54 protein-coding genes, 4 tRNA genes and 5 pseudogenes (1 of these 63 only partly in view) are annotated in these 57,671 nt (G+C 42.8%); 32 read left to right on the top strand and 31 right to left on the bottom strand.

What is annotated here, in order from left to right; genetic code table 11:
* A protein-coding gene (locus tag F6K64_RS06940) for a choice-of-anchor E domain-containing protein (RefSeq protein ID WP_287265127.1) crosses the window boundary here: on the bottom strand, positions 1–2,379 show its 5' portion. 1,176 nt of this gene lie to the left of the window's left edge; the window shows 2,379 of its 3,555 coding nt (coding positions 1–2,379); its start codon is at positions 2,377–2,379; the stop codon falls past the left edge of the window.
* Between the two features lie 1,223 nt (positions 2,380–3,602).
* Here F6K64_RS06940 and F6K64_RS06935 point away from each other — a divergent pair.
* The 4 genes from F6K64_RS06935 (at position 3,603) to F6K64_RS06920 (ending at position 7,440) form a co-directional block, all read left to right on the top strand.
* Positions 3,603–4,457 carry an Rpn family recombination-promoting nuclease/putative transposase gene (locus tag F6K64_RS06935; protein WP_008187782.1) on the top strand — a complete coding sequence of 285 codons (855 nt, stop codon included), beginning with the start codon at positions 3,603–3,605 and terminating at the stop codon, positions 4,455–4,457.
* Positions 4,458–4,572: 115 nt separating this feature from the next.
* On the top strand, positions 4,573–5,181 hold the full coding sequence (locus F6K64_RS06930) for a hypothetical protein (protein ID WP_008187783.1): 609 nt from the start codon (positions 4,573–4,575) through the stop codon (positions 5,179–5,181).
* Positions 5,182–5,438: 257 nt separating this feature from the next.
* Positions 5,439–6,221 (top strand): ABC transporter ATP-binding protein, encoded by a 783-nt coding sequence (locus F6K64_RS06925; protein WP_008187784.1) that lies wholly within the window; start codon positions 5,439–5,441, stop codon positions 6,219–6,221.
* Positions 6,222–6,339: 118 nt separating this feature from the next.
* Positions 6,340–7,440, top strand: a complete 1,101-nt coding sequence (locus tag F6K64_RS06920; protein ID WP_008187785.1) for an acyltransferase family protein — start codon at positions 6,340–6,342, stop codon at positions 7,438–7,440.
* Between the two features lie 42 nt (positions 7,441–7,482).
* On the opposite strand, the gene F6K64_RS06915 is transcribed toward F6K64_RS06920, so the two are convergent.
* Positions 7,483–8,217: a response regulator transcription factor gene (locus tag F6K64_RS06915; RefSeq protein WP_008187786.1), complete on the bottom strand. Its 735-nt coding sequence runs from the start codon at positions 8,215–8,217 to the stop codon at positions 7,483–7,485.
* A 376-nt stretch (positions 8,218–8,593) separates the two neighbouring features.
* Here F6K64_RS06915 and F6K64_RS06910 point away from each other — a divergent pair, with 376 nt between their 5' ends.
* A complete protein-coding gene (locus F6K64_RS06910; protein WP_008187787.1) occupies positions 8,594–8,845 on the top strand; it encodes a DUF6761 family protein in 252 nt (83 codons plus the stop codon).
* 165 nt (positions 8,846–9,010) lie between these two features.
* Here the strand turns inward: F6K64_RS06910 and F6K64_RS06905 are convergent, their stop codons facing one another.
* The 4 genes from F6K64_RS06905 to F6K64_RS06890 form a co-directional block, all read right to left on the bottom strand.
* Complete coding sequence (locus tag F6K64_RS06905; RefSeq protein ID WP_008187789.1) at positions 9,011–10,243, bottom strand: glycosyltransferase; 1,233 nt, start codon at positions 10,241–10,243, stop codon at positions 9,011–9,013.
* 367 nt (positions 10,244–10,610) lie between these two features.
* Entirely contained in the window at positions 10,611–11,936 is a 1,326-nt protein-coding gene (locus F6K64_RS06900) for an MFS transporter (RefSeq protein WP_287265126.1), read from the bottom strand.
* 367 nt (positions 11,937–12,303) lie between these two features.
* Positions 12,304–12,489 carry a hypothetical protein gene (locus tag F6K64_RS06895; protein WP_287247799.1) on the bottom strand — a complete coding sequence of 62 codons (186 nt, stop codon included), beginning with the start codon at positions 12,487–12,489 and terminating at the stop codon, positions 12,304–12,306.
* A 677-nt stretch (positions 12,490–13,166) separates the two neighbouring features.
* Positions 13,167–13,322 carry a hypothetical protein gene (locus tag F6K64_RS06890; RefSeq protein WP_008187796.1) on the bottom strand — a complete coding sequence of 52 codons (156 nt, stop codon included), beginning with the start codon at positions 13,320–13,322 and terminating at the stop codon, positions 13,167–13,169.
* Positions 13,323–13,640: 318 nt separating this feature from the next.
* Here F6K64_RS06890 and F6K64_RS06885 point away from each other — a divergent pair, with 318 nt between their 5' ends.
* A complete protein-coding gene (locus F6K64_RS06885; protein ID WP_008187797.1) occupies positions 13,641–14,585 on the top strand; it encodes an FkbM family methyltransferase in 945 nt (314 codons plus the stop codon).
* An 82-nt stretch (positions 14,586–14,667) separates the two neighbouring features.
* Here the strand turns inward: F6K64_RS06885 and queC are convergent, their stop codons facing one another.
* Positions 14,668–15,381, bottom strand: coding sequence for a 7-cyano-7-deazaguanine synthase QueC (queC, locus tag F6K64_RS06880; RefSeq protein WP_287262982.1), 714 nt, complete (start codon positions 15,379–15,381; stop codon positions 14,668–14,670).
* 291 nt (positions 15,382–15,672) lie between these two features.
* On the opposite strand from queC, the gene F6K64_RS06875 reads away from it, so the two are divergent.
* Positions 15,673–16,758 (top strand): Gfo/Idh/MocA family protein, encoded by a 1,086-nt coding sequence (locus F6K64_RS06875; protein WP_287265125.1) that lies wholly within the window; start codon positions 15,673–15,675, stop codon positions 16,756–16,758.
* Positions 16,759–17,132: 374 nt separating this feature from the next.
* The gene (locus F6K64_RS06870; RefSeq protein ID WP_044494236.1) at positions 17,133–18,569 is read left to right on the top strand and encodes an RNA-guided endonuclease InsQ/TnpB family protein; all 1,437 of its coding nucleotides are present in this window, start codon (positions 17,133–17,135) and stop codon (positions 18,567–18,569) included.
* On the opposite strand, the gene F6K64_RS06865 is transcribed toward F6K64_RS06870, so the two are convergent.
* Positions 18,527–19,519: an SGNH/GDSL hydrolase family protein gene (locus F6K64_RS06865; protein ID WP_008187804.1), complete on the bottom strand. Its 993-nt coding sequence runs from the start codon at positions 19,517–19,519 to the stop codon at positions 18,527–18,529. The two genes, F6K64_RS06870 and F6K64_RS06865, sit on opposite strands and share 43 nt — an antisense overlap.
* Before the next feature lie 198 nt (positions 19,520–19,717).
* Here F6K64_RS06865 and F6K64_RS06860 point away from each other — a divergent pair, with 198 nt between their 5' ends.
* From F6K64_RS06860 to F6K64_RS06850, 3 genes are all read left to right on the top strand, one after another.
* Positions 19,718–19,858: a hypothetical protein gene (locus F6K64_RS06860; RefSeq protein WP_008187806.1), complete on the top strand. Its 141-nt coding sequence runs from the start codon at positions 19,718–19,720 to the stop codon at positions 19,856–19,858.
* A 71-nt stretch (positions 19,859–19,929) separates the two neighbouring features.
* Positions 19,930–20,014: transfer RNA gene (locus F6K64_RS06855), tRNA-Tyr, on the top strand.
* A 200-nt stretch (positions 20,015–20,214) separates the two neighbouring features.
* Positions 20,215–20,286, top strand: a tRNA-Thr gene (locus F6K64_RS06850).
* Positions 20,287–20,380: 94 nt separating this feature from the next.
* On the opposite strand, the gene F6K64_RS06845 is transcribed toward F6K64_RS06850, so the two are convergent.
* A complete protein-coding gene (locus F6K64_RS06845) occupies positions 20,381–20,710 on the bottom strand; it encodes a DUF433 domain-containing protein (protein ID WP_008187807.1) in 330 nt (109 codons plus the stop codon).
* Between the two features lie 115 nt (positions 20,711–20,825).
* Positions 20,826–21,053, bottom strand: a pseudogene (locus F6K64_RS06840) (IS1 family transposase); the annotation flags it as partial.
* 90 nt (positions 21,054–21,143) lie between these two features.
* Here F6K64_RS06840 and F6K64_RS06835 point away from each other — a divergent pair.
* Together F6K64_RS06835 and F6K64_RS06830 are read left to right on the top strand one after the other, a co-directional pair.
* On the top strand, positions 21,144–21,791 hold the full coding sequence (locus tag F6K64_RS06835; RefSeq protein WP_287265124.1) for a bifunctional 4-hydroxy-2-oxoglutarate aldolase/2-dehydro-3-deoxy-phosphogluconate aldolase: 648 nt from the start codon (positions 21,144–21,146) through the stop codon (positions 21,789–21,791).
* 97 nt (positions 21,792–21,888) lie between these two features.
* The gene (locus F6K64_RS06830) at positions 21,889–22,362 is read left to right on the top strand and encodes a L,D-transpeptidase (RefSeq protein ID WP_287265122.1); all 474 of its coding nucleotides are present in this window, start codon (positions 21,889–21,891) and stop codon (positions 22,360–22,362) included.
* A gap of 48 nt (positions 22,363–22,410) precedes the next feature.
* Here F6K64_RS06830 and F6K64_RS06825 read toward each other — a convergent pair whose 3' ends face one another.
* The 6 genes from F6K64_RS06825 to F6K64_RS06800 all read right to left on the bottom strand — a co-directional run bounded on the left by F6K64_RS06825 (position 22,411) and on the right by F6K64_RS06800 (position 30,100).
* A complete protein-coding gene (locus F6K64_RS06825; RefSeq protein WP_287265121.1) occupies positions 22,411–23,595 on the bottom strand; it encodes an McrC family protein in 1,185 nt (394 codons plus the stop codon).
* A gap of 111 nt (positions 23,596–23,706) precedes the next feature.
* Positions 23,707–25,323, bottom strand: a complete 1,617-nt coding sequence (locus tag F6K64_RS06820; protein ID WP_071105967.1) for an McrB family protein — start codon at positions 25,321–25,323, stop codon at positions 23,707–23,709.
* A 153-nt stretch (positions 25,324–25,476) separates the two neighbouring features.
* Entirely contained in the window at positions 25,477–25,938 is a 462-nt protein-coding gene (locus tag F6K64_RS06815) for an ASCH domain-containing protein (RefSeq protein WP_008187820.1), read from the bottom strand.
* An 8-nt stretch (positions 25,939–25,946) separates the two neighbouring features.
* Positions 25,947–28,073 (bottom strand): GNAT family N-acetyltransferase, encoded by a 2,127-nt coding sequence (locus F6K64_RS06810; protein ID WP_287265119.1) that lies wholly within the window; start codon positions 28,071–28,073, stop codon positions 25,947–25,949.
* 86 nt (positions 28,074–28,159) lie between these two features.
* Complete coding sequence (locus tag F6K64_RS06805) at positions 28,160–28,453, bottom strand: type 2 periplasmic-binding domain-containing protein (RefSeq protein WP_071105965.1); 294 nt, start codon at positions 28,451–28,453, stop codon at positions 28,160–28,162.
* A gap of 474 nt (positions 28,454–28,927) precedes the next feature.
* Positions 28,928–30,100, bottom strand: coding sequence for a peptidoglycan recognition protein family protein (locus tag F6K64_RS06800; protein ID WP_071105964.1), 1,173 nt, complete (start codon positions 30,098–30,100; stop codon positions 28,928–28,930).
* Between the two features lie 156 nt (positions 30,101–30,256).
* On the opposite strand from F6K64_RS06800, the gene F6K64_RS06795 reads away from it, so the two are divergent.
* Positions 30,257–30,406, top strand: coding sequence for a hypothetical protein (locus F6K64_RS06795; protein WP_287265118.1), 150 nt, complete (start codon positions 30,257–30,259; stop codon positions 30,404–30,406).
* Between the two features lie 225 nt (positions 30,407–30,631).
* Positions 30,632–30,742: pseudogene (locus tag F6K64_RS06790) on the top strand (DUF427 domain-containing protein); the annotation flags it as partial.
* A gap of 36 nt (positions 30,743–30,778) precedes the next feature.
* Here the strand turns inward: F6K64_RS06790 and F6K64_RS06785 are convergent.
* Positions 30,779–32,125 (bottom strand): IS200/IS605 family accessory protein TnpB-related protein, encoded by a 1,347-nt coding sequence (locus tag F6K64_RS06785; RefSeq protein WP_502708033.1) that lies wholly within the window; start codon positions 32,123–32,125, stop codon positions 30,779–30,781.
* A 285-nt stretch (positions 32,126–32,410) separates the two neighbouring features.
* Here F6K64_RS06785 and F6K64_RS06780 point away from each other — a divergent pair.
* The 5 genes and pseudogenes from F6K64_RS06780 to F6K64_RS06760 all read left to right on the top strand — a co-directional run.
* Positions 32,411–32,590: pseudogene (locus F6K64_RS06780) on the top strand (DUF427 domain-containing protein); the annotation flags it as partial.
* Positions 32,591–32,686: 96 nt separating this feature from the next.
* Positions 32,687–32,768 (top strand) — tRNA-Leu (locus tag F6K64_RS06775).
* 493 nt (positions 32,769–33,261) lie between these two features.
* A complete protein-coding gene (locus F6K64_RS06770) occupies positions 33,262–33,801 on the top strand; it encodes a DUF456 domain-containing protein (RefSeq protein WP_008190633.1) in 540 nt (179 codons plus the stop codon).
* Between the two features lie 270 nt (positions 33,802–34,071).
* Positions 34,072–34,371 (top strand): Dabb family protein, encoded by a 300-nt coding sequence (locus F6K64_RS06765; protein WP_071102789.1) that lies wholly within the window; start codon positions 34,072–34,074, stop codon positions 34,369–34,371.
* A 43-nt stretch (positions 34,372–34,414) separates the two neighbouring features.
* Positions 34,415–34,564, top strand: coding sequence for a hypothetical protein (locus F6K64_RS06760; RefSeq protein ID WP_193431381.1), 150 nt, complete (start codon positions 34,415–34,417; stop codon positions 34,562–34,564).
* Positions 34,565–34,637: 73 nt separating this feature from the next.
* Here the strand turns inward: F6K64_RS06760 and F6K64_RS06755 are convergent, their stop codons facing one another.
* On the bottom strand, positions 34,638–34,802 hold the full coding sequence (locus tag F6K64_RS06755; RefSeq protein ID WP_083373549.1) for a ribbon-helix-helix domain-containing protein: 165 nt from the start codon (positions 34,800–34,802) through the stop codon (positions 34,638–34,640).
* Positions 34,803–35,243: 441 nt separating this feature from the next.
* Here F6K64_RS06755 and F6K64_RS06750 point away from each other — a divergent pair.
* Positions 35,244–35,316, top strand: a tRNA-Thr gene (locus F6K64_RS06750).
* 183 nt (positions 35,317–35,499) lie between these two features.
* Here F6K64_RS06750 and F6K64_RS06745 read toward each other — a convergent pair.
* Positions 35,500–36,186, bottom strand: a complete 687-nt coding sequence (locus F6K64_RS06745) for a molybdenum cofactor guanylyltransferase (protein ID WP_287265231.1) — start codon at positions 36,184–36,186, stop codon at positions 35,500–35,502.
* Positions 36,187–36,193: 7 nt separating this feature from the next.
* Entirely contained in the window at positions 36,194–36,658 is a 465-nt protein-coding gene (locus F6K64_RS06740) for a pentapeptide repeat-containing protein (protein WP_008191720.1), read from the bottom strand.
* An 829-nt stretch (positions 36,659–37,487) separates the two neighbouring features.
* Here F6K64_RS06740 and F6K64_RS06735 point away from each other — a divergent pair.
* Positions 37,488–37,613, top strand: coding sequence for a hypothetical protein (locus tag F6K64_RS06735; protein WP_267873693.1), 126 nt, complete (start codon positions 37,488–37,490; stop codon positions 37,611–37,613).
* 31 nt (positions 37,614–37,644) lie between these two features.
* The gene (locus tag F6K64_RS06730) at positions 37,645–37,833 is read left to right on the top strand and encodes a hypothetical protein (RefSeq protein WP_287255905.1); all 189 of its coding nucleotides are present in this window, start codon (positions 37,645–37,647) and stop codon (positions 37,831–37,833) included.
* Here F6K64_RS06730 and F6K64_RS06725 read toward each other — a convergent pair.
* The 4 genes and pseudogenes from F6K64_RS06725 to F6K64_RS06710 form a co-directional block, all read right to left on the bottom strand.
* Positions 37,795–38,001: pseudogene (locus tag F6K64_RS06725) on the bottom strand (tetratricopeptide repeat protein); the annotation flags it as partial. The gene F6K64_RS06730 and the pseudogene F6K64_RS06725 overlap by 39 nt on opposite strands.
* A gap of 12 nt (positions 38,002–38,013) precedes the next feature.
* Positions 38,014–40,485, bottom strand: coding sequence for a tetratricopeptide repeat protein (locus tag F6K64_RS06720; RefSeq protein WP_287265115.1), 2,472 nt, complete (start codon positions 40,483–40,485; stop codon positions 38,014–38,016).
* Between the two features lie 14 nt (positions 40,486–40,499).
* Complete coding sequence (locus F6K64_RS06715) at positions 40,500–41,828, bottom strand: P-loop NTPase family protein (protein WP_287265114.1); 1,329 nt, start codon at positions 41,826–41,828, stop codon at positions 40,500–40,502.
* A gap of 149 nt (positions 41,829–41,977) precedes the next feature.
* Positions 41,978–42,208 (bottom strand): hypothetical protein, encoded by a 231-nt coding sequence (locus F6K64_RS06710; RefSeq protein WP_287265113.1) that lies wholly within the window; start codon positions 42,206–42,208, stop codon positions 41,978–41,980.
* Positions 42,209–42,290: 82 nt separating this feature from the next.
* Between F6K64_RS06710 and F6K64_RS06705 the strand changes: the two genes are divergently transcribed.
* Complete coding sequence (locus F6K64_RS06705; protein ID WP_131827025.1) at positions 42,291–42,596, top strand: hypothetical protein; 306 nt, start codon at positions 42,291–42,293, stop codon at positions 42,594–42,596.
* On the opposite strand, the gene mraW is transcribed toward F6K64_RS06705, so the two are convergent.
* Positions 42,570–42,770 carry a 16S rRNA (cytosine(1402)-N(4))-methyltransferase gene (mraW, locus tag F6K64_RS06700; protein WP_071986993.1) on the bottom strand — a complete coding sequence of 67 codons (201 nt, stop codon included), beginning with the start codon at positions 42,768–42,770 and terminating at the stop codon, positions 42,570–42,572. The two genes, F6K64_RS06705 and mraW, sit on opposite strands and share 27 nt — an antisense overlap.
* Before the next feature lie 3 nt (positions 42,771–42,773).
* Here mraW and F6K64_RS06695 point away from each other — a divergent pair, with 3 nt between their 5' ends.
* Together F6K64_RS06695 and F6K64_RS06690 are read left to right on the top strand one after the other, a co-directional pair.
* Positions 42,774–42,950 (top strand): hypothetical protein, encoded by a 177-nt coding sequence (locus F6K64_RS06695; RefSeq protein ID WP_287252570.1) that lies wholly within the window; start codon positions 42,774–42,776, stop codon positions 42,948–42,950.
* A 28-nt stretch (positions 42,951–42,978) separates the two neighbouring features.
* Positions 42,979–44,514, top strand: coding sequence for a cytochrome P450 (locus F6K64_RS06690; RefSeq protein WP_008191731.1), 1,536 nt, complete (start codon positions 42,979–42,981; stop codon positions 44,512–44,514).
* Positions 44,515–44,519: 5 nt separating this feature from the next.
* Here the strand turns inward: F6K64_RS06690 and rsmH are convergent, their stop codons facing one another.
* On the bottom strand, positions 44,520–45,434 hold the full coding sequence (gene rsmH / locus F6K64_RS06685; RefSeq protein WP_287265111.1) for a 16S rRNA (cytosine(1402)-N(4))-methyltransferase RsmH: 915 nt from the start codon (positions 45,432–45,434) through the stop codon (positions 44,520–44,522).
* A 449-nt stretch (positions 45,435–45,883) separates the two neighbouring features.
* On the opposite strand from rsmH, the gene F6K64_RS06680 reads away from it, so the two are divergent.
* From F6K64_RS06680 to F6K64_RS06665, 4 genes and pseudogenes are all read left to right on the top strand, one after another.
* Positions 45,884–46,204, top strand: coding sequence for a hypothetical protein (locus F6K64_RS06680; protein WP_044495860.1), 321 nt, complete (start codon positions 45,884–45,886; stop codon positions 46,202–46,204).
* Between the two features lie 520 nt (positions 46,205–46,724).
* Positions 46,725–47,789 (top strand): annotated as a pseudogene (locus F6K64_RS06675) (dynamin family protein); the annotation flags it as partial.
* Between the two features lie 586 nt (positions 47,790–48,375).
* Positions 48,376–48,729, top strand: coding sequence for a hypothetical protein (locus F6K64_RS06670; RefSeq protein WP_287252575.1), 354 nt, complete (start codon positions 48,376–48,378; stop codon positions 48,727–48,729).
* A gap of 174 nt (positions 48,730–48,903) precedes the next feature.
* Positions 48,904–49,203: a hypothetical protein gene (locus F6K64_RS06665; protein ID WP_287252577.1), complete on the top strand. Its 300-nt coding sequence runs from the start codon at positions 48,904–48,906 to the stop codon at positions 49,201–49,203.
* Positions 49,204–49,535: 332 nt separating this feature from the next.
* On the opposite strand, the gene F6K64_RS06660 is transcribed toward F6K64_RS06665, so the two are convergent.
* The 4 genes from F6K64_RS06660 to F6K64_RS06645 form a co-directional block, all read right to left on the bottom strand.
* On the bottom strand, positions 49,536–50,306 hold the full coding sequence (locus F6K64_RS06660; protein WP_287265109.1) for an ABC transporter ATP-binding protein: 771 nt from the start codon (positions 50,304–50,306) through the stop codon (positions 49,536–49,538).
* A 1-nt stretch (position 50,307) separates the two neighbouring features.
* Positions 50,308–50,532: a hypothetical protein gene (locus tag F6K64_RS06655; RefSeq protein WP_154659997.1), complete on the bottom strand. Its 225-nt coding sequence runs from the start codon at positions 50,530–50,532 to the stop codon at positions 50,308–50,310.
* Positions 50,533–50,608: 76 nt separating this feature from the next.
* Positions 50,609–51,448: an ABC transporter permease gene (locus F6K64_RS06650; RefSeq protein WP_008191747.1), complete on the bottom strand. Its 840-nt coding sequence runs from the start codon at positions 51,446–51,448 to the stop codon at positions 50,609–50,611.
* Positions 51,449–51,486: 38 nt separating this feature from the next.
* Entirely contained in the window at positions 51,487–52,548 is a 1,062-nt protein-coding gene (locus tag F6K64_RS06645) for an ABC transporter substrate-binding protein (RefSeq protein ID WP_008191749.1), read from the bottom strand.
* Positions 52,549–53,442: 894 nt separating this feature from the next.
* Between F6K64_RS06645 and F6K64_RS06640 the strand changes: the two genes are divergently transcribed.
* Together F6K64_RS06640 and F6K64_RS06635 are read left to right on the top strand one after the other, a co-directional pair.
* On the top strand, positions 53,443–54,999 hold the full coding sequence (locus tag F6K64_RS06640; protein WP_008191754.1) for a hybrid sensor histidine kinase/response regulator: 1,557 nt from the start codon (positions 53,443–53,445) through the stop codon (positions 54,997–54,999).
* A 447-nt stretch (positions 55,000–55,446) separates the two neighbouring features.
* Entirely contained in the window at positions 55,447–55,590 is a 144-nt protein-coding gene (locus F6K64_RS06635; RefSeq protein WP_287265108.1) for a hypothetical protein, read from the top strand.
* A gap of 5 nt (positions 55,591–55,595) precedes the next feature.
* Here F6K64_RS06635 and ftsH2 read toward each other — a convergent pair whose 3' ends face one another.
* Positions 55,596–57,482, bottom strand: coding sequence for an ATP-dependent zinc metalloprotease FtsH2 (ftsH2, locus tag F6K64_RS06630; protein WP_287265107.1), 1,887 nt, complete (start codon positions 57,480–57,482; stop codon positions 55,596–55,598).
* Positions 57,483–57,671 lie beyond the last annotated feature (189 nt).

Raw genomic sequence — 57,671 nt, 5'->3', positions numbered from 1 at the left:
TACAGCATTATCGGAAGAGTTATAGAGTTCGATGAATTCATCATTAGCTTCAGCACTGCTGCCAGTTTGGGCGTAGAGGACTTCGTTGATAACGATATTTCCGGCTTCCGGTGAAGCTTCTTCCGGGACTATGCTGGCTGAAGGTTCTTTCGGGACTAAACTGTAGGTATAGGTGACACACAATCCGGCGGTTGCCTCGCTACTAGAGCCAGTGGAAGCGTTCTGAGAGTTAATGAAAGTAGCTGCAGAGGTAGTATTCACCGGGATACTGACGGTTTCCACTGGTGATGAGGAGCTAATGAAATCAGCTAGGTTAGTGTACTCCTCGGTATGGGTTTCATAGGCAAGAATCGTGGGAGTCCTGCCACCGGAAGTGCCGCTAAAGTCAGGAGGATCACTACCATCGAAGGCTGGTAGATTGAAGTCGGTGGATTGGTTGTAATTTCTGGTAATATTGGCGTTAGTATCAGGCAAGGAAACACTGACTTCTCCCTCCTGGTTCACGGTTATTGTTTTTGGCTGGTCTGCCGTATTCTCGTAGATTAACTCTTGTGCAATCAGGGTACTCAGGGTTAGGTCTACCCTGGCCAGGCTCCCTAGAGCAGAATCAAATTTCTCTACGTTCAGGGTTTCAGTCCAATTGGTAGCCTGGAGTGGTATGATATCGCAAGCGACAATAGTGTTGGCTTTAAGGGTAAGTCCAGCATCAATACTGGTATTGTTGTCTCCCGCAGCCAAGGTGAAGGTATCGGTGCGACCTGTGACTGGATCGGCATCACTGTCTAGGGTGTCATCCCCAGCATCTTGGCGAGTGAAGCTATAGCCCACAGCAGGGGAGGTGAATTCAATGATGTAATCCCCTGGGTCAAGGTCGCTGAAACTGTAGTTACCACTACTGTCGGTAAAAGTGGCATCAACTAAGGTGTTGTCAGATTTGTAGATATTGACTAGGGCGTTGGGAATTCCAGGCTCTCCAGGATCTTGGATGCCATCACCATCTAGGTCTTCCCAGACTTGATCCCCTACAGAGGCAGTCGTTGGTGTAGAGTTAGCGATCGCAATTTGATAATCCTCTACCTCACCATCACTAGCGGCACCAGTAGGAGTAAGGCCAGTATCAGAACTATACCGGAAACGTGCATAAGTATTACCAACGGTAGCTCCAGCTGGTACAGTTAGGTTTAATGCGATCGCATTTCCACTAGGACTAGCATTGGTAGCAATTTGCTCACCACTATCATCAAAGTCTCCATCTGCGTTCCAGTCAATCCAAGCATTCAGCACTCCAGACCCGGCTGTAGTGATATCTAATCTAACATTATCCGATATCGGTAGAGTTTGTCCTTGTAGGCTAGCGCTATTAATTTGAACCCCATCATCGGTATCATCGGTAGCGTTATTGTTATTATCGGTGCCATCTCCAAAGCCATCGGTATCAGCTGTTACTCCACTGCCGAGATAGGTGCTACCATCTATGTCGTGACTAGGACCATTATCGCTGAGTAAGGTATTATAGTTACCACTGCTGGTGCCGTTGCCAGTGTCGGGCGCATCACCAAAGTCTTTGTCACTAGCCACAACATCCGCACAGAAACTCCAATTGTTGAGGGTGACATGCTGAGCGCTGCTTTGGTTAACATCTGAGCCTGGTCGATAGCGCACCACAAACTTATCAATAGCTTGGTCCCCAAATCCAAATTCCACATCAGCCCCATGGCCACCCCCTGTGGAGAAATTGCTCCCAGACTGTCCAGTAGCCACGTTACCTACCACGCTAACTTTGCTCGGGTCGAAGGCAACTAAGGTCGGAGTAACAGTAGTTGAGCCATTGAAGCCCGTGATTACCACTTCGTCTTGCCAACGACTTCCTCCGGTCTCCTGCTCGTCTACAGCATCCACAATGCCTTGTACACCAGTCACTGGCCGACTCATGGTCACTTCAAACTCGATGTAACCCCCACCTACCATGTTGGGGCGGGCATACAAAGCAGGTTGATTGAAGTTATTATTGCCTAGCTTCGGAGAATTGTCGGTGAAGCTATGATTATTGGGGTTTTTAACTTCAACGGTATAGGTGACACCGTTAGCAGTAAAAGTCCTCGGGCCAAGATCCCCATTAGTCCAAGACAACTGACTCCAATCAAAATCAGCAAAAGCCTGGGAACAGGTTCGAGATGGTAGCTGCGCTGCTACTGGAGTAGGAGTAGCCACCAGCAAAGCAGAACCTGTCACTAGGATCGGGAAAGTAGCCTTAGCTAGGTTAGTTATGCCCATCAGGTTAAAGCCTAAAGGCTGCCAATCAGAATTTACCTCAGATGCTCCAGAAGAGTCTGAGGAATGGTATCTGATTCCTTGGAGATAATTGAATAAAGACTTCATAACTGGCCAGAATGAATTAAAGAGAAAAGCTAATTGGTAACTGACCCAACTAGTCTTGATATCAATAAATTAGTTAGTAAATTAGTTAGTTCAGCAACACCGAATAAATAACTAATCGTGGCTCTAGGAAAGTTGCTATGTAAAACGTTTATAAAATAATTATGATAATCAGAATATGGCAGGAGTTTTAGTTTTTGAAAGAATAATTTTTAATAAATTACCCGCCCGATCAGACTTAGTGGGCAATAAGCGCGGTTTTATGCATACAATCAGTTCGGTAGAGCCCTAATCATTAATAACAAATAACTCAGCTTTCAGTACTGAGCACTCAGATAAGCGATTGACCCTAGGTCACGCTACTTGAGGTGCATCCGATTTTCCTCCTAGTTAAACTACTCTTGTGATCTAGGATTGCTTGATTGATGTGGTTATTGCCTAGAGAGAATTACGGAATTTTGATCAGGTTACGGAGGAAATGATATCCGTGAATTCCACATCTCCCTGAGTTAGGTGTTAGGTTAATCCTTCTAGTGCCTAATAGCTATTTTAGTAATTGTTAATTGTTAATTGTTAATTGGTAAGCATTCAGATAATGCGCTACTTGAGGTGCTACTTGAGGTGCTATCAGCTATCATCTGATTCCCTATGGGCACTCTACTTGAGGTTAATTCAGCCATTGGCCTTTGGAAAACGGCTGAATGCTTATGTTAATTGGTAATTTTAAATTATAATTAATGTGCATGATTAAAGCAATCGACAAATAGCGTTACTAGTAGAGTTACTAGGGAAATCAATAACAGACCTGACGTTACCGGTAGAGTAAATTTACCCATGAGCAGTAGAGTGTATTATTAAACTAACCGACAGCTATACTTATTCCTAGAGTTACTGAGTAAATCAGCAATATACCTAAGGTTACCGGTAGAGTAAATTTACCCATGATCAGTAGATAAGATTATTAAACCAACCAGCAACTAGCGTTACCGGTAGAGTTACTGGGGAAATCAATAACAGAGCTGATCTGATCGGTAGAGTAAATTTACCCATGATCAGTAGATAAGATTATTAAACCAAGCAGCAACTAGCGTTACCGGTAGAGTTACTAGGAAAATCAATAAAGTAAATTCCACCTATAATAAAATCAATTAATTTTTGAGTTAACACTGCTTGTTAACTATACTAATCCCTACTCCCTACTCCCTACTCCCTACTCCCTACTAATCATGGCCAAGACACACATCCGCTTTGACTGGGCGATCAAAAAACTGCTGAGGGATAAAGCTAATTATGTTGTCCTAGAAGGCTTGATCACCGAATTACTAGGAGAAGAGATTACTATTGAATCTATTTTAGAAGGCGAAAGTAATCGGCTCACCGAAGACAATAAACTGAATCGGGTTGATATTCTAGCGCTCAATAGTGCTGGAGAGTTACTGCTAGTGGAAGTCCAAAATAGTTCCGAAAATGATTACTTTCACCGGATGCTATTTGGCGTCTCCACACTGCTCACGCAATATCTAGATAAAGGAGAGCCCTATAGTAAACTCAAAAAAGTCTACTCCATTAATATTGTTTACTTTACCCTGGGGCAAGGACAAGATTACATCTATGAAGGGAAACTAGATTTACGAGGTCGTCATCATCAAGACTCCTTAGGGTTATCCAGTCTCCAGAAAGAGTTGTTCAAACTAGAGAAAGTATACCAGATATTTCCCGAATATTATATCTTGAGAGTCAACCAGTTTGATAATGTAACTAGAAACAATTTAGATGAATGGATCTATTTCCTAAAGAATAGTGAAATCAAGGAAGAGTTCCAAGCCAGAGGATTAGCCGAGGCCAAGGATAAGCTCAGGATTGATAATTTACCATTACCAGAAAGGGTTGCTTATCAGAAATATCTGGAAAATAAACGGTATGAAATTAGCCTGTTGGCAGGAGCAGAAGCAGCTGGAAAATTACAGGGGAGAGCAGAGAAAGCTATAGAAATAGCCCAAGCTATGAAAGCAAGAGGGATTGATTTGGATTTAATCGTGGCAACAACTGGTTTAACTAAAGAAGACGTTGAAAATTTTTGAATGGTCGCTAAGGGATTAAACCTTGAGGTATAATAAATTAATTCTTAAAATTTTTCTGCCCTTTTTACTACTCCCTACTCCCTATTACCTATTCCCTGATTAAACCATTTTAATTATGTCACCAAATCAAAAAAAAGCATCTGAAACTAAACCTGAAAATAACCCTGAAAATAAACAGTATAGCCCTTCTGTATTTCGCATCTCTCCTATAATTCGGATTACCCTAATCACATTTTATTGGGCGCTGTTGATACCATTACCGTTTTTAGCTAAAGTATCATCGACTCCGGTATCGCCAATAATCCTGTGGATAGGAATTAGCTTAGGATTTATCGCCCTCTATGGTGCCTTAAGCGAACAGGTGATTGTAGATGACGAAAAAATTCAGGTAGCTTATCCCAATTGGGTGCCCCGATTCTTCCGCAAAGGTTGGCAATTACACTGGAAAGAGGTGAAAGACTTAAAAATGCGCACCACAGGTCAAGGAGGGCTTGTTTACTATTTCGTTAGCCAGTCTTATGACCAAGCTTACTTGCTGCCAATGCGAGTAGTGGGATTTAATCGCTTAGTTAAGTTAGTACAAAACTATACCGGGATAGATACTACCGATATTCGTCCCCTAGCCCAGCCTTGGATGTATCTAATTTTGTTCGGATTCACCCTCTTGCTATTACTTGTAGATGCCTGGACCATAACCACAGCTATCAATCAGGGTTTGATGTAAGCATTCAGCTATCAGCTCTCAGCTCTCAGCTAATGGGCTACGCGCACGGTACTTGAGGTACTATAGCACTACCCATTAAGATGTTTGACATTCCTAAACTCCGAAACGTAAGTAATCCCTTACTTTTGACTTCTGACGCAATAACCTTGCTGACTTGGGCGTAGCGCTATAAAAGCACTATCTGTAGCACCATCTGTAGCCCATTAGCTGAGAGCTCTCAGCTAAAACATTGATAATTTTTAATTGGAGCAAAGCGATTGACTAATCCCCTGTTGCAGCTAAAGCAGGTAAGCCTGACCCTCTCAACCAGGGCTAAAGCAGCTGGAATACCTATATTAACTGATATTTCTTTCGAGGTCAGCCCATGCGATCGCATCAGCGTGATTGGACCATCTGGTGCTGGTAAAACCTCTCTGTTGCGGCTGTTGAACCGATTAAGTGAGTCCACCCAGGGAACAATTTACCTAGATAATCAGAACATCCGGAATATCCCTGTCCTAGAATTGCGGCGACAGATCATGCTGGTTCCTCAAGAACCAAAATTGTTAGGAATGACCGTTCAGGAGGCTCTAGCTTATCCGTTGGTATTGCAACAGCTGCCAAAAAAAGCGATTGGCCGTAGGCCACGCTACGCGAACGCACAACGGACACAAGAGATTCGAGAGAGACTGCGCATCCCAGCGGAGTGGTTAGAGCGTACAGAGTTACAACTGTCTTTGGGACAACGGCAATTGGTTGCGATCGCACGAGCACTAGTTGTCCAACCAAGGATAGTGTTACTTGATGAGCCCACCTCAGCCTTAGATGCTGGTATAGCCTCTCAGGTGATCAGGGTATTTACCGATTTAGCCCGAAAGGAGCAGATCACAATTTTGATGGTCAATCACCAGCTAGATATGGCTGAGTTATTTTGTAATCGACTATTGTATTTGCAAGATACTCAGTTACTCCAAGACAGTCCAGCTGAGCAGATTAATTGGCAACAATTACGAGAGAGATTAGTACAAGCAGAAGCTAAAGCATCTCAAGAGTGGGCTTAATCATTTGTTGACAGTTGACGGTTATTTTAATTTTGCCTATTGCCTCTTGTCTATTGCCTATTGCCTCTTGTCTATTGCCTATTGCCTCTTGTCTATTGCCTATTGCCTCTTGCCTATCATGCGTCTAACCTCTCTTGATGTCTTTCGAGGTATTGCCATGGCTAGCATGATTCTAGTCAACAATCCCGGAAGTTGGTCTTATGTCTATCCCCCCTTACTTCACGCTAAGTGGCATGGTTTTACACCCACAGACTTAGTATTTCCTGCCTTTTTATTTATTGCTGGTGTAGCAATGGCTTTTTCCTTAGTCAAGTACACCAATAACAACCAATCCGTATCCCAGGGGTATTGGCGTATTGGCAGGCGATGTGCCATTCTATTTGCCCTAGGCTTACTGCTCAATGGTTTTCCGACTTACAACTGGGATACTATTCGGATTATGGGTGTCTTGCAGCGCATTAGTCTTGCCTATTTCCTTAGTGCTGTAGCAGTGCTAAATCTAAGACGACGGGGTTTGTGGGTACTGACCGGAATAGTTTTGCTAGGGTACTGGGCAGCGATGTCTTTAGTACCAGTTCCTGATTATGGTGCTGGTAATCTGACACCGGAAGGGAATTTTGCTGCCTATATCGACCGTATGGTATTGGGAACAAACCATTTGTATAAACAAGCTCAATTTGATCCAGAAGGACTGTTTAGCACCTTCCCAGCGGTAGTAACTGTCTTGGCTGGCTATTTCGTTGGGGACTGGCTACGCCATCAACCGATACCGTCCCGCACTAGTTTGGGATTAGTACTATTTGGTGTAGGTTGTCTTGGTTTAGGCTGGGTTTGGGATTTCTGGTTCCCAATTAACAAGCAGTTATGGACAAGTTCCTATGTAGTCTTTTCTGCTGGTTGGTCGATGCTGTTACTAGCTGCTTGTTATGAGTTAATTGAAGTGCGGGGATTTCGCAGATGGGGATGGCCGTTAGAAGTAATGGGGTTAAATGCGATTTTTCTGTTTGTCGCATCTGGTTTAGTAGTTCGCATCCTATATCGAACTAAGGTAGGGACAGGTGATAATGCTGTGAGTACCTATACTTGGATTTATGAAAATCTGTTTCGGTCGTGGGCTGGAGCCATGAATGGTTCTTTGATCTTTGCCATAGTCAATGTACTGTTGTGGTGGTTGATTCTCTATGGGATGTATCGGCGACGCTGGTTGATCAGGATTTAATGGTTAAGGGTTAAGGGTTAATGGTTAATGGTTAATTAACCATTAATAAATCTTTTGGGCTGCCAGTTCTGTCCCAAGTTTTGGATTATTCTCGTTTATGCCTTGATTAAACCGATAGCCAACATTGCGAACCGTTTGAATAATGTTGGGTTGTCGAGGATCAGTTTCTATTTTTTTGCGTAGGGCAAGGACGTGGGTATCGATGGTGCGCGGATTGTCAATAGCATTGGGCCAAGCGCGGCGCAATAATTCAGAGCGACTCAAAGGCATTCCCTCTGCTTGGGCGAGTACATAGAGCAAACTAAATTCTTGTGGAGTCAGGTCAATAAACTCTTCTTTGAAGCGGACACGACGCTGGACTAAATCAATTTTGAGATCACCGTAGTCCAGAGACAGGGGAGCTACCGTAATGCGGAGGCGACGAATTAGGGCTTCCACCCGTGCCATAAATTCCTGTATACCAAAGGGCTTGGTGAGGTAATCGTCTGCCCCAGCTTTAAGACCAGTGACGATATCTCTTTCACTATTACGAGCAGACAACATTAAAATTAGAGATTTTCGCTGCTGCTGAAGCCAGCAGCAAAATTCAACCCCATCGCTGTCTGGTAAATCAGAGTCTAGGATAACCAGAGTGGGTTGGCGATGGTGAAAGTCTTCCTTGGCTTGCTCAAGATTTTGTGATTGGTACACCCCATAACCGGATTTCTTCAGGTGCGACCCTAGAAGCGATCGCAAATGAGGGTTTCCTTCAATAATCTGAATTCTAACTGAGCCCACGGCACATTAAAGTCCTCTTAGCCTTAGCCGTTGGTATTTAATCATAGCAAAGGTCAGGTCAACATTCTGTAACAACTGCTACTTATGATCCCGATATTGGCTTGCGTTCTTCCAATACGACTTCCTAGTGGCAGCAAATGGACCAGGTCAGAGGGACAATAAGGACAATAGTAAAATTTCAATTTACCATTAATTTTAACTGACCATTTTAGATTATAGCATATAAGATGCAATTTAGTCTAGGTAACATAACAAATAATTGAGAAAAGTATTGAGGACTTGCTACTTTTGCTAAACTGAAGTTAAGTTGGCGTATCCGAGTTTCTACTGAGTGAGCCAATACCGCTACTGTTGATACTCAAAATTTCTTAAGACTATGCTGCAAGATCCTCAAGCTATACGCTGCTATCAAAAACTTACTGACTCCCTAGTCGATTTGTGGAATCGAGGTTATAGCTTCGATGAATTGCGGCTATATATCGATGGCTATCTTTCTGCCCTCAAACACACAAATACCCTTGAATCCTATATAACCTACCGCTTAGAAGAAGATGCCATTCGTTATCTTCGTGATCCATCCAACTTTGAGATGGTACCAATGCCGCAGCCAGAAACCGACTACTATTAAACCTTAAACACACAGAACCCCACTGAATCCGATCAAGTCCATGGGAGTACTCATCCTATCCGTTAGCTGGTAATAGGCAATTACCAATTATCCATTACCCATTACCCATTACCCATTACCAAAAAGCGATAGGCTATTCTCTTGAGTAATTAACTGGACTTGATATCAGTGGGTTTTCTTGGCAATCTGCTTTTCCCAAATACCAACTAAATTCTGAACCCTTTCATCCCAACCATACTGGGAAACACACTCCCTACCGTTGCGACCCATTTCCTGTCGCAACGCTGGGTTCTCAATTAATACTTTGAGCTTGTCGCAGAAATCTTCCTGATTCTGGGGAGTGAACAAAAAACCATTCCATCCGTCTTGGATATTCTCCACTACCCCACCTGCTTCAGGAGCGAGCACAGGAATTCCAGCTGCGAAGGCTTCTAATATAGTTAGCCCTCTAGTCTCCTTTTCTGATGCTGTGATATGAATATCACTGTTGACCAAAAGAGCTGGAACATTTTCCGGTGGCACTCTACCCAGTAAGTAACTATTAGGTGTTAACTTGCTTAAGCGGGTAGCAATCTCATCCCGCATCGAACCATCACCAGCAATGATCAGTGCGATTTTGTCACTGTTGACCTCTTGTACAACTCGTGAAAAGGCATTTAGGGTAAATTCCCACCCCTTATCTGGAGTTAACCGACCTAGAAAAATTAACTTAACTTTCCCCTCAACCTCTGGAATATCATAGTTCTTTTCGAAAAACTGTTCTTCCCGTAAACCAGGATAGAATTTACTAGCATCAAAGCCAACTAAATTGGCATGTAGGGTGTTTTTAATGCCCAGATTGATAATTTTTTTATGGGTAATCCGACTAGAAACTAGGGTGACATCATAAGAATTATACACTGAAATCAATATGGTTTTAAAAATAAATTTAATTCCAGCGACGACCAGAGACGGTAGAGAAAAGTAATCTTCGGCATAGTCAATAAAATTAGTCCTAAAAAAACTCACACAGGGAATACCAGCTTTTTTGGCAAAAGCCACCCCAGGCACTCGAAAAAATCCAAAAAACAGTCTTTCTGGTTCATCAACATGAATAATATCGGGCTGGAATTTTTTTAATTCCTGGAGGAGGATTGAATAGGAACTCCTGCGCACCTGACGCTCAAAGTCCAAGTCCATGAATGAGGTACTCGGTAAATTGATGATTCTCACTCCAGGCAGGATTTGACCAGTATAATCTCGCCAATTGGGATAGACATGTTCTAAAGCACTGTACTCAGGACAAAATAACAACACCTGGTGTCCCCACTGACTCAGTCGTTGTAGCCTAGATAATCCACTAACTGTTACGCCATCAATGACAGGCAAGAATCCAGAGGTGATAATAGCAATTTTCATAGGTGAATAGAATTATCCCACTCAGAGCGTGTTTAATTTTTAGGGGCAAAGCATTGACGATGCGTCCCAATTGTTGCATAAATCATGTCAGAACAGGTAAGGCAAATGTGATCAGGAGAGGGAATTGAGGAAGAGCACAACAATTCTATCTTCTCTATCTTCCCCATCTTCCCCTGAACCATGATCAGTATCTGTATGTAAATACTTCGCCCATCCCAGGAGTTAGGAAACGTTTCATACCAAATCCGGGTTAATTACCCCCTTTTTCAGCAAAAAGCATGAGGAGCTTCAGGAGCTTCAGGAGCTTCAGGAGAACAGGAGAAAGAATGCTGGAATCATAACGGGGGTTTTTGGAGCGAATTTGGTATCAAACACTAGTCGAAGTAGTTAAACCTAGGTTAGGGTGAATCGCATCCGGCAGTTCCTTTTCCACTCGCCGTATGGGTGGATATCGATAAGCGATAAAGCTTGCCAGGATGTTCAGAATTCCCATCAACAGCAACAGCAAGCCCATCCCACGCCCTGGACCAACTCCAATGATATGCCCAATACTACCTGCTAACAGTCCATCGGTAGCCATCATCGGTTCTAAAACATGATCGACTAACGGTCCGGTTAGCATGTGGGCAAGGATCAATAAGGAGTTTTCGATGGCCAGTTGTAAGGCGAAGACCCGTCCTTGCAGATTAGCTGGGACTTTGTTCTGCCAGATAGTTTGATTACAGCTAACGATAATGGGTTGAGCAAATAAAACACCAAACGCTCCAAGAGCAGCTAAGTTCACAGAAGCGCGGCACCCACCTAAAAGTAAGAACAAGCCTTGCAGGATTACAAAGCTAAAAATACCGTATATCCTGGGCTTGGGTCCTCCCCAGGTAGTCATGACCAAGCTACCAATAAGCATCCCACAACCGCCAATAGATAAAATGACCCCAAGTTCAGCACTGGAGGCAAAGCTTAACACCAGTGGCCAGAACAACACCTGAAGAATACCCATAGTGAAGTAGACCACGGCAAAGAACATCAGCAACCCTTGCAGTCCTTGCCGTTTGGCAATGTAACGCCAGCCTGATACTAGATCTTGGCGCAGTTGGGAGAAGTGGGCTTGCTTTTGATGAGTGTGATGGCTAGACTGGAGATGGGGAATCTGAACGCTTAGCAATGTCGCTAGGGCAAAGATGAATGTGATGAAGTCTATTAATAGAATTCCCTGCAAGTGAATGGTCTCCAGCAGCACACCCGCCAAGGTCGGTCCAAGAATCTTGGCAGTTGCCCTAGAGGCTTGCATCATGCCATTAGCACGGCTAAGATGTTCTTGAGGCATCAGCTGAGTCGTAGCTGCTGTATAGGCTGGCAACTGGAAAGCCTTAAACGTTGAACTGATTGCTACGACTAGGTAAATGTGCCAGATGTCTAACCTGCCCGAGAACACCAGAGCCATAACCACCAGTGTGCTAGCCCCTGCCACGGAGTCGCTGAGAATCATCGCCCAGCGTCTATTCCACCGGTCTACGAATGTACCAGCTATGGGTGAGATAATAATATTGGGTAGGTGAATAAATAAAGAAATTAGGGCAAATTGGGTGATTGAACCAGTAGTCTGGTAAGCCCAAACGCCCAGAGCAAATTCGGTAAGATTAGACCCCAGAAGGGATACTAGCTGTCCCAACCAGATCAGAAAGAAAATCTGCATTTATTGTGTCTTTTTCTACTTTACTCGTCGTTATACTCCGCCATCGGCGGGATTATTGTACCTTTTATACATGAATGACTGAACCCCTTGCCAGTTCCCGCTAAGCTTACACCTTGATGGGTAAAACAGTCTAGCTCGGGGAAAAAGACTGTTGTAGGTGGGCTTACTGATATATCTAGTATGGTGGCAAGTTTTATGTTTGACGGTACCCTTGATGATTACTATTTGTGACATTTTTGCTTAGATTGTGGTGACATTGTGTTGATGCAAACCGCGAGAGAGGGAACCACGGCAGTCGCTCATGGTTTGAAGTTACCGTAAGACAGTTGAGCCTTAATCAATAAGTTTTAACCCTTTTTTGCATAACCTACCAACCATAAAGGCGAGCCTGTCTAAGGTTTCGTCTCCGGGGGGACCACGGCAGTCGCTCATGGGGGAAACCCCCAAGACCGCGCTGCCTCCCCAAGACCGCGCTGCCTCCCCAAGACCGCACTTGCTCCCCAATGGCTGCGCTGCATCGCTTTTGCCCGACAACCGCTTCTGTGGGTGACATGGTGCTGAATTTGCTGATCAGAATAATTCCGTAGTACCTATCTGAGCAGGAAGAGATGAGCTATTGTGGACACCTATCTTGAGAAGCTCCACAGCCGAGAGCTGACTGCTGACTCGTTACCAACTAGTTACGTTTAGTGGCAAGAAAAGACCAGTGACCCTGGTTATTAAGAAGAGTTTCAACAGTTATAATTTAAATTGACTTAATTTCCATTGACTATTGTATACTTTATTGGTAAATAAAACAAGTATCCTAAACGGGAGTTTTAAATCAATTGAGATATTGAGATATTGAAGATGCTTAACTATATCTAGTTCCTTATCTAGTTCGGTTTTGGATTGTTTGAGGTCACTAGTTTAATTTTTTTTGACCGTTTATCCCTGACACTCAAGCGTCAAGCGTCAAGCGTCAACCTCTTAAATTTAGTGCAACCTATAGGTTATAAAATATACCTCGGTTTGACCCCCCAGAGTATCCCGAAAATCACTCCCAGTATTTGGAATCATAATGATTGACTTTAATTTCGGTCAGAGGAGGTTGAGCTAAAGGACACCATTGGATTCACAAGACATGCTTTGATTGGACGCGATCGCATATTTTTGTAAAACTACTCAACGTTAAACCAGTAACTATAAATATTTTCATAGTATGATCAGTCGTTATCGTTTTATTCACCCTTACTGATCCACATATTGCTGGTCATCGGGATTTTCTCGCTCCTCCAGAATATCCGTTCGCTTAGGGTGACCTACGGTCAATCGCGTAGCGTGGCTCACGGCCTCTCCTTCCTCATAACCGAAAATTTTGCCAAAATGGCAACCAATTACTAACATGGATGAGTCAATATTGTATAGATACAGGTTTATTTACTCTTAAGTCAACTGCCATCTAAATCCATGTCGAAATGATTATATTCGGAAGAGGATTAACATAAAATCCAGGGTAAAGAATATCGCCAGAGTCTTATTGATTTTTATAATTTTAATGAAATTTAAATTAAGATTGCTTAAAATTGCTTTAATTAACTAAAATTCAATCAGGGTGCTTTACTACACTATAAGTAAGTCAGTAATATCTCTGTCGATATAACTACTTATAATTAGTGATATTACTACTGTGCAGTTTAATCAATATAGTTAACGAAAATACCTATGGTATTAAACGCAAATAAACTATCTGAAATAACTATTAAACTAACAGCTACCCTGACAGCAGAACCCTTCAATGAATCTGTTAATTTATGGATGGAAGATATAAATATTCCATCCCAAATAAACTTATCAAAATCTAATCAAGATGTTGAACAAATACTTGATAAGTCTAGTCTAATATCTACTCAAAAAAATGGCAGTCCTGTCATCTCCTCAAGTTTTGAAGATTGGATCAGGTCTCCTGCCAATCAGCCCTTATCAGCAAATCATCAGTATAACTTAACGTTAGCTACCAATTTTGATATTCTTAAAGCCGAAGCATTACTAGCTAATTATAACGATTACCAATTACCAAATAATTTAGTAATTGTTCATGAAAATGAACAAGAAACTGAGGAATTATATCAAGAAATATTTGAAAAACAAACCTATATTAAACATGGCATAACTATCCATGATGGGGATTGTATTTTTGATATAGGGGCAAACATCGGTATGTTCACCCTGTTTGCCCAGCAAATCTGTAAAAATGCCAGACTATTCTCCTTTGAAGCCTTACCAGATGTTTTTGAACTGTTGCAGATCAATGCATCACTGTATGGCTCCAATGCCAAAGTCTTCAATTTTGGACTTTCCAAGCACTCAAAGACTATATCTAGTTTTATTCATAAACAGAACATTGAAAAAATTGATTTACTCAAAATTAATGCTGATCAACCTCAGCTAGATATCTTGGCTGGCATCAAGGAGAAGGATTGGGAAAAAATTCAGCAAATTGTCATGGAGGTTGATCAGATTACAGCAGGGATAAAACTAAAGCAGATCACAAACTTACTCCAAAGGAAAGGCTACCAGTTAGTGATTGATCAAGAATTATTGCTGGCAGATACAGGGGTTTACCGTATCTACGCCAGACGTAACTATCGGCTAAATCAATTCTCCTAGTATCCAACAGGAATGAAAATCCCTGTTCTTCTACCAACACACTGATTACTCAGTTTACTCAGCACCCTTCACACTGAGGCACTCAGCCTTCCTGATAAGGAAGTGGATCGTCCAATCCCAACTCAGCAAAGGCAGCCAATCGCAACCGACAAGCATCACAAACACCACAAGCTAGATCGTTACCTGTGTAGCATGACCAGGTTTTTTCCCAAGGAACACCCAGCTGATTGCCTAATTGGATAATTTCGGTTTTTTTCAGGTCAATCAGAGGAGTGAAAATTTTAATTCCATTGCCCTCCCTACCTTGTTTTGTGCCCAAATCAAAAGCTGTCTGCATTGCTTTGATATAATCCGGACGGCAATCTGGATACCCAGAATAATCCAAGGCATTGACACCCACATAGACTCCCTCAGCACCAATTGCTTCTGCATAGGATAAGCCAAAGCTCAGAAAAATCGTGTTACGGGCTGGAACGTAGGTAATGGGGATTTCTTGAGACATCTGCTCTAGACTACGCTCCTTGGGTAGGTCAAGGTTATCATCGGTTAACGCTGAACCTCCCCACTGCCGTAAGTCAAACCTGACTACCTGATGTTCCTTAACACCTGCTGCAGTAGCAATTGCGTAGGCTGATTTGAGTTCTCGTCGATGTCGCTGCTGATAATCAAAGGAAAGGGCATAACACTCATAACCGTCTCCTACTGATTGATACAAAACTGTAGCAGAGTCTAAACCTCCAGATAACAACACAATTACTTTCTTAGACATGATCCAACCAGATATCACAAGTCTCATCAGGATAATGCCTAATCAAACGTTTTGCACTGTTACTACAACTACCAATTAATAATTTCATTGCTCTGTCAACAGACAACCCACAAACTGACACATAGGGTTAGTGTTCCATATTTCGTCAAACCACAATAAATATAGAACACATGTTTTAAAGGTTCTTTTAGCTTGAGTGGGATGGACAAAGCTTTGAAATTCTTCACATTTATAGTTGCTGTGGTACTATCTGGATGGTTTAAGGCGACTTAGATTAAGTAAATCGACTTATTACCAGTGGTGGAGGAGCAAAAAAGAGTGCAGAATAGTACTTATCAAAGACATCTAGATCATCAAGTCCAGCGCAACTTACCGCAGCCAATCAAAATCGGTGTGATTGGCGTTGGCAATATGGGACAACATCATGCCCGAGTTTTGAGTCTTCTCAAAGACGTTGAAATTGTGGGTGTGGCAGACATTAACGTCGAGCGTGGTTTAAATATTGCCAGTAAGTACCGTGTTCGCTTTTTTGAAGATTATCACGATCTTCTTCCCTATGTAGAGGCGGTTTGCATTGCAGTACCGACCCGTCTACATCATGACGTCGGGATGACTTGTCTACAAGCTGGAGTGCATATCTTAATTGAAAAACCGATTGCCGCTAGTATTGCTGAGGCAGAATCGTTAGTAAATGCAGCAGCAGAGTCCCAATGTATTCTCCAAGTTGGACATATTGAACGTTTTAACCCAGCTTTCCTTGAACTGAGCAAAGTTCTCAAGACAGAACAATTGCTGGCTGTGGAAGCTCATCGCATGAGTCCCTACTCTGACCGAGCCAATGATGTCTCGGTGGTTTTGGATCTCATGATTCATGATATAGATCTATTACTAGAATTGGTAGCCTCACCTGTGACAAGGTTAACCGCTAGTGGCAGCCGTGCTTCTGATTCCGGGTATTTAGATTACGTCACTGCTACCTTGGGGTTTGCCAATGGTATTGTTGGTACTGTCACGGCCAGTAAAGTGACACACCGAAAAATCCGTCGCATCGCTGCCCATTGCAAAAATTCTCTGACGGAAGCTGATTTCCTAAATAATGAGATTCTAATTCATCGGCAAACCACTGCCAATTATATGACCGACTATGGTCAAGTGCTTTACCGACAGGATGGTTTGATTGAGAAGGTTTATACCAGTAATATTGAACCACTCCATGCTGAGTTAGAACACTTTGTCAATTGTGTACGGGGTGGTAATCAACCTTCTGTCGGAGGTGAACAAGCTCTGAAAGCACTGCGCTTGGCCAGTTTGATTGAGCAGATGGCTCTTGATGGTCAAGTTTGGCACAACGTAGACAATGGGAATCATAAACTCCATACTTCCGTCATGACAGTTCCGTGTTAGTGACTTGTTGTTGATTTGTTGTTGATGATGTAGGGGTCAGTTGCACTTGTAACTGACCGACATTAGGGGGAGCCCAATAGGGTAAGGAACAAATAAGTACAAAGTCTGCCTGGACTGACTTCAACAGGGGGTCTTGAATTCGGATTTGCGATCAACCTTTTCCCCTGTGGCTTTGATCATTTACCTGACCAGTGTGATCACTGATGAAGCTACCAAGACACCCCGAAATGTGAGAGCCCTGCGTTTTTAGACCGGGTGTGAAACAGAGCGACTGGATTAATCCAGTCGTATCTCGAACCCATGAAACTATTTAATGGAACTATTTAATGAAACTATAGATATGTCACAATATTTGAAAGGAGGTGATGATCAAGATGTACAAAACAATTCCTGTAAAAGCAGTATTTAATGATGAAGAAAAAGCTTTTTGGCTGTTTCAATGTGAGAATGCTAACAGTCTATGGAATTGTGCGATTTATTACTCTAAACAAAAGCATTACAGTTGGCTAGAGCAACAAGTAGAGGCTTACACCACTTACTGGAAGGAAGATGTACTGCGGTATGGGTGGAGAACTTATAAGTGCGGGGTTAAATACGCAGAGCTTTGTAAAGAGCTGAAAGAAAACCCCCACTACAAAGCCATGGCCGCCCAATCAGCACAGCAAACTCTCAAGTCTGTGGCTGAATCAATTACAAGTTACAACCAATTAGTTGGACTTTACTATAAAGGCCAGGTAGACAGACCAAGGCTTCTTAGATACCGAAAGAAAGGGGGACTAGCAGCTGTTACTTTTCCCAGGCAAGCTCTTACTTACAAAGAAGGTTTATTTTATCCTTCTATAAGCAAAGAGAGTAAATCAGAATTACTTACTGAAATAGCCTTAGAAGCTCCGTATTTTTTTGACCCAGATTGGGTCAAAGAGGTGACTATTCGACCATATTTAGGGCAACTATGGATCCACTGGGTGATAGATGATGAAAAACAGCCGATAGAGGATAACCCAAATCTTGATTATTCTCAGGCATGGAGTTTCGATCATGGTGGCGATAATTGGTTGACCGGTGTATCGACTCATGGAAAGAGTCTAATCCTTGATGGTCGAAAGCTGAAGTCAATGAATCAGGGTTATGCTCGCCTGGTCGCAAAATACAAAACCGGGAAGCCTGAGTTTTATTGGGATACGAACTTAGATAGAGTTCAGCGGAATCGAAATAACCAAATGCGGGATGCAGTCAATAAAGCCGCCCGTTTCATTATTAATCGCTGCCTCAACGACCGCATTGGGAATATTGTAATCGGATGGAATGAACGACAAAAAGACTCAATTAATATAGGTCGAAGAGGTAATCAAAATTTTGTAGTAATTCCTACAAAAAGATTAATCAAAAGGCTGGAACAAATATGCCCTGAGTATGGCATTAAATTGACAGTAACTGAGGAATCTTACACAAGTAAAGCGTCGTACTTGGACGAAGACCCATTACCTAAGCACGGTGAAAAACCCAGTGGATGGCAACCTTCGGGAAAAAGAGTAAGGCGCGGGCTTTATAAGACCAAGGAAGGATACCTAGTTAATGCAGACTGTAATGGCGCGGGAAACATTACTAGGAAAGTAGCCAAACAGTTAGGTCTCGATCTAACCAAGATGGGTAGGGGAGCTTTGACACTCCCGCATAGGTATGACATTTTTAACTCTCTTAAAAAATCATATCGAATGAGCTGTGTTCGCGAAGCGTCGCACGGGAAAACCGCTGCGACTTCACATCCTCATAGAATCCCCCGTGTTTCAACCGGGGGAGATGTCAACTGAGCTGATATAACTTCACTGACTTTCTGATTTCCTTGGGGGCTAAGGTGAATGTGGTCACGGTAAAGTATTTCTGGTGTTTCGGTGTTATTGAACACTGGTAAAAAATCTAGATAAGTAATGTTGTGCTCGCCAGTAAAGTCACTCAAGCGTTTACGGGCTTTTAACTCATAGTCACGAGGTCCTTTGGTACCAATTTCCCGGAGTAGGGGGGTCATCCCTAGCACTAACTTGGCTCCAGCAGCATCAGTTAGGGTCTTAATTTCCCCAATGGCCTTGAGATTAAAGCCAACCCGGTCTCCTGGTTCTGCTCTGACTGCTTCCATTTCAGGAATAGCTGGTGCTCTCAGGAGATAGCGACTCCAGATCTCGGCTATGGCTAAGAGGGGTTTTTGGCTGGGATAATTGCGATCGCGTCCCACTTGTACAGAAGTCGGTGCTGTAGCAAACAAGTCATCGGTATTAATCAGTAATACCACTACATGGGCGTTGAAGGTGCCAAAGCGTCGTAGATAGGCTAACTCATTTCGTGGTCCCCAAGAATTAGCAGAAGCATTAAGGACTTCGACTGTTTCAAATGGTTTCTCCTTGGTTAGACTTGGTAAGACGTCTTTGGTCAGCCATAGTTCTAATTGAGATTGGAGCCGTGCTGATATGGTTTGGTCTTGGTCTGTCCACCAAGCCCCATTGGCAACAGAATCCCCCAGTAGGAACACCCGCAGCATCGATGGCGGTGGGCTAGGAGTAGTGGTGGGACTGCGCATGGAATATTCATTAATGACAATGCGGTTGCCAAACCGTCTGGTGCTTTGGTTAGGGGCTAGCAAGTAGCCAATTTCCTCATCTGCCACATAAATCAGGGGATTACCGAAGCCCAGCAGCCATCGTAAACCCACCTCTAGCGCTACCAAGGAACTGACTAGCACTGCCAAGGTTAATAGCAATACTTTCACAAGAAAATCCTATATATTTTATAAATTTTTCCTATACTTTTCTCTAGGTTTTCAGTACTGAGATCACTTTAAAAGCCGAGTATAACCGCTCAAAGCTGAGTATACCAAGGTTAATCGGTAAATTTCCCCCTGATTTAGCCCTGGCTATAATCGACTTGTTGGTTAGATCCCTGATAACTCAAACAGGAGCGACAAACTATGTCAGACCTCAATCGTGGCATCATGAAGTTTAAAGGAGCTGATAGCCCGAAAGCCGTTGTTATTTCAGCAATTCTGGTTTTGGGCAGTATCAGCGTTCTGATCTGGTGGGCATTGCACAACGCTTACAGCATTGGCTAATTCCGGTCGATTTCCTGAAAAAATTGACAATTCCTAAAAGCTGTGCTAACATTTATAAATGTGAGCTAAAAGGGTCGGTGCCCGAGTGGTTAATGGGGGCGGACTGTAAATCCGTTGGCTATGCCTACGCTGGTTCAAATCCAGCCCGGCCCACCACAATGGTTTGAGATATAACCTAAATATGCTTTTGATAAGTCAGCATAATATTTGCTGATTTTAACCGTTAACTAATTACCATGACTGGTTTGGCCTCGGTAAATCAAAAGCTGATTAATTGATACCTTGGCAGAGTAAATTTGGCCAAAGTACAATAGGCTAAATCAAACCAATAATGTAAATCTAATAATTTCAATCTAGCCCGTGTGGCTCAGTGGTAGAGCACACCCTTGGTAAGGGTGAGGTCACGAGTTCAATCCTCGTCACGGGCTTTTAAGCATAAATTTCCGAATATTTACTAAATTGTACAGTATTGTAGAGTGAGTAATTATTGGTCACAAAGGCAAATACAGCACAATACCCTTTCTAATGATTGTGCTGAGATAGCAAACGGGTACGAATTACGCTGAGATCAGGTTGGATACTAGACAAACGTTGCTGCACTGATTCAGCTAATTGCTCTCTCTGATTTAAGTATGTTTCTACCGCATTTTGGTGTCGAAGGTAGTAGCCAATTGTATTGTAAACATCGGACAAAGATAGAGTCGAGTATCGATGGACAATAGACTCAGGGGATGCACCATCTTGAAACGCTCGAATAACAGTCTCTAGCAAAACCCTTGAATTTCCAACTCGAATCGCTCCGGTTTCATCTTCTCGCAAAGGTGGTGTCTCACGTTCCAAAACGAGGCTCATAGATTAATTTTCCTAAATCCAGTATCAAACCATCGTAACTTACCTCACAGCGCAATTGCTCAGTGAACTTAAAAACACTGTCTCAAAATTGGGCGTTGCTGAATATCGAAATGATTTAACTATAAAGGGGAATTTTATGATAATTTAAATAATAAATAAGAAGCCTAATTGATAAATGCAAGATTTTATTGATGCAATGCGCGAGTGTGGAGAGACCCCCAAGACCTTGCTGCATCGCTTGTTCAGATTTAGAGTAGCACAGAGTGCGTCGATGTAGTCTTGCTAAATAATGTCTCAATCTTGTATTTTCATTTTCTATGAAAGTCATATAAATTTTATTAACCCAAGTTGCTAGTTATGCAGATGCGGTTTGACCGTAGGTCACGCTACGGGAACCCACGAGGGTGTTGAGCTTAACTAATGGTAACTAGAATTGATCACTGATAACTGGTTAAACCTATTACGACAGCAGCGAGTAATTGCTGTGATTCGAGCATCCTCGAAATCCCTAGGAGAGCAGATGGCTAAGACAGTAGCCACTGGGGGTATACGGTTAATTGAAATTACTTGGAATAGTGCTGATGCTCCTGAGTTGATTAGTCAGCTCCATAGAGAATTACCAAACTGTATCATCGGTACTGGCACGATATTAAACCAATCTCAGTTACATCAGGCAATTGATGTTGGAGCACAGTTTATCTTTAGTCCCCATGTAGATACAGCAGTGATTAAAGCAGCGGTAGCTGCTAAGGTGCCAGTGGTTCCCGGAGCACTTTCTCCGACAGAAATTGTGACAGCTTGGGATGCTGGTGCTAGCTGTGTTAAGGTGTTTCCGATTCAGGCGGTCGGTGGTGCTAGTTACATCAAAGCCTTACTTGGACCACTCGGTCACATCCCTTTAATTCCTACTGGTGGTGTTACCATAGACAATGCTCAGGAATTGATTAATATCGGAGCGATCGCTGTCGGTCTTTCTGGGAATTTGTTTCCTAAATCCCTGATTGATGAGGGGAATTGGAATGCGATCGCAAAACGAGCAAAACAGCTAAAGCAACGATTAGCCCCTGATTCTCTAAGTTGAGGCTATGATATGGGTGATTTGTTTGATTGACTGCTAAGGTTATATGTTTTTTCACTGGCTAAGTCCCTTAAGAACCTGGTTTGCCAGTTTCCCACTGATGCTAATCGCCTTGGCTGTCTCGACAACACCAGCGTTGACCAATCCTGTAAGTGAGCAAATCGCTACCAGAGTGATGGAACTACAAGATTCAGAAGAACGCTGGATTGAGATAGACTTAACCAATCAAAGGCTGATTGCTTGGGAAGGTAGACAACCGGTTTATGCAATCATTGTCTCCACTGGTAAAGATTCAACACCTACCCATCCTGGTACATTCACTATTCAATCCAAGCGTCGCAAGGACAGAATGCGTGGTGCAGATTACGATCTGGCTAATGTACCTTATTCGATGTATTACCACCGGGGCTATGCTATCCATGGGGCATACTGGCATCGTAAGTTTGGTACTCCAGTAAGTCATGGCTGTGTCAATGTAGCTGTGGATCATGCTGAGTGGTTATTTGATTGGGCATCTGTGGGAACACCAGTCGTGATTCATCAGGGGGTTGAGGAATTGGCCAATGATGAATGATATCAAGTCTGTTTAATCATTAGTCACTCTACCTGTAGGGTTTGTTTCCTATTTCTGGGTAAATCCTGTTAATTTCTTTAGGAATAGTTCACCAGCTTCTTCCAAATTCCCATCAAGAGAAAACGTCAAGCTGCGGACTCGAATATCACTAATTTTAACATCAAGGGGCTGAGTTAAAGGAGCTGGATATACTAAAACTGCCTCTTGACAATCTTGTGTAATAGCATAGATTACTACTTGGTTAAAGTCATCACGAGATGGACTAATAGGGATTTTATACTTAGTATCGAGAATGCAGCATGTTTTCTCATTTGCCACCTCGTAGAGTACTATATCAATGTAAAAATATAATGTCTTGTCGATGTTTACTTTTTCGAGTATCTTAACGCCAAAGCCACTAGGTAAGTGGGATTTTATCCATTCAGCAACAAAGCGTTCATAGAGTTTTGCCATGTTAACTAGAAAGGGCAACATGGTATTACTACCTGTTTTATGACTTGGTCCGCTGTGTTCGAGAAAAAAGCGGCAAAGAGCATGTAACCTTTGGTAATTCTGATTGAGCCGATTATAGTTTCGTCCGATACAATCCCTAGCGCTATAAGGTTGTAGGGTGACAAGGTTTTGTAGGGCATGATAGGCTTGCCGCAACATTGGACTTACTTTAGCGCTATATAAACCAGTGCGACAGATACAGTGGAGTGTCCAAGCGATAATCTGATTATCTTCGATGTCACTAGTGTGTTCGTCGTAATGGCAGTTAAGTTTGATATCCCATGGCTTCTGGATAGTTTGCTGTACATCCAAACGCCCCCGAAGGTATGCTAGTTGACCAGTTGTGGGGATGTAGGTACGGTAGAGTCCTTGGCGAATGCGATCGCGTATGCCATTAATGAGGATACTGACCAGGTAATCGTAAAATTCTTCTAGAGATTTACAATCAATCAACCCCTCTAGAATGTGAAAGCTTCTAAGATTATAGGCATAGTCAAGCATTCCGAAAAGATTGTTTAGAGGGACTTTCGGCTGGAGTTGGATGCTCAGTTCATTGGTTAGGGGAATATAACCTACCCATCCTTGAGAGGTTAGTTGCCAGTAATCCCCGGTTTTGGAGTATTCAAGATTTACTGTTACCTGATTGCTGTATTTTTGCTGCAATTCATGGATTATCGATTCTGGAATCTGGTAGCGTGGAATCTTATCTGGCTGATACTCCGTTAGTTTGATTATTTTCATTTTTTATAGGGCTACGCCCAGGGAACAGGGAATAGGGAATAGGGAGTAGGGAGTAGGGAGTAGGGGTAAGAACATTGAATTTACTTCATAAGTATTTGAAACGCTATATTTTTAATTTTTAATTTTTAATTTAATAGTGTCCCAGCGAAATTGGTCTAGTTTATCCCGTTGATCGAAAAAGTATTCTTCTAGATATGGCTCAATCTCCCTTCGCCAGATATCTTCAATTTCCTCAGCTATTGTTTCTAGTAGAAAGAAGGAGATTCCCAGGGAGTAGTTAGGATCTGCGATCGCATTATTTATTTGTTCGATAACCTTAATCAATCCATTAACTGGAAAATCCGTTGTTTCGTGATATCGTCTCAGGATTTCATAGTTGGGATAGAGCCGAATAAATGCAAAGCGACGGCGAAATGCCTGATCGACTAGAGCAATAGAACGATCCGCCGTATTCATAGTGCCGATGATCCGAACATTTTTCGGGATACTGAATAGTTGATTACTGCCAGCTAAGGGAATTTTTTGCTCCCGGTACTCTAGTAGATACAATAATTCTCCAAACACACTAGCGAGGTTAGCACGATTAATTTCATCGATGATTAGAACACAAATTCCTTGCCGAGACTCAGCTTTATTACAGAATTCTAGAAATCTGCCTGGAACTAAAGGATATCTCAATTCCCCATTTTGACTTTGTGGACGAATACCTTGAATAAAGTCTTCATAGGAATAGGCAGGATGGAATTGGACAAGTTCTGTGAATCCATCACTTCCACTGATTAAATGGTTAGCAATTTTTTGAGCACTATAGGTTTTACCTGTACCTGGTGGGCCGTAAAAAATTCCTTGTCCTTTGCGTTCAATAGCACGTATCCATGCCTCTAACTCTGCTATATCAAAACCAGTATCTTTAGCACATTCGCTTACCGTATAGTCCTCTAGTAACGCCCTCCTTGAAGCATCAGAGGTAAATTCGATAACCTCCTCTTTACCCGAAAAATTATACCCTTTAACCGCAACCAACCAGTAGCAAAACATATCGAATAAATCATTATCCCTGAGCACTGGAACACCCGGTTGATGCATAGTGTGATCTAATGCTTTAATCAGCTTCAATCCTGTAGTATTTGCTGCTGGATAATCTGTCAGTCTCTTTCCGTAGGATGTATTAACAAAATAATTGATAACCTGTCGAGAATTATCATTGATTAACAGAAACCTATCTGGTTGCAGCCCATTGAGGAGATTCGTCAGCATTTCCGTCGGAAAACCTTTGGAGTATTCCCCTGTAGAAAACTGATCACAAGCTGCTGATAACTGATTAGGATGCTTAGTGCAGCAACCAACAAATTCAAGGATGTCGTAACCAATCTGCTCTACTAACCTTTGTATCCATTTATGCTGATATTTCAGTTTTAATGGCAATCGTAATTCTAAATAATTATCACGTTTTCTAGGAATAGTTAGTATCCATGAATCATCACCCTCACCATATTGACTATTCAACGTAATCGCCAATTCTCTATCAGGGAATAGGTGAAACAGTATCGGTTCTGTTATAGCTTCTCCAGAGTCCACTATAGCAGAGATTGCTTCAAAATTCCGACACCAAAGGCGACGCTGATCCTTGTAGGTTGCCATGTGACTTAACCCAACCGGTGTGTAGGGATATGAACTGATAAATTCCTCAAATAGACTGACCAATTCAGCTTTCTTATCCCCTACCATACTATCCACCTAATTTTTTTTATAACATGTTTGATAAATTCTAGACTGTTAGTTAGTTAGTCATTGATTATCATTCATGGGTTATTGCATTGCTATTATCCATTATCGATTCTCCATGACCCATTCCCAAATCTATTCTTAGCAAAGATTTAGCTAATTGATATAATGCTCTGACCTAATTTCCATTTTATCCTCTACAATAGACTTAAGATACTCAAATTCCCTAGTCGTTAAGTAATGATAAGATTGTGGAGGTCTAAAGTTAGCCCATTTTGCTCTCAAATCTTGTAAGGTTACTGGTGGCTCAAAATGTTCTATGAGTTTTAAGCAGATCCCATAACCGACGGCGGCTTCCTCATAATACTCATTAAAATCTTTTTTTTCTATCCCAGCATTGTCTTTTACTTTATACCAAAGGTTATCCGGGCGGTCTTGAATAACGTCTTCCACTTCAAAAAAACCCGATAAAACCTTATCTGGAGCGGAGACATAAACCACAACAATATCCCCTGCTTCTAATCGAGGACGCACCCGACGAAGTTCAATTTTTTTGGTTCCATTGAATAATTGACTAGCATATTTAGGACGAATTGATAATAACAACACATTGGGCATTGTTAACACTACTTATTTTGGGTGCCTTCTCTATATATCATTGTAAATTGTTCCTGATCAATCCGCAACGGTGATTGAACTGTTACACGCTTACCAAGTATTTCTTTAATTTCAGCCAAATTTATAGGATTTTTAAACAGTTCAGTATTACTAAATCGAAGGGCCATCAGCTTTTTATTAGGATCATTTTTGGTAAGCTTCATTAAATCTTCTAATTCATATACACCCAATCTGCGAAACTGTTGATGGAGATTTTTAGGTTTGTTGACGACTACTTCATCAAGTCTAGAGCAAGCTCTTACCTGTCCTGTGCCACAATAGTTTTTATTATAGCTTACATACCAAAGAATTCTACCAACAACCCCTGGTTTTAAGCCACCATTACTTCTATGGCTTCGATAATAGACAAGTTCACGTTTTAGCGCCAGATCAGTTTTCGATCTCAATAGGAGCTGGTTAGCTAAGTCTTCATCGAATAATTCCTTTGCCCATTCTGCTTGAATAGGAATGATTATAGTAGGAAGGTCAGCATCAATAATTTTTGCTGGCCACAGTATGCGTTCAACGTCTATAGTTGTTTTTACCGCTTTGGTTAAATTATCAGTTTTGAGGGTTTCAGCAATTTTTAGACAAAAATTATAATCCGGACTTAGATTAGCTAAATTAGTGAGATAGTCGGATAATTCTGTCGCCGTAACCGCAACCGCAAGATTGGCATTTAAATAACCATCCTTAACTTTAAAAAAAGCATCATCTTGAATAGCGCTAAGAATAGTTTGATTCAAATAAGGTTCAGTAATTCGTGTAAATGGCATATTTTTACTTACTGACAGGGATATAAACCAAAAAATTAAGTAACGCGCTATTGTTTCTTCAAGATGACCTGATCTAACCCGAAAAATTGGCACCTTTAACTCATGAGTTTTATCGGTATGATACGCAATTAAAGCTAGGGGAGTATTGTTTTTGGGAGTATTTTTTGACTGCAGAATAATATAACAATTAAATTTATCGGGATTAGCAATAATATAGCCCAGTCTTCCTTGAAAATCACTAAGTTTTTCTCCCTTAGCAGCAATCAAAAACCTTTGACTCAAGAAAGGTACCTGATCTAATTTATGAACAACTTGTCTAGTGATACCTGTGCCTGCTAAGCGTACAGGCTGATAGTTAATATATTCGTGAAGGTAATCTAGCTTAACAATTAAACTAGTAGGACTAAGGATTGATAAGTTAAATTCTTCATTGATAGCATCTGCGAACGCTAGTATTTGCGAATTACGAGTCAAAAAAAATGGTGCATCTGAAGCTATGGCTATAGCTAACTGACGCTGTTGAGATTCATTGATAGTTACCTGAGTTGATAACAAAACCTTGGTTAGAGACCGACAAGCTGTTTCAAAGTCTTTCTGATTGTAGGGGAGTTGAGTAAAGGTATCGGCTAACTGGCGTTTACTATTCCTTTGTTTAGTATCATCAATAGTATTGATGACCTTAAATATTTCATTAGTTATACATAACTCCAAATCAGGCTGTAACCAATCAGCTAGTAGAGAGTCGGATTCGGCCTTTGACCTAGCTTCATCTCCTTGCAAGTCAAAAAACACGCTGGTATCAATGACTGCACATAATTTAGACTCAAGTTTTTGGGTAGCAACCGTAGAAAATAGGGTAGGATGGTCGTGATCGCGCCACCAAACGGTAAGTAGTTTTCCATCCTTGCTCCTTCCGGGTTTTTCAGCCAAAGGAACAAAGTCTAAGTGAGACCACATTTTATGTAATTCATAATCACGACGGCATTTGAGTTTAATGCCGTAAAAGTCCTGAGTGTTCTGACTTAGATAATTAACCAGCTTTCTAGCAATCCCCTTACCACGCCATGATGGCTCGATGCACAGATGAACAATAACGATGATATTATGTCTACGCACCTTCCGGTATAACAAATAACCGGTACACTTTTTTTCAGGAGTAAGAGCCACAAGTATTTGACGACTGAGTGCGTGTTGATCAAAAGCTCCTTCAGGAAAATGACCAAGAGTGGTTGCGTGTGCTCGTCCCAAAGCCTTGACTGTCCTTAGGTGCAGGGATTTTTCATCAATTGTTTCAATTTGAAGCTGTATCTCTTGTGTCACGTTACCAATTACCAATTACCAATGGCCAATTACCAATTACTATGCATGGAATCGACCCTATTGTACGTGATTAAGCATACCTAATCTTACTGGTTAGAAAGAAACCACTTTTGCTCTAGGTTGGTGAGTTCTCCGTCTTCCTGTAATTGCAAAATAATTCGGTTGATTGACTCACGATAATGACTACCTTGAGGCAAAACTATGCCGTAGTCTTGTTCAGCAAACAACTCACCTACAATCTGGTATTCTCCGTTTTGTGACGTTTGGTAAAGTAACGTTGGTGAATCATAAACTAAAGCCTGCACTTGCCCCGCTTTGAGAGCTTCGTATGCATCTTCCACCTGCTCAAATTCAATCAACTTGACTGGCTGTTGATTCATATATCTGGCAGAGGTCGTGTCTGCGACAGTACCAACCTGTTTTCCGAATAGATCGATAAGATCAGAAATATTCGATTCAAGTAGTTATATACAATTAAACTTGACTGTTAAGATCAGGTATAGCGCTACGCGCAAGGCAAGAGACAAGAGGCAAGAGGAAAAAGTTGACTACAACAGCTTTTGCTGCTTGTATCAATATCCTAACTTTAATGCGTAGTGCTATATTAGACAAGGGTAAACGGTTCACATAAAGAGTTTTATCAACGTTAATAAACGTAACCAGTAACATAGTTACGTTTAATTCTGTCTATAGGCATAAAAAAATAGCTTCAAGTTAACTGGTTTTATCCCTAGATAAAGGAGGCTAACAAAATACTTTGTTAGCCTCCTTTATAAAAAAAATAACTTGTATAGATTAATGATTAATGGGTCATCGTAAACTAGCAATTACCAATTCAAAATTACCGATTACCATTAGTCAAGATTCAAAGTAGACCAAGTTATAGAACCCACAATCCCATCAGCATATAATCCTTTCGCTTTCTGATAAGCAATCACCGCAGCTTTTGTCCGAGAGCCAAAATCCCCATCCGTTGCACCAGCATAAAATCCTTGGGTTTGGAGCCGCTGCTGTAGTTCCTCTACTTCTGAGCCAACTGCTCCTTCAATTAAAGGAAGATAGGCAGATGAGGGTTTATCACTACGCCATCTTTCTGAAAACTCTTCCAAGACTTCTTTTGGTAGTTGTTTTTGTAGCCACTCAATCGCTTGTTTTTGGTGAGGTAAGCCACGATAATACTTGTAGGTGTTCACGATAACCACAGGCTGGCTCTTCTTGTTACCTGGTTCAGAAGGAGATTTCTCTGATGGTTTAGAAGAACTTTTCAGTGCGTCCCAGGTCTTTGATCCCACTAATCCATTGGGATTGAGTCCCTCAAACTTCTGAAAGGAAATCACTGCTTTGGTGGTAGCAGGACCAAAAATGCCATCAACTGGACCGGGACTAAACCCTTGAGTTTGGAGGGATTGCTGTAGCTCTTTGACTTTCAGACCAGTGTCTCCTTCTCTGAGATAGTCTTCAACTGAGGAGCCAAGGCGCTGACGAACTTCTCGGCGCAACCGAGGCAATTGACTGTATAACCAATCCCCAGGACATTGGGTTGGTGAAAAGTCTCGATGTCCTTTAATATTATCTGGGCTAATCTTGGTAGTTTTGCAAATCGAAACACATAAATCTACCAAACTTTTCCATTGTTTGGCATTCATCCGGTAGCTGATAAAGGTGCCTTCATTTTCAATTCCCGGTGACTGGTTACCTAGGGTACTACCAGCATGAGCAGAGCTGACAGAACGTCCTTTTTTAATCGCTGATAAGGAACTCTGTCTACCTTCGAGTAAATATCCACCGGTGGTATTCAAAAAGTTGTGACCTGAATCATCCCAGCCAAAGCCGTCCATGTGGGATTTTTGAATACTCCTAGCCAAACTTCTGGAGCCCCATAAGGTTCCTTTGGATAGATCATTCGGGGCATTGGGAGTAGCAGTATGGTGAATAATAATATATCGTGGTCTAGTAGTATCTGGCCATTTTTTTGGGGGTTTAGCTCCCCATTCTTTTGCTGAAATGACACTAGCAGTGAAAGACATATTGACTTGCGGTCTCCAGTTATAATAGTTTACTAGTGGGCTCCTCGGAATAGGATGCGAGCAATTAACCAAACTATGGATTTGGCTGAGGTGGATTGGCAACTATTCCTGACTGGATTCTAGCCTTCAATTGCGATTATCATCTATGGCAGGTCAGTGTTCAGCGATCAGCGATCAGCGATCAGCGATCAGCGATCAGCGATCAGCGATCAGCTGATGCGCACCCTACTTGAGGTGCTTTTGAATAAAAGAGGTAAGCTTTGGGCTTTGACGACGCTACTTAAGGTGCGAACAGCTTTTGAATAAAATAAGCTGACGGCTGACAGCACCTCAAGTAGCGTGAGCCTTGACCTATGGCCACGCTACGCGAATGGCTCACGGCTGAATGCTTACTATAGCAGTTCTCAATGCTTTTGAAGGTCACAGTTTAGGGTCAACGGTCAAGAAACACCATTTGCACTTCAATGCTGTTGACCTAGTCAACTTAGAAATAGTATTCAATTAAGTAGGTCAACCACAAGTAAGTAAACCATGCCAAAAGCAATCTGGAACGGAGCGTTACTAGCCGAGAGCGACGAATGTGTGGTGGTGGAAGGCAATCAATACTTTCCCCGCGACTCCATCAACAAGCAGTATATGAAGCTCACCCCACCTGGTTATCACCGAGGTGGGGGTGTCCTATGCTAATTTGGAACTACCACTAGTCCACAAGTCACATAGGCAAGCCCAGCTTCTAGGCGGTCGTCCAGGTTTTTTACTGGAGCGACCCTCACTGTCATTTCTGCGAGTGAGTTTAAGCACGCCTCTGGCCCCGATATTGTAAGCCCCATTTAAGTCTGCATTAAACTGCTTACCTGAAGGGAATGTGGCCAGAGAGTAGTTTTTTTTATTTCGTTTTACCGTACCAGAGCCATCAAAAGCTAATTTTGAAGTATAGGCCGCAACAACATCTATTACTTTTCCGCCTAACTCAGCCCATTTTGTCTCCGTAAAATCGCGGATTTTTGCTTTAAGCCATCCGTGGAATCGTTGCTTTAGATTAGATCGCTTTCGTCCACCTTTTGGTTTCCAGCCTTTAAGATTCTCAAAGACAATTGCTTCAGAATTAAATTTCTCCGCAATCCCTACAATGCGCTTAGAAACAATATGGCTAATTTGATTGTTGATTCTTTTGCACTTTTGATAAGTGTTAGAGCAAAACCCTTTGTGTAGTTTCCCTCCTCTACCCATCGTTTTTGAGGCTCTTTTGGATACGGACTTTAGTCGCTTGTCTCTGCGGTCTATGTCTCTTCCAAGGTGAATGAAATCACGATGAATTACAGTGCCGTCATGAGTTACGACTGCTACGGTAGCCGTAGTGTTTAGACCCAAGTCTACCGCCGTTACATTAGTTTCTGGGTTTCGTTTTTCTGGCTTACAGGCAAAAGGAACAGAGAGATGACAGTACCTATCCTTGATGATCAACGAAGGTGACATCATTTTATTTGTAGCTACCTGATGCCTTTCTCTCAATCCGGTGATCTGAACTATAGTCCAGACCCAGTTTTTGCCATCAAAAACTTTGAGTTCTACTTGGTCGAAACCATGTAATTTATAGCATTGTCCTTTATACAAGGCAGGATAGCACCCAGTGTCAGCATTTAGCTTTGGTGGGTTACTGTCCTTCCTTTTTCGATTCCCAGATTGCCATTCTCCATATCTGGTGACGAAACTACTAACCTGTCCAGCCGCAAAGGCTATAGCGGCTCTACGGTAATAACTAGGAAACTTGTAAAAAGTTTTATTGAATTGGGGATACTTTATGTTGGGTCGTTTAGCAGTTTCGTGCATTAACCGTTCGACAGCTGGAGTTAAGTGATCTGCTGTTAGATTCCCCAATTCGCCCCAATGAGTGTAAATTATTCCAACCAAGTACCGGCAAGCACGACGATAGACTCTTACCGTTTCACTTAGCAGTACGCGCTGCTCAGTCGTCGGGTTAAGAGTCCATTTATCTGTGCGAATTACCTTGGTTGTCGTTTTAATCAGTTCCTTTGCTACTATATCCTTAGTATATACGTGTATTCTAGGAATGTCAAATACAGACAAGGAAAATAAGAAAAGGATCAGAGGTGTTCCCGTCCATTACGACGAGCTAAAAAAACCACATACTATCATGCTTACCGATACTGTGTGGAAATGGTTGCAAGTGTCTGCAAAGGAATCAGGTACTAGTGTTGGAGAGTTTATAGAGCGTTGGGGAAGAAGTCAAATATCCTAGCGCTCCTTAACCCCCACCTGAACTAGGTGGGGGAATGCGTCGCGAAATTGTTCAAGGAAAGTAGTACCCACACAACCTGTTCTTGGAAAGGTCAAGCTAACTATTATACCATAGTTGTGAATGGTAAAGAAAATAAGGATGCAGCCTGGTATTACCCCAGTACCAAGGAGAAGGCGAAACCAATTGAAGGGTATGTTGCCTTCCGGGGCGGGGTGAAAGTTGAGGTGTAGATGATAAAGGGGGTTTTTAACCGGGATTTGGGAAAATTTTCCCCAGCAGTTGCAATAAAAGCTATAATTTATGCTATGATATAAATCGCAAGGTAAGCGGACGTGGCGGAATTGGTAGACGCGCTAGATTTAGGTTCTAGTGTCGCAAGACGTGAAGGTTCAAGTCCTTTCGTCCGCATCTAAAGGTGCGACCCGTGGCGAATTTAATTAGCCTAGGGGNGCCGACTAACCATAAAGGCGACCCTCTGAATACGGTAACTTCTAACCCCACCGTACCTTTTTTTTATATAGATAGATACTTTTTTTGATCTAATTTTTTCCTAGACGTTCAAGTCGTTAGACCCAATTACGCAATATGTACGCTCTACATATTTTTTACGTTGCCTACTTATGATTAGATAGTATCTATCTACTTTTCAAGTTTATTGTTTATGCTTTCATTATAGCACATCTCTTACAAACTTTCATTGAAAGCCGTCGAACGAAGGACGGGGCTTTAAACCCAAAATTTTCGGTAATTATGGAATGATTAAGGGTAATTTAGAAGAGCGTGGCCAGAGGGGGTAGTGTGGGCAGAGAGGGGAGAGCAGAATCTCCACCTAAGCGATCGCTCTAGGCGGGGGAGCATTCAATGCTGAAATCGGTGTTTAATCTGAACATTTACTAATGTGATGAATCTTGCAATTCTCTACTGGGTGCTAATTGGGCTAATGCTTGTGGGAGTCTTGGGAGCAACTCTTCCAGGTCTACCTGGGACAAGTTTGATTTTAATGGCGATGGCGGTATGGTGCATGGTCACGAATTTTGCTGGAATTGGCTGGCCGGTGATGATCTTGTTTGTGATTTTAGTCTTAAGCGCAGCCATCGAACCCCTCGCCACTTATTGGGGCGCGAAACAAGTGGGAGCATCTAAGTGGGGTCAAATTGGTGCCGTTGTGGGATTAGTACTGGGATTTTTGGGTTTCCTACCAGCTTTGCCCTTCGGCGGACCACTGCTGGGTATTATAATCGGTCCAGTTTTGGGAGCGTTTATCGGGGAGTTTCTCTATCGCAGTGAGTGGACTCTAGCGTCACGAACTCAGCTAGCCTTAAAAGCAAGTGTGGGCATTATGGTAGGGTCGCTGATTGGCAATTTAATTGAAGGCTTGCTGGCTCTGAGTACAGTGATTGTTTTTGTTTTTACCACCTGGCCTGTGGTAATGGGAATTTAGGAACTTGTTGAGGGAATAGGGAATAGGGAATAGGGAATAGGGAACAGGGAACAGAGAGACTTTTGGCAGCTTTACAAAATTTAACACAGTTTTGTTTATTTATGTCCAGGTACTTATAGTTTATTAACTCTTGCCTCTTGCCTATTGCCTCTTGGCCTTTGGCAGTATGTTAACAACTCAAATACAAACGCTATATACTGTTCCCTGTTCCCCGTTCCCTGTTCCCTTTTTAAATCAATTTTTTTTTTCAACCCAAATAGAAATATAAAGATGATCGAGCATATTGTTTTGTTCAAGTGGAAAGACGACGCTTCAGCGGATGCGATCGCATTAGCTATGAATGGACTCCTGGCTATGAAAGACCAAATTCCTGAGATTGTAGAACTTTCCTGTGGAGAGAACTTTTCCCCCCTCAGGTCTCAGGGATTTCAGCATGCTTTGAGAGTGCAACTGCTCAATCGCGACGCTCTGAGTACCTATGCCGATCACCCAGCCCACCAGGAAGTAGTCCAGAACTATATCAAACCTATCCAAGGGGACATCATCGCAGTGGATTACGAAGTTGACTAGCCTCAAGGAGAGAGAGTAATGAGTGAAGGGGTAACAAGGCTGCTTGTCATTAAGCATTCAGCCGTCAGCTATCAGCCGTCAGCCGTTGGCCAGGCTACACCGAACAGCTTATTTTATTCAAAAGCACCGATTGCGCTACGGGCAAGCTGCGCGAACAGTAGCACCATTTGTAGCACATAAACACCTCAAGTAGTGTGTCCGTAGCGCATAGGCTGATACGCGACACGCTGATAGCTGATAGCTTACGCTTTTCACCCCATCACTCATTAGTCTTTGGGTGGTATGTCTCCTGCCTGCTGAGCTTTTTTAATCGCTCGTTTGAGAATTAGTACTGCCATTTGGGACAAGGAGCGCTCCTCGGCATCTGCCAATCGTTGAAGCGCTTCTTTGTCTTTTTCTTCCATATAGAGAGTTACGGTTACTTTAGCCATAGGATTAATAATAATTTTTACTCTAGGTTTTTACCCAAATAAACATAAATTAACACAAATAAAAAGAAACTATATGTTATTCCATAAATTGTAATAGAAAGCTTTCTGCACACCCAATAGACAGGTGGCTTTCCCCCTAAGAAAGAGGGAAAGTTAACTAGGGTCGGGTCTGAGGAGCTATCAGTCCCGTGCTGTAACGGTCGGGGTCAGCGTCGGCAGGATGTGACTAGGACGTTCAAAAAATATTGCTACACATCACCTGATCACCAGTGTGAGTTTGGGGTGTTGGGTTTGGGGTGATTGGAAGCTTTAACTACATCCTGACGCACTAGTCATGGTTGCCTCATCAGTGTTATACTTAATTTGATGCCTAGTATTATAATTAGTGTTATACTGCTTGTTGTGCTTGGTGTTATACTAGGTGTTATAATAAGAAGAGTTGCTGGTGTAGCTCAGTTGGTAGAGCAGCTGATTTGTAATCAGCTGGCCGCGGGTTCGAATCCTGTCACCAGCTTATTGAAAAAATAGTTATATGTGGTGTTTGTCATAGCTATGAGGTAAACAGATTTTTTTACCTATTCCGTTTTACCTGCTCCCTGCTCCGAAGTCCCTGCTCCCTAAAACCCAGGAATCTGTACCTCACCCAAATCAGAATTGCTATAAAACAACTAGGCATTTCGGGCCTTATCCGCACCCCTTAATCCTGTATTTCCAACTGTTCTAGGTCAGCAGGGGTATTGCAGTTAAAAAATATCCTAGTGTCACTGACTAGCAACTCCTGTACTGGATGCTGGGCCAACCAACGCTGAAATGACCTTCCCCCTTGATTGATAAACTCAGTGAGGCTCGGTAGACACTGGCGTCGGTAAAAACCGCACAGGGGTTCCCAGCCCTTGGGGTTTCGTGGCAATAGTGCGTTCGCGTAGCGTGACCGGTCAATCGCATTTTCCCGAGTCTGCTCCAACTGCTTGACCCAACCTTGCACAACCTCTGCTTTTAATTGGGGTAAATCACAAGCCAGTAACAGTACCCAATCTGTTTCAACATGAGCTAATCCTTGAGCAAATCCTACCAATGGACCATGAGGTGTGGTCTCTTCTGGTAACGGGACTTCCCGAATAACACGACAAGTCTCAGGTAAGATATCCACGTATCGTTCTGGCCAGGGAGTGACTATATAGACTTGACCTGAGACTTGACCTGAGACTTGACCCGAGACTTGACCAATACAGCTTAGGGCAACATCACACACTCTGCGCAGTAAGGGGACACCCTCGACCAGAATCAAAGCTTTATCCCTACCCATACGAGAACTTAGCCCTCCTGCAAGGACAATCCCTGAGAGAGCTAAGTGGTAATTGGGACTTGGTATAGCACTGCACATAGCTTGGTCAGGAACAGGCAAGCATTCCAGAACGTAGACTCGGAGACTCCTCAAAAAAGATTGCCCCTCGTCGCTTTAGGTCATCCTTGAGATCCTTACAAATTCCTGAGTTATCTCTAAACTGAGTATTGTCTATTCGACTACCAATCAGGTTGGCATTACTCAAGTTGGCACCACCTAGGTTAGCACGACTGAGGTCAGCACGACTCAGATAAGTACCCATCAAGTTGGCATCACTCAGGTTGGCATCACTGAGATCCGCACATCTGAGGTAGGCACGACTCAAATCAGCTCCGTTGAGCAAGGCACCGTTGAGATTGGCATCACTTAGGTCAGCTCTGCTTAAGTCAGCACCCCTTAAGTCAGCACCCCTTAAGTCAGCACCCCTTAAGTTGGCATCCTTCAGGTCAATTCTAAGTGAATTGTCAGTTGGCTCTAGAGAAACACCCTTCATTAGTTCAAGGAATTCCATTTACTACTCGAAATACACTCTGAAATACACTAATACCACTATTAAATGCTCACCACCATGATGGCATCAACCCCTTTGGTTGATCACTTAGATTTATTGTCGAATTAAATTACCTCAAATTCTAATGAAACACCAGTTTGTGTTTCACTAAATTGCTAATTTTTACGACATATGGCTGATTTTTTACCATATATGTCGTAGATTTATTTTTGAAATAGTTAGTGTTAACTATTTACTGGTTAACTATTTAGTGAATAACTAGTTACACTATATTTTATAGCCCTATCTGGTTTCACCAATTACCATACTGTAAAAATTTAATTAAGTAATTATTAAATGTGAAACCGGTAATATAGCAATCATAATCGATTTGTGAAAAATCCTGTGACTAATACCGTAAATCTGTTATCTAATATACCTTTTGGCAAAGTATTTAGGTAAGCCGTCAGCTGTCAGCTGTCAGCTGTCAGCTTAAAATAAACCTATGCAGGCCTATGGCCACGCTACGCGAACAGCTTGGCACAGACTTCGACGCTGATAGCACCTCAAGTAGCACTTCAAGTAGCGCATTAGCTGATAGCTGATAGCTTACGATAGGTTTTCACACTTCGTTACACAGTTAATGACAAATTGATACAAAAATATTTATTTTTTGACCAGAATTAAATATAATTAATTCAGTAGCGGAAAATATTAGGTTTAAACCTCTTTAACTCCGCCGCTTTTAACCCCGCAGGGTTGTTGCTTTTACGGTAATTGCCTGTCCGCTAAGGTAACAACCTTGTGGAATAATGCTGATAGTGCTCATAAATTAAAGGAGGAGAAGGATATGCGCGGTTGTTCCATGCTTCTAGCTCTTCTAGTGTTTGCTGGATTGTTGTATTTTATCGTCAATTCTGGTACCTTTGAAGGGTTGATGGACACCATAACACCCTCGGAACGGCAACTGGAATAGGCTATAGGGCTGGGCGCGGCGAGATGGGGAGATGGGGAGATGGGGAGATGGGAAGCAAGAGAATAGTTTATTTAAAATTGGTATTAGCGATGTTTCATTCCTTAAAGTTGTCAACACCATTACACCCATTGCTATAGCGTTTATCATAGTAATCAGGTATACAGAATTTTTTCCCTATTCCCTATTTCCGGCTCCCGACTCCCGACTCCCGATTCCCTAAAATCCCAGACTTGATATTAATCAACTGCTGAAACCGCTGATCTGAGCGAATGGTGTCAAAAGATGAATCAGTTTTTGCCATCTCTCGATATTCTTCAGGATTGAGATTAATGGCCTGTTGCAAGTTATCAAGGGCTAAGTCTACATTTCCTTGTAAGGCATAACAGCAGGCTTTGTGGTACTAAGCTTGGTGGTGATCGGGTTTAAGTTTCACAGCTTGGTCATAGGACTCAATCGCTGCTTCATTTTGTCCTAATTTCCTTAGGGCAATCCCCCGGTTATGCCAAGCTAGGTGGTAATCGGGTTTAATTTTCACAGCTTGGTCAAACGAATTAATCGCTGCTTCATTTCGTCCTAATGCCAATAAGGTAACCCCCCGGTTATACCAAGCTAGGTGGTAATCGGGTTTAATTTTCACAGCTTTATCATAGGATTTAATCGCTGCTTCATTTTGTCCTAATTTCCGTAGGGTAACCCCCCGGTTGTTCCAAGCTAGGTGGTAATTGGGTTTAATTTTCAAAGCTTTATCATAGGATTTAATCGCTGCTTTTTTTCGTCCTAAATCCGATAGAGCATTCCCCCTGTTATTCCAAGCTAGGTGGTAATCGGGTTTAATTTTCACAGCTTTATCATAGGATTTAATCGCTGCTTTATTTTGTCCTAATTTCCATAAAGCATTCCCCCGGTTGTACCAAGCTTCTTGGTCATCATGTTTAATTTTCAAAGCTTGGTCATAGGAATCGATGGCTTCTTCATTTCGTCCTAAATCCGATAAAGCATTCCCCCGGTTGTTCCAAGCTTGGTGGTCATCATGTTTAATTTTCAAAGCTTGGTCATAGGAATAGATCGCTGCTTTTTTTCGTCCTAAATTCAATAGAACAAGCCCCAGGTTATTCCAAGCTTGGTGGAGGTCGGGTTTAAATTTCAAAGCTTGGTTATAGGAATCGATGGCTTCTTCATTTCGTCCTAAATCTGATAAGGCAATCCCCCGGTTGTTCCAAGTTTTGTGGAAATCGGGTTTAAATTTCAAAGCTTGGTCATAGGAATCGATGGCTTCTTCATTTCGTCCTAAATCGGATAGGGCATTCCCCCGGTTGTACCAAGCTTCGTGTTCATCGGATTTAATTTTCAAAGCTTGGTCAAATGATTCAATCCCTGCTTCCAAATGTCCTAATTCGGATAGGGCAACCCCCCGGCTATTCCAAGCTTGGTGGAAATCCAGTTTAATTTTCAAAGCTTGTTCAAATGATTCAATCCCTGGTTTTAAATGTCCTAATTCGGATAGAGCAATACCCCGCTTGTAGCAAGCTTGGTGGAAATCAGATTTAATTTTCACAGCTTTGTCATAGGATTGAATCGCTGCTTTGTTTTTTCCTAAATCCAAAAGGGCATTCCCCCGCTTGTACCAAGCTTGGTGGAAATCAGATTTAATTCTCACAGCTTTGTCATAGGAATCGATGGCTTCTTCATTTCGTCCTAAATCCGATAGGGCATTCCCCCGCTTGTACCAAGCTTGGTGGAGATCCGGTTTAATTTTCAAAGCTTTGCCATAGGAATCAATCCCTGCTTCCAAACGTCCTAATACCGATAGGGCAACCCCCCGGCTGTACCAAGCGTGGTGATCATCGGGTTTAATTTCCAAAGCTTGGTCGAAGTTAGCGATCGCGTCTTCATATTCTTGGGCAGCAACCAGTAGCATTCCTAGTTCAACTAGTAAATCCGCTTGCTCTTCAGGAGTTTGATGCTCTGCTTCCAGCAGTTTTTCAATAGCGATAATTTCTTTACGTAAGTATTCAGGATTCAAAGACTGATTCTGACAGTCTTCTTGTTGACACTCCTCTGATTTGCTAGGAAAGTCAAACATACCAGAACGCCAGTCAAAAAAGTCGGGAGCGCGGTGGATAAAATAATTCAGGGAAAATGACCGTAAGAGAAACACAAAACAAATCTGAAAATCATCTCGAAACCGTTCTCTGTGTTGGTTGAGATGATTTAATATATGAGGAACCCCTTTCCAACTATAGGAATAAATTGCTTCGCTATCCCATCCCTGTTGACGTTTCGTCTCTTCATACTTATAAAACGAGTATTCTAGACCTTGGATAAATAAAACCTTGATGTCCTGACAGTCGGGGCGATCCTGAACAATGCCGTATAAATTATCAATCGGTTCCTCGAAGCGCAACACCTCTATTGTTTTCTGAGGCAAATCTTGCTTAACCTGCTTAACCAACTTCTCTGCTTCTACGGGAGAACAACGGACAAATAATAATCCGAAACCTCTACGCCTTCGGAGGGCACGGAGTAAGTCTTGGTATTGTTCTTCTGGACTCGCTGGAGGTAAATCCTCGTCCGCATCTGTAAAGTTTACCATTAGTTGTAAGGGAGCAGGGAGCAGGGAGTAGGGAGTAGGTTTTTTAAATTTGGGTCGGGAGTCGGGAATCGGGAATCGGAACCCACCCCTAACCCCTCCCAGGAGGGGAACGGGAATCGGGAATCGGGAGTGCGTAGGGTGCGTTAGGGGCGGACTTGCCCTTATTTTTGCCCTCGTAGCCAGGGTTGGGATAGTCCGCCCCGTAACGCACCATTTTTGGGCTAGCCCTGATTTTCCGCCTCTTCGTTCCTGGTTGAAACAGCCCGCCCGGTAACACACCCTAGGCAACTACCTTACGGCTGTGAGTCTAGTTGAGCATAGGCGTCTTGAAATTGCTTAATCCCTTTAATCAGGGGATGAACATCGTACCAACACTGTCTTTCTCCTTCGTCATCAAAGTATTGATACTCTAACAAACAGCGATTAAATAATAACTGACGATACTGGTCATTATTGTGTATCTGCTTGGAGCGGTAAACATCCGCTAAAATTGACCATTGTCCATCCTGAACCGTTCGGCGATAGGTATCTCGTGCATCAGTAATGGATCGTTGCACTGCTCTGAGGGAAATTGGTAAGGTTTCGGTGCGAGCAATGGCGGTTTGGATTAATAATAGCAAATTCCGCACATGACCTCCACTCATAAGACACAAGCGCTCTAAGGCTTCTGGACTTTCAAATATATCGGTTTCTAGGGAGCGAGTGGGAGCAAATTGGCCGACTCGCTTGCTAATCACTTCTTTAACTTTATTGAATCCAGGCTGATAGAGGTTACCCTCTTTAGTTCGCACCATAATCATCGGTAACACCTGGGCATCACCATAGATGTCTCGCAAATCATTAGTTCGCTTGGAGTACAGCATGGAAATCGGAACTGTGTAGACAATATGGCACTTTAATCCTTTTAATTGTTCACTACGGTCTAAAAAAATTTCTTCATGATTCGTTTGGTTACTCTCTTGGATAACTGGCACAATCCGGTCTAAATTATCCGCAATCACTGCTAATTTAGTACATCCAGCTGGTAAGTTTTCTTTGGCTTCTGTAATAAACTGATTCAACGCCTTTAGTAGAGTAACCGTGTGGGGATTAATTTTCTGTCGAATCTGTTGACGCAAGGTTGGTACAGCTCTTAAATTAGCAGTTAGCTTGCCATACTGAGAAATTTTTGCTTCTGCACTTAGTCCATCAAATGCTATTTCAGTTAGAGCCAAATCTTTTAACTCTTGCCAGCGGCTTTCCAGCCAGTTCAGCAACGGCCTGGGATTAGCACTATCCTTGAGGTCTTCGAGCAAATGGCGAGTACAGGCCAGCAGAATATCGGTATATTGAGTATCTTCGGAATCCACATCTTCTTCATCAGCGGCAAAATACACCACATAAAAGTTATTTTGTTCCAAATATTGCTTCAATCGGAACAATTCTGTAGATTTTCCTGCCCCCCGATGACCTCCATATAAATGATAGGTCTCTCGCTTAGAAAGCAACATCTCTTTCCCTAAATCCACCTGGATCTCTCCATCCCCCCGCACTTCCCGACAATCGACATAAACCGGGTCCCCTGCCGGTAACGGTTGGGAGGGGTCAAAGGCATTGTAGAGGTTTTCCAGTAAATCAGTCATAGAGTGAAGGGAATAGGGAATAGGGAATAGGGAGTAGGGAGTAGGGAGAATTGATAAGATTTGACGCTTTCAGTACTGAAATTGATTGTTATCACGTCCGTTATTAAGTTTTTTTGTACTCGTGCCAGATCTTTAGTATCAGTAGTAGTTTAACTGGAGGGACTGCGGAGATGGTGTAATCGGATCACAAGGCTAGGTCGCTGCATCGCTTTTATCATACTGTTTGCCTCAATTCTTCTGCCCGATTCCCGATTCCCGATTCCCGATTCCTGATTCCCGATTCCCAATTCCCGATTCCCGTTCCCCTCCTGGGAGGGGTTAGGGGTGGGTTCCGACTCCCGATTCCCGACTCCCGATTCCCGATTCCCGATTCCCCACAACTGCCGCTAAGTCTAATCCCTAAACATCAGGAATTTAGAGCAATCGAGCTGTATTAAGTTTTAGATTCACAAAAAGCTCACGATGATGAAACCAGTTAAATCCATGAATGAACTAGTAGAACGGGTATCTAAAGATCCAGAACTTGCGGAAGAAATCAAAAGAGACCCAGTGGAAACTATCCGTAGACTTGGTCCACCTCTAGAAACAGACCGTTGGATTTACCGGATTGTGGTCACTGCTTTGGGCGGTACCATGCTGGTAACTGTTACAGGTGCCATCGGACTAGCTGTGGCGGGTAAAGATGTGCCTGATATCCTGGTGGGGATTGGCACGGGTTCCTTGGGTTCCTTGGCTGGACTATTAGCACCTGCCCCATCCCGAGATTAGAGCCCTAAGTGGGTCAGTGTTGAGTGCTGCGGAACGAGCACGAGGGTTAAACTGGATTTCGTCAGCTTGTGCTACAGTTGGCTTTTTAGTTAGCACTCGCAATAGTGAGCAATTCTTTGACAAATCCCGAAATTTGTGCTTAACAATCCGGTCTTCCAAATTTAGGGGGAACATAAGATGCGTTCGCTTTTAGCGGAAGCTGAGGCCTTTGGCCACGCTTTGCGTTCGCGTAGCGTCGGCTTTGCCGAAACGCTTCATCGCGTAGCGTGGCCCAAAGGCCAAGGCCAATCGTATTCCCTAACTCAGTGGTTGTGTGAATATCAGGGCTTTAACTCGGTAGTAGAATTTAGCTAGCAGTGTAAAAGTCAGGAGAACCTTGAGCATGTTCGAGCATTCATGGACAATTTTAGCTTTCCTTGTAGGAACAGGGATCAGCCTTCTCCTGTGGCGTTGGCAACAACGCCAGCTAGCTTTGAGCTCGATATATGCTCTGCCATCACCCAAGGGGAAATGGCTCACAGGTAACGCCATGGAACTTCTTGCCGCTGCAAAACAAGGAACCTATTCTCTGAGAATCTTTCGATGGATGCAGCAATACGGCTCCATGATTTTGCTACGGATCTTCACCAGACCGATGGTGATGGTGGCAAAGCCCCAACTGATTGAAAGCATTTTGACAGAGGGGCAAACTAAGGGGATATTTACCCGCAGTCCATCCTTTTATCACGCCTACAAAGATGTGTTTGGCGTACATATCGGAAACCAGGTTGGTGAAGCTTGGAAGTGGCGTCGCCAAACCGCAGCACCAGCTTTCCGAGCCAGTCGATTCACTCAAAAGTTCGATCTCATCCGTCAGGGGTGTCAGCAAGTCATCACACAACTTCAAAGCTCGGCTCAAACAGGCAAAGAGGTTCAAGTTGATCCCTTATTTGTGGACTTGACCATGAATATCATTGCCTACTTTTTCCTAGGTGTTACCTTTGATAAAACCTCAAACTTTGCAGGGGAACCCTCCTTCGATGCCAACCGCCTGTATGCAGCTCTTGCACTTCTCGAAAAACATGTACTTTTGCAGACCGCAGGTCGCAGTCGATGGTTTAAGTTTCTCCCTACGTCAGAAGGGCGAGAATACCGACAGGCTCAAGATTATTTACAACAGAATTTAAAACCTCGGGTCGCGATGGCGTTGCAAGTGGCCAGGGCTTCTGAGGCCGAATCCCCATCAGTCAGTTCGTCATTTCGGGATTCGATGTTGGTTCAATTTGCTAAAAACCCCCAGCATGACCAAGACTCCCTAATGGCCGAGACCCGAGCCTTTATCTTTGCAGGTCATGACACTACGGCTCATACTATGTCCTTTGCAGTCGGGGAGTTGGGGCTTAATCCTGGAGTCTTTCAGGCCGCACAACAGGCTGTGGATCAAGCCTGGGAGAAGGAAGGGGAGCTAAATCTTTCTACTTTGAAACATTTAGACTATATAGAAGCTGTGGTCAAGGAAACCTTACGACTCCACCCAGTGGCCACCGGAATCCCCCTAGTCACGACCCAAGAGACAGAACTGGATGGGGTCAAGATGCCGAAAAATGTAAGCGTCGAACCTTTTTTCTGGGCTGCGGGACAGGATCCTGAGATGTTTCCAAAACCGGAAGAATTTCGTCCAGAACGATGGCTGCAAAAGGAAACTGACCAACAGCCACTCCCCCTCCTGTTTGGATTTTCCCGAGGATCTCATTTTTGTGTAGGCGCACCTCTAGCACTTTTAGAAGCAACGGTGATGTTGTCTTTACTCCTGCGTCATTTTAACTGGGAACTCGTCAATGGCCGAGATTCTCTAGAAGATGTTAATCAGTATTTGACAGTATTTCCCCGCGATCGCATGCCAATTCGTTTAGTGTCGAGAAGTGAATCCATAGCTTAGACTTGTCACTCTTGAGTGCTCAGCTCTAGTCGCTCTGCGAATCTGAGTTTAGCGGAGCGAGCACGAGGGTTATGCTGGATTTCTTCAGCTTGTGCTACAGTTGGCTTTTTAGTTAGCACCCGCAATAGTGAGCAATTAGTTGACAACTCCCGGAATTTGTGCTTAACAATCCGGTCTTCCAAACTGTGAAAACTGATAATTCCAAGTCTTCCCCCTGGTTTCAGCCAATGGGGGGCAATGTCGAGAAAGCTTTCGAGGCTCTCAAGTTCCTGGTTGACCACAATCCGTAGGGCTTGAAACACCCGAGTCGCTGGGTGAATCCTGCCATAGCGGTATTTCGGGGGAACACAAGATGCGATCGCATTGGCTAATTCAGTGGTTGTCTGAAACGGACGCTTCTCCACAATCCGCCGTGCCATCCGCCGGGATAACCGTTCTTCCCCATACTTATAAAAAACATCCGCTAACCGTACCTCACCCCAATTATTAATAATATCCTTTGCCGTCAGAGACTGGCTCTGGTCCATCCGCATATCTAACTGAGCAGCATGGCGAAAACTAAAGCCTCGCTCTGGTAAATCTAGCTGAGCTGAACTGACGCCTAAATCCGCAATAATACCATCAAATACCCTATCATTAGGCTGATATTCGGCAAAATTTCCCTGCCAGAAATTAACTCTTCCGTTATAACTGGCTAACCTGGTCTTGGCGGCTGCGATCGCATTAGCATCCCGGTCAATAGCTGTAACTTCCACATCCGGTGCTGCTGCTAAAATTAACTCAGTGTGTCCACCACCACCCACAGTGGCATCTAAGTAATGACCACCAGGGCAGATAGCTAGTCCCTCAATTAATTCCTGACTCAATACGGACACATGGAAAAAGGGTGTTGTATTGGCCTGTAATGGTTCAGTTTCCATGTGATTCAAGCAATCCTAAGTATGTCCTGAGGAGATTAGACCTCCTGCTGTTAATCAGACCAGATTGTCCGGGAACTCTATAACTGTAACCTATCAACTGTAACCTCTCTAGTTGTGAATAGTGACAAGTCTTACTCAGCACTATATTGAAAGGAGGTTTTATAGCACTATGCATTCAGATGTGTGACATTTTTAAACTCTGAAACTTAGTCATAGGTTACTTCTGACTTCTGACTTCTGACTTCTGACTTCTGACTTGCGCGTAGCGCTATAGTAACAACTATAGCCTTGATCATACTTATGAGCTATATTGACTCAATTTAGAATTGCTATAGTAGCTAAAGACTAATCATAAAGGTACCCCTGTGGCTACTGTCAAGCCATTAAAGAAGCATCAGACTAGATTTGTCAGTCAACCAGTAAATTTGCAGTCAACTAAGGAAAAACCGATGAATTCCAAAGAAGAAAAAGCTAAAGACCTTGAGCTTCGAGAACGAGAACTCCAGCAACGGGAGCGAGACCTTAGACTCCGGGAAATTGAAACGGACATTTATCAAGAAGAACTACAATTTAATCAAACCCATAAGCATCAAAAAAATGAAGGTAAACTAAAAAAGTGGGGCAGAAAGCTAGCTAGATTCGGTAAATTCTTAGCCGTTGTCATTGCTGTTGTTGTAACCATTAGAGTCGCTTATTGGCTTGCTCTAGTCATGATAGTTGGAGGAATTGCCTGGTTAGGGTACGAAATTTTTTGGAAAGATGATGAATGAATTACAAAAGCCAAAGGCAATAAGGTTAAATTTATAAATTGCCAATACCAAAATAGTTCAACATCAACTAAATAAATAGTATTATAATTAATTTTTACAATAAATAGTTGGTAAAATATATAGGAATGCTAAATTAATTAATTGTGATAATTTTTGTTCCCTACTCCCTACTCCCTACTCCCTACCTCACTTGGGTAGGTTTTTTACTTTGGGGCGAGTACGTACTTTCATTTCCGTTTAAATCCCTCAAAATATGTATTATCTTATACTTTAATTGCCGAGATAATTCGACCCATCTCCCCATTTCCCCATTTCCCTTCGATGCTTTCTGACCAAATCTCTAAATACAAAAAAACTCCCCCTCTCTCCTCTTCTCTCCTCTTCTCTCCTCTTCTCTATGGGTGCATCTCAGTTTTGCAATTAGGCAAAAATTCGGGAGAAAATTCCCACACTCCCCGCGCCCCCGCCCCGCGCCCGGGCCCCACACTTCCGATCTTTTTTACAAATATGAGATGCACCCTTAGCCCGTCAAGGGAGTAACCATGTTCATGAAGCTATTGAACGTCGCATCCCCTTGCTAGAGCAAGATTTAAATGAATTGAAGGAACGGATTAGTTCCGTTGAACCAGAATTTAATAAACTCAAGGATATTGGTGAGCAATTCAAGGATGAAATTAAAACAGTTCGTGATAATAAAGCGAAAGCGATCGCAGATTCCTTTCGTACCTATGTTTTAAATTTAGGAAATACCTTTGAGTCAGATTTTTTACACTATCAACCTGAACTAAGATTTATGGATTTCTTGAGTACAGGGAAACGAGAAGCCTTTGAATCAGAGTTGAGACAAGGATTTGAACGGTATATTAATGATAAATTGTCAGAGTGGAGTAAGACCGCTGAAAAAGAGATGGATGCTGCCTTTGCTCAGCTATCTCGCAGTGCAGTCACCTACGGTGCTTCTTATACTAAAGTCACGGATAAAATTAATCAAAAATTAACCGGACAAACCGTAAGACCTGTCAGCAGCTACACCACAGAAGATAACGCTCCCGCTTGGGCAAAATGGGCAGCAGGATTATTTTCCTTAGCTAGGGGTAATATAGCAGGAGTCGCCATGGCTGGAGCTGGTTTCGATTGGAAAAATATTGTACTGAATTTCATCACAGTTATGGGAATTGGTGCCATCATTACCACTGTTTCTGGGATTGCTCTCGGACCAGTGGGTCTAGCGTTGTTAGGATTAGGAGTTGGAGTCGTGCAAGCCGATCAAGCTCGTAAGGAATTGGTGAAAGCAGCTAGAAAAGAGTTGGTGAAATATTTGCCTGAGGTAGCACAAGAGCAATGGCAACCGATTTATGATGCTATCAAAGAATGTTTTGATATGTATGAGCAGGAAGTAACTGAGCGGATGGATGATGATATTAAAGCTCGCAAAGCTGAATTAGATAATTTAATTAAGCAAAAAGAATCTCGTGAAATTAATCGGGAGCAAGAATTAGCTCGCTTGAACCAGTTAGAGGCTGATGTCGCCTCCCAAGCCCAGAAGGTTGAGACCGCTTATCATAATTTTGTGAATGCGATTTAAGCATTCAGCCGTGAGCTAAAAGCTCACGCTACGCGAACAGCCGTCAGTGGTCAGTAGTCAGTGGTCAGTGGTCAGTGGTCAGCCCTTGGCCAATGGCCACTCAAGTAGCGTGGGTAGCCCATAAGTTGAAAGTTGAAAGTTGAAAGTTGAAAGTTGAAAGTTGAAAGTTGAATGCTTAATGCTGAATGCTGAATGCTGAATGCTTAATGCTGAATGCTTACAATGCGATCGCTTAACCTTCTACTATCGATTCCCCAAGACTAATTATTAGTCTTGGATTTTCCTTAATTTAAGCAAAAATCATAACAGTTGAAGGTTGACAGTTAACAGTTAATTGTCAACCTTCAACTTTAAATTTTAAACTTTAAATAAAATAACCTTCAACCTTGGCCTTTCGGCCACGCTACGCCAACAACCTTCAACTCCCTGCTCCCTACTCCCTACTCCCTACTCCCTACTCCCTACTCCCTACTCCCTAATCCCTGTTCCCTATTCCCTTTACTATATACAATTTTCAACGCCAAACTGGCGAAACATTTTTGGAAGTAATAGTAATAATAATAAAACACCTTAAGCAGACATAAAAATGAAAATTGAAGATTTAGAGTTTACGGAACAAACAACAACCGAGACAGACCAGATTAAAGGAGCAATTGTTCCACTGCTCGCATCAGCTGGAATTGGTGCTGCATCAGGAGCAGCGTTTCAGGTCGCATCCAACGCTATTACTAGTAAACCCCTAGGTGATGGTGTTTTCCAAGCAGCAGCAGGAGGTGCAGTTACAGGAATTATTAGTCCAGTTTCTACCATTTGGAAACCGATAAAATTGGCTCAACCATGGATACAAGGCTATCGACGAGGCATTGATCCAAAGTCAGTTTGGCGTCCGATTGTCGGTGGAGGTGCTGGTGGATTACTCCATGGAGCCTTAAGTCGTTAAGGGGTTTTGTCAGTATTTTTGTGTCTGCAGGGTGTGATTATTCGTCAGTCAAAAGGTCAAAATTTAGTAAGGGTGTATAGCTGTGCGCCCTTACAACTTTCTACCAATACCTTTTGGTAATAGGTATTGGCTAAAAAAAACTAAGGTAAGATGGGAGCATCAGGAGTAGATATCATGTCATTTGGGAAAAGGTTATTACAAAGGTTATTGCGAAGATTATTAATTGGAGGAACTGCAGGATTGCTTGTGGTAGTGTTATTAGATATTTTGGCTTACCCTCTGTATCATCAAGAACCAACTTCTCTAAATTGGTTTGAGCAAACGTTGATTAAAGTAGATTATCAATCAGCAGCACTACAGGAAGACATGGCTACTTATTTAGTAATCGCAGTACAGGATGGGATTCGGCTAATGATTGCAGTATGTCTATCCCTGACTCTAGTTGAAACTGTGCTGATCAAAAGGAAAGGTTGATTATTATTTAGTTTTTCAAGGGAACAGGGAACAGGGAACAGGGAACAGGGAACAGGGAACAGGGAACAGGGAACAGGAAACAGGGAGTAAGCTGGTCTTGATTTAAATTCTATTGTTATCAGAGCAGGGGAGCAGGGGAGAGGATTTTTAGTTTTTTTGTAAGCATTCAGCCGTCAGCTGTCATACCAAATCCGGAAAGCAAAAAAAGGATTAGGATTAGGGTCAAACAACCGTAGAGTAAGACGAAGAGAAATATTTTTTACTGTCTGTACTAACCGGATTTGATATCAGCCGTTGGCTGATAGCTGATAGCTGATGGCTGATGGCTTAGATCAAATGCGCAAAGCCTGAATTACCTGCCGTTTCAATTCCACAAATTCCAGGGTTAGCTTTGTATCCAGAGTACGAACAGTGGGCAAATCAATCATAATCTTATCCTGGATACAACCTGGATCAGCTCCCATCACATAGATACGCTCGGATAAGAACACCGCTTCTTCCACATCATGGGTAATCATCAAAACCGTAATATGGGTCTTCTGCCAAAGTCCAAGAAAGAATTCCTGCAATTCCTCCTTAGTTTGGGCATCTAAGGCTCCAAAAGGCTCATCCATCAACAGCACTTCCGGTTCATTAGCCAACGCTCGTGCGATCGCAACTCGCTGTTTCATACCCCCTGACAGCTGTTTGGGGTAGGCATTAGCAAAGCGGGTTAGACCGATTACATCCAAATAGTAAGCAATCCGTTCTTGGGATTCCCCCTTAGGCAATTGTTGTAACCTCAGACCAAAACCGATATTATCAGCAATGGTTAGCCAGGGAAATAGGGTATAGTTCTGAAAGACCATGCCCCGATCCCGACCAGGACCTAAAACCACCTCACCATCTACCTTTACCTGTCCTTTGGAAGGAGGAATTAGTCCAGCGATAATGTTGAGCAAGGTTGATTTGCCGCAGCCAGACGGTCCAACTATACACACAAATTCATTTGCTTCAAGATTGAGATTAATATCCTTTAGCACTACCAATTCTTCCCGTCGCTGGCGAAAACTTTTGGAAATATCACACACCTGTAGCTTAGGCAAATTGTGATCATTGGTCATTTTAAAAGGGTGCATCTGATATTTGTAAAAAAGAAGGGGAAGTGTGGGAATCGGGAATCGGGAATCGGGAATCGGGAATCGGGAATCGGGAATCGGGAATCGGGAATCGGGAATCGGGAATCGGGAATCGGGAATCGGGAATCGGGAAAATATCTGAAGCTATCAGCTGAATGCTTACCCTTGGCCAAAAGGCCACGCTACGCGAACAACGTTCAACATTCAACATTCAACATTCAACATTCAAGCTGATTAAACCTTGGCCAAAAGGCCACGCTACGCGAACAACCTTAAAGCTTAAACCTTTAACGCTCAACAAATTGCTCCGACCAAGGAACAGTTAATCGAAAAAGCCACCTAAACGCAAAATCCAGCATCAACCCAATCAATCCAATCACTAAAATACAAAAGAGCACTTTATCTGTCTCTAGGAATCGTTGAAAATAGATAATCTTGAAGCCCAAACCATTTTCAGCAGCAATTAATTCCGCAATCACCAGAAAATTCCAGGCACCAGCAACATTAACCCGCATCGTATCAATAATATTTGGTAGAGTTGCTGGTAGAATCACTCGAAATAATACATCAACCCGATTCGCCCCCAAGGTGTAAGCCACATTCAGCATTTCATCAGGGATAAACTTGACAGCATCAGCAATCATTATGGCGTTGTAGAAGACAATTCCTAAGAAAATAATTAGGATCTTTGCGGTTTCACCTAACCCTGCCCACAGAACAATTAGGGGCATAAACGCCGCCACTGGCATATAGCGTACAATACCGACAATCGTACCAAACAAGCTCTCCATGCTGTAGAATGTCCCCATGGCAATGCCAATGGGAATACCAACTACTGCGGCAAACAAAAAACCAACTAGCACACGGGTAAAACTGGCGATAATATCAGTCAGTAACTGCTCTTCTGTCAACATTTTCCAGCCAGCTTTCAGGACAACCATCGGACTTGGCAAGAATCTTGGGTCTACTAATTCTTCATAGCTTAGGACGATCCAAACTAGCAGGGGTACTACTAAGGCAATGATGGTGAGAAAGATACTGAGCCAGCCAGGAAAGCCCTGACGGATACTCCAAAATACGGATGGTCGTAGGTAACGTTTGCGGGGAGAAGATATAGGTTGTGGCACAGGGGTCTTAAGTGACAGCAAATTTAGGTAATGTTTCTCTACAATGTTTCTAAAGCGGCTTTGACAAATTTGGGTTCCAGGAATTGCTCCATATCAGGAATAGTATCAATCTTGCCTTGGTTTGCCAAAAATCTCGCCACATCCATCAACGGCGACCGTAAGTAGGAATCACTCTGCTTATTTCCTAGCATCTCCAGATTGGCACGAGCGTCTGGGATACTAATGCCTTTTAGATCAGCAGCTAGGGCATCCGGCTTAATTTTCAACTCCTTAGCTGCGATCGCTAACCCTTCCGATGGATATTGATTGAGAAACCCTAGTCCTTTGAAAACCCCTTTGACAAAGGCTTCCACCGCCTCTGGGTTAGCTTCGATATACTCAGTGGCAAACAGATAAACATCCGTAATCGCTGTTGGTATTTGGGACGAGTCATAGATAATGCGTCCATCAGGTTGAGCCAAGTTAGCCTGTTTTAGGAATGGTGCATAGGTAACAGCAATGTCCACATTCCCCACCTGGTAAGCTGCTGCTGCTCCGGCTGGATCCACATTCACCAAGGTAACATCAGCTTCACTCAACCCAACTGCTGTGAGTACTTTTAGTAGAAAGAAATGGCTAACTGCCCCTTTTTCAACAGCAATCTTCTTACCCTTAAAGTCCTTAATGCTACTAATACTGTTGCGGGCTAAGATGCCATCCCCACCAACGGAGTTATCCTCTACCAAAACAATGCGATAGTCTTTGCCCTTAGTTGCCAATAAGACTGCTTCAGAAGTTACAGGAGCAATAGCATCCAGTTTTCCTGCTAAAAAGCCAGAGATATAATCGGGATTATAGCCAAAGGTTTTCAGGTCAACCCTTAGCCCCAGTTCCTGAAAGAAGCCTTTTTTGAGCGCAATCAAAAGAGGAGTCAAACCAATCCAAGTGGTCACCCCTAGAGAGAAAGACATCGATGGGCTGGGCTTAGCATCACCCAAGTCATTGCCAGAAGATGTTTGCTTTGGGGGAGTACATGCCCCCAGGATAAAGGTGCTGGATGCAAAGATTAGCCATTGCAGAGTTTGACGCCTTGACAACAAGTTGAGTCTTTCTAGAACCATATCATCTTCCGTTATATCCGTTACATGGGTTAACCCATCCGTTTCCAGTTAACTTTTCCCTGAAGACGGTATATAAAATAACATTTTTTTAGATTTTTGGGGTGAGGGGTTGCACCCCTCATTATTTGTGTTATATTTAGATCAGTAGATGCACCCTGATGATTAAGAGAGCCGCAGTTGTGACTCTCTTATTTTTTTTTAGGGTCAGAGGGGCAGAGTGGGAAGAAGCAGACCAGAGGAAAAAAATTTGGTGTGTGCCTCACTAAAATTTGGGTAGGCTATGCATTGGCTTAAGTTGACTATTGCTAGTCCACAGTCAACAGTCCACAGTCAACAGTCCACACTTTGAGTAATTTCTTCTAGATCTTAATTGACTGCAAGCTCAAAAAAATCCCCAACAATACGGTTTTAGCAACTAGAGATGATCCAGGAAGATAAAGCAGGGGACTTTTAAACCTTCTCAAACTACTATCTGATTTGATTCGTCAAATAAATTGTTCCTGTGAGCATCATCCTTGTGCAGGTAAGATGCCTGTGCTAAGGTTGACAACTATAGTAATGTTTATCAATATATTTACAAGTCCGTTAGGTTATTGCGTCAGTTAACAATGCTGAAATTGAGGTTTAATAACCATTTGTTTATTATTTTAATTTTAAATTAATACCTTAATTAAATCCAAAACTAGTGAGAGGATATCTGAAAAGTTTTTTGATATTGAATTTTGCCCCCCTGACCCCCCAACTTTGGGGGAAGAGTCCATTTGCTTCTAAAAGTCCCCCAGAATTGGGGGATTTAGGGGGCTTGGATGTAGCAAATGAGACTTCTCAGACAACCTCTGAGATAAACCGTTATTAACGCTTACTATAATAACAGTATAAACTAGCTTAAATATGATGAATACTGAACAAAACAATGCTCCTATAATCCTGGTCGCCGATGATGATAAACAAACCCGGATAATGCTGCGTACAATTATGGAAAATGAGGGATATAACGTCGAAGATGTAGGAGATGGGCAGCAGTGTCTGGCAGCTTATACTGAGCTAAAACCCGATATAGTCTTGCTGGATGCTATGATGCCAGTGATGGATGGGTTTATGTGTTGCGCCCAAATCCAAAAGCTACTTAAAAATGAATCAACACCAGTATTAATGATTACTGGACTTAATGACCAAGCTTCCGTTGATTGGGCATTTCAAGTCGGAGCAACGGATTATATAACTAAACCCATCCAACCATCAGTTCTAAGGAAGCGTGTCCGTCGTCTGATCGAAGCTAATCGAGCAGAAAAAACCTTACGGGAGAGGGAGAAACAATATCGTTCTGTGGTAGAAAGTGTTAAAGAAGTGTTTTTTCAAATCGATGCCACTGGACACTGGATATTTCTCAATTCCGCCTGGACTACTTTCACTGGCTTTACTGTAGAAGAAAGTCTAGGGAAAAATTGCCTAAAATTTATTGATCCTGATGATCAGGAACGTTATCAACAATTGTGGCAGTCTCTAGTCAACGGTGAAAAGGATTCCTTTAAACATGAAATAAGATATGTTACCAAAACAGGGAAGTGCCGCTGGGGGGAGATTAATATTCATTCAAGCTTGATGATTGATGGTGTGGTTACCGGTTTTTCTGGTATGCTACAAGACACCACTGAACTTAGAAAAGCTCAAGCTTTAGAAAAAGAGAAAATCAAATTGGAAGCGGATATCCAAGAACGAGAACGTCGCTCAGAAATCATTCGTAAATCCCTAGAACAGGAAAAAGAACTCAGTGAACTTAAATCTCGGGTTATTAGTACGATATCTCATGAGTTTCGTACTCCAATGATGATGATTCAATCGTCTACCGAATTGCTAGCTAAGTACAGTGAGAAATTGTCAGAAGATAAAAGACTGAAACATTTTCAACAAATTGGATGGGCAGTTGAACACATGAATCAACTCCTGACCAATGTGATTTTCCTAGATAAAACTGAATCAGGGGAACTTGATTGTCATCCTGAATACTTGAATCTAGAGAAACTATGCCAAAAAATTATTAATAATTTACAGGTTACTTTAAGTAGTGACTATAAAATAGATTTTTCTACTCAGAGTAATTCTAGTCAAGTTAATTTAGATGAACAGTTAGTTGGACAAATTTTGACTAATATACTATCTAATGCGGTTAAATATTCTCCCCAAGGAGGCATCATTAAGTTTGACGTATTTTGTCAGCCAGAAGAAGCAATTTTAACTATTCGGGATTCAGGGATTGGTATTCCGTCAAAAGAAAAGCAACGAGTGTTTGACTCTTTCTATCGAGCCACTAATGTTGGTGCTATAAAAGGAACAGGATTAGGTCTGGCTATTGCTAAAAAATGTGTTGAATTGCATCGGGGTAAGATTAACCTGGACAGCGAAGTTGGTGTGGGAACAAAGTTTCAAGTAATCTTGCCATATTTGGATTAATCAATATAGCGGTTTTAAATTGGGTGAGGTAGTTTAGTAAAGGGAACAGCGGATCTGGGAACAGCGGATCTGGGAACAGGGAATAGAGAGCAAGGGGAAGAAAATTGGCGTTGCTGATTATGCGTATGGTTTTGCCCCCTTAGCCCCCCAATTCTGGGGGGAACAAAACTATCAAAGTCCCCCAGAATTGGGGGATTTAGGGGGCTTTAATAAAACCAAATGATCGCACATTCATTCCTTAATTCAGCAACGCCAGAAAATTCGCTATACTTGATTGCTCAAGAAAACCGCTATATTCAATGAACAAAATTACAACAATCCCCGACTTCTGAACAAGCCGGGGAAGCATAGTAGGTATTGGCATGGGTTCGATGCCCACTCAACTACCAATTAAATTTTGCTGTAGCCTTAACCATTAGATCCTCTAAAATCAGATCAACAGGCTGTTTGTTAAGGATTCACGGTCAACCTTGGCCTTTCGGCCACGCTACGCGAACAACCTTCAACCTTGGCCTTTCGGCCACGCTACGCGAACAACCTTCAACCTTAAACCTTCAACCTTCAACCTTCTTCAACCTTCAACCTTCTTGAAGCCCTTATAACTGAGGTACATACTGTGGCTTCTCAGGCACATCGGTGTACTCAGCTACAATTTGACGGAACTCCTCACCATCAATAGTTTCTTTCTCAATCAACAGATCCACCAATCGGTCAACCGCATCTCGATTATCTCGAATGATATCTCGTGCTTCTTGATGGCAATGTTCCACAATTTGACGAACTTGCTGATCAATCCGAGCAGCAACCTCTTCAGAATACTCTGCCCTAGACATTAATCCGGCACCGAGAAAGACTTCTCCCTCTTGGCTTTCCAAGGACAGAGAACCTAAGTCACTCATGCCGTAGCGAGTTACCATTTGCCGTGCGATTCCAGTCAATTGCTGCAAATCACCACCGGCACCAGTAGTGACTTCCGCATCACCGAATACTTCTTCTTCCGCAGCTCGACCGCCTAACGCTCCAGTAATGCGAGCCAAAAGCTGAGATCTGGTAATTAAACCTTGCTCTTCACTAGGAGTAAACCAGGTTAGACCTTGAGCTTGTCCCCGGGGAATCAGGGTAACTTTCTGTACGGGGTCGTGATCCTTGACTAGGGTACCAATAATAGCGTGACCAACTTCATGATAAGCAATCAATCGCTTGTTCTTGCTATCTACCAGGGGAGTACCTTCCATCCCAGCCACTACCCGGTCAACCGCATCATTGATTTCCAGCATTGTAATCGCTTCTTTGCGACGGCGAGCAGTCAGGATAGCAGCTTCATTGAGCAGGTTGGATAAATCAGCACCAGTGAATCCAGGGGTCCGTCTTGCGATCACTTCAATGGAAATTTCTGAAGCCAGTTTTTTATCCCGAGCATGGACTTCCAAAATCTTAATCCGCCCTTTCAGGTCTGGGGGATCCACCATCACCTGGCGGTCAAAGCGTCCGGGACGTAACAGAGCTGTATCCAGCACATCCGCACGGTTAGTAGCCGCAATCACGATAATGCCGGTGTTTCCTTCAAACCCGTCCATTTCCGTCAGCAATTGGTTTAGGGTTTGCTCCCGTTCATCGTTACCACCACCAATTCCAGCTCCCCGTTGCCGTCCTACCGCATCAATTTCATCGATAAATATCAAGCAAGGGGCATTTTCCTTAGCTTTTTTGAACAAGTCACGAACCCTAGAGGCACCAACACCCACGAACATTTCCACGAATTCGGAACCAGAGATGCTAAAGAAAGGCACTCCTGCTTCACCAGCGATCGCTTTAGCTAAGAGGGTTTTACCAGTTCCAGGAGGACCGACGAGCAGCACCCCTTTAGGTATTCGTGCTCCGACAGCGGTAAACCGTTCCGGTTGCTTGAGGAATGTAACTACTTCTTCGAGTTCCTCTTTCGCTTCTTCGATACCGGCGACATCATCAAACAGGACCCCAGTTTTCGCTTCCATCATGAACCGCGCCCGGGATTTCCCGAAATTCATCGCTTGACCAGGACCACCATTCATGTTGCTGGAGCGACGGAATAGGAAAAATAATCCTGCAATCAAGAGAATCGGAAAAATTAAATTCCCCAGCAGTCCCCAAATTGCCCCATCATTGCGAGCGGGATGGGATGTCAGAGCAACATTAGACTCTCTAAGCTTAGAAATCAGTTCCGGCGCACTAATTGGCAGATCTACTCGCAGCCGTTGTAAGCGGTTATCAAGATCCACATCCACAGCTTCTACAATCGCTGTGCGACCACTATCATAGAGGTCAACACTAGTGACTCTACCGGAATCAATATAGTCCAAGAAGCGACCATAGGTCATGCGAGTACTGGCGGTATTACTACCCATATTCCCGGTAGTACTGGCAAATGTTCCCTGCCAAAAGAAAAAACCAATGACTAGGGCAGGTAATGTCCAGAGTAGGAGTATTCTCCAAGAAAATTTCATGTTTTATTCGCCTCTATTACTGGTAACGAATGCTGGTATCACCCTGTTAGGGAGGATCTGATTACAAAGCAAATCAAGATCAAAAATCGATTCAATACCCTAAAACCGTTTGCCTATAGTATTAGAACTTACGAAGTTTAGTTGGTTTTGCCCCCCTGCCCCCCAATTTTGGGGGGTAATGATGTCAAA

Origin of the sequence: Moorena sp. SIO3A2, from assembly GCF_010672265.1 — a bacterium.
Lineage (GTDB): Bacteria > Cyanobacteriota > Cyanobacteriia > Cyanobacteriales > Coleofasciculaceae > Moorena > Moorena producens.
This window is presented reverse-complemented; position numbering and strand designations above follow the sequence as displayed.

Excerpts from the sequence above, each read along its gene's own strand:
- F6K64_RS06920 (WP_008187785.1), top strand. The coding sequence starts at position 6,340 with ATGCGTCTAACCTCTCTTGATGTCTTTCGAGGTATTGCCATGGCTAGC.
- rsmH (WP_287265111.1), bottom strand. The coding sequence starts at position 45,434 with ATGGAAACTGAACCATTACAGGCCAATACAACACCCTTTTTCCATGTG.
- F6K64_RS06665 (WP_287252577.1), top strand. The coding sequence starts at position 48,904 with ATGTCATTTGGGAAAAGGTTATTACAAAGGTTATTGCGAAGATTATTA.
- F6K64_RS06765 (WP_071102789.1), top strand. The coding sequence starts at position 34,072 with ATGATCGAGCATATTGTTTTGTTCAAGTGGAAAGACGACGCTTCAGCG.
- F6K64_RS06935 (WP_008187782.1), top strand. The coding sequence starts at position 3,603 with ATGGCCAAGACACACATCCGCTTTGACTGGGCGATCAAAAAACTGCTG.
- F6K64_RS06670 (WP_287252575.1), top strand. The coding sequence starts at position 48,376 with ATGAAAATTGAAGATTTAGAGTTTACGGAACAAACAACAACCGAGACA.
- F6K64_RS06845 (WP_008187807.1), bottom strand. The coding sequence starts at position 20,710 with ATGAGCCTCGTTTTGGAACGTGAGACACCACCTTTGCGAGAAGATGAA.
- F6K64_RS06870 (WP_044494236.1), top strand. The coding sequence starts at position 17,133 with ATGTACAAAACAATTCCTGTAAAAGCAGTATTTAATGATGAAGAAAAA.
- F6K64_RS06770 (WP_008190633.1), top strand. The coding sequence starts at position 33,262 with ATGAATCTTGCAATTCTCTACTGGGTGCTAATTGGGCTAATGCTTGTG.
- F6K64_RS06640 (WP_008191754.1), top strand. The coding sequence starts at position 53,443 with ATGAATACTGAACAAAACAATGCTCCTATAATCCTGGTCGCCGATGAT.
- F6K64_RS06695 (WP_287252570.1), top strand. The coding sequence starts at position 42,774 with ATGCGTTCGCTTTTAGCGGAAGCTGAGGCCTTTGGCCACGCTTTGCGT.
- F6K64_RS06825 (WP_287265121.1), bottom strand. The coding sequence starts at position 23,595 with ATGAAAATAATCAAACTAACGGAGTATCAGCCAGATAAGATTCCACGC.
- F6K64_RS06930 (WP_008187783.1), top strand. The coding sequence starts at position 4,573 with ATGTCACCAAATCAAAAAAAAGCATCTGAAACTAAACCTGAAAATAAC.
- F6K64_RS06885 (WP_008187797.1), top strand. The coding sequence starts at position 13,641 with ATGGTATTAAACGCAAATAAACTATCTGAAATAACTATTAAACTAACA.
- F6K64_RS06890 (WP_008187796.1), bottom strand. The coding sequence starts at position 13,322 with ATGTTAGTAATTGGTTGCCATTTTGGCAAAATTTTCGGTTATGAGGAA.
- F6K64_RS06910 (WP_008187787.1), top strand. The coding sequence starts at position 8,594 with ATGCTGCAAGATCCTCAAGCTATACGCTGCTATCAAAAACTTACTGAC.
- ftsH2 (WP_287265107.1), bottom strand. The coding sequence starts at position 57,482 with ATGAAATTTTCTTGGAGAATACTCCTACTCTGGACATTACCTGCCCTA.
- F6K64_RS06730 (WP_287255905.1), top strand. The coding sequence starts at position 37,645 with ATGGGGAGATGGGGAGATGGGAAGCAAGAGAATAGTTTATTTAAAATT.
- F6K64_RS06830 (WP_287265122.1), top strand. The coding sequence starts at position 21,889 with ATGCTAATCGCCTTGGCTGTCTCGACAACACCAGCGTTGACCAATCCT.
- F6K64_RS06740 (WP_008191720.1), bottom strand. The coding sequence starts at position 36,658 with ATGGAATTCCTTGAACTAATGAAGGGTGTTTCTCTAGAGCCAACTGAC.
- queC (WP_287262982.1), bottom strand. The coding sequence starts at position 15,381 with ATGAGACTTGTGATATCTGGTTGGATCATGTCTAAGAAAGTAATTGTG.
- F6K64_RS06645 (WP_008191749.1), bottom strand. The coding sequence starts at position 52,548 with ATGGTTCTAGAAAGACTCAACTTGTTGTCAAGGCGTCAAACTCTGCAA.
- F6K64_RS06755 (WP_083373549.1), bottom strand. The coding sequence starts at position 34,802 with ATGGCTAAAGTAACCGTAACTCTCTATATGGAAGAAAAAGACAAAGAA.
- F6K64_RS06705 (WP_131827025.1), top strand. The coding sequence starts at position 42,291 with ATGATGAAACCAGTTAAATCCATGAATGAACTAGTAGAACGGGTATCT.
- F6K64_RS06660 (WP_287265109.1), bottom strand. The coding sequence starts at position 50,306 with ATGACCAATGATCACAATTTGCCTAAGCTACAGGTGTGTGATATTTCC.
- F6K64_RS06715 (WP_287265114.1), bottom strand. The coding sequence starts at position 41,828 with ATGACTGATTTACTGGAAAACCTCTACAATGCCTTTGACCCCTCCCAA.
- F6K64_RS06900 (WP_287265126.1), bottom strand. The coding sequence starts at position 11,936 with ATGCAGATTTTCTTTCTGATCTGGTTGGGACAGCTAGTATCCCTTCTG.
- F6K64_RS06905 (WP_008187789.1), bottom strand. The coding sequence starts at position 10,243 with ATGAAAATTGCTATTATCACCTCTGGATTCTTGCCTGTCATTGATGGC.
- F6K64_RS06805 (WP_071105965.1), bottom strand. The coding sequence starts at position 28,453 with ATGAATCAACAGCCAGTCAAGTTGATTGAATTTGAGCAGGTGGAAGAT.
- mraW (WP_071986993.1), bottom strand. The coding sequence starts at position 42,770 with ATGTTCCCCCTAAATTTGGAAGACCGGATTGTTAAGCACAAATTTCGG.
- F6K64_RS06820 (WP_071105967.1), bottom strand. The coding sequence starts at position 25,323 with ATGGTAGGGGATAAGAAAGCTGAATTGGTCAGTCTATTTGAGGAATTT.
- F6K64_RS06860 (WP_008187806.1), top strand. The coding sequence starts at position 19,718 with ATGTCAGACCTCAATCGTGGCATCATGAAGTTTAAAGGAGCTGATAGC.
- F6K64_RS06680 (WP_044495860.1), top strand. The coding sequence starts at position 45,884 with ATGAATTCCAAAGAAGAAAAAGCTAAAGACCTTGAGCTTCGAGAACGA.
- F6K64_RS06800 (WP_071105964.1), bottom strand. The coding sequence starts at position 30,100 with ATGTCTTTCACTGCTAGTGTCATTTCAGCAAAAGAATGGGGAGCTAAA.
- F6K64_RS06690 (WP_008191731.1), top strand. The coding sequence starts at position 42,979 with ATGTTCGAGCATTCATGGACAATTTTAGCTTTCCTTGTAGGAACAGGG.
- F6K64_RS06745 (WP_287265231.1), bottom strand. The coding sequence starts at position 36,186 with ATGTGCAGTGCTATACCAAGTCCCAATTACCACTTAGCTCTCTCAGGG.
- F6K64_RS06895 (WP_287247799.1), bottom strand. The coding sequence starts at position 12,489 with ATGTCACCCACAGAAGCGGTTGTCGGGCAAAAGCGATGCAGCGCAGCC.
- F6K64_RS06735 (WP_267873693.1), top strand. The coding sequence starts at position 37,488 with ATGCGCGGTTGTTCCATGCTTCTAGCTCTTCTAGTGTTTGCTGGATTG.
- F6K64_RS06655 (WP_154659997.1), bottom strand. The coding sequence starts at position 50,532 with ATGTTGAATGTTGAACGTTGTTCGCGTAGCGTGGCCTTTTGGCCAAGG.
- F6K64_RS06815 (WP_008187820.1), bottom strand. The coding sequence starts at position 25,938 with ATGCCCAATGTGTTGTTATTATCAATTCGTCCTAAATATGCTAGTCAA.